We start from the raw sequence: 57,671 nt of genomic DNA, 5'->3' as shown, positions 1-57,671 counted from the left end.
CTTTGCGATTTTTGATCTGATCGTAACTTTCCTGGGCGATACTGCCACCGCGATAAAGTCTTACTGCGCGGTCATAATTCTTTCTGGCAAGGTCATAACCCAGACGAATTTCTTCGCAATCCAGTTTCACCAGGGACTGACCTTTTGTAACTATCTGTCCTTCTTTGACAGGAAATTCAGAAATCACGGATGACACCCGGGCAGGGATGTCCACTTTGGTCACCTCCACGGTGCCGGCATAGGAAAAATCAGATCGGAACAGGAAGGTTTTGGCGAGATAGGCCAGAAGCAAAAGAAGAAGAACTGCGACAAGAGGTATCAGCTTTTTCTTAGACATAGGAAAAAGCCTAAAATAAAAAAAGCCGGGGGTCACCCGGCTTTCATGACGAAATGTCGTAAGTCCTAGTTGGCAGGTGCGAACCAGCAACGAGGGCGAACACCCGCGGTATCACGAGGTGCATAGCAAGAACCGGATTTGTAATCGGAGTTGCTCAGCTTTTCGCTTTCTTTAGCCACACACAACATACCCGCAAAGTAAGTGTCCAGACGGCACTGAGTCGCAGGGTGTCTGTCGTCAGTGCGGGAAACCACGTTCTTATCCGGAGTACCGAATGTCGGAGCGGAGGTTTCTTTACGCAAAGCCTGGAACAGGTTTGCCACAGATTGACCCGCCAAAGAAGTTCTTAGACAGATCAGACGATCTTGTTCATCCGGGAACTGAGCAGTACAAGCTGCTTCAGCCGTTGGATCCAAATCAAGATCCTTCAGGATTGCTGCGTTGTCGTCTTCAGCAAAGAAGCGGCGAAGACATTTCAAAGAAGCGTAATAGTCAGAGCCACCTTCGTTGGTCGCCCAAGCGCCACCGAACCAGCTTTGCATTTTTGGAGCACCACCGTTGTGATGACCGAACTCATGGCACGCAACCAATGCGAAACCTTCGATGTTTGTCGCCGCATGACGAGCCAAACCACCGTACATGTTCAATACTTGTGTATTACCGGATCTTTGTGCGGAAGCATTTACAGTACCATCATTCCAAAGACGGTTGATTTTCAAGCGATCCCCCATCGCTTCAACGTCCTTCGCGAACAATCTTTCAAGACGGTCCAAAACCATGTTGAATTGTTGTTCAGTGATACCACCCACGGTGAAAACACCAGCTGGGATGTACAAGTTGTTCTCTGGAACGAATCCGGAGCACAGTGTCACAGATTCAGATGTCGCTGTTTGGTGTGTGAAGCCTACAGTTGCAACCAATGCAACAACGGCCAACGCACGACGTAGTGTCGTTTTTGTCATGACTTTCCCCTCCTTGAGTCTAGACGTTAAAAAAGCCTATCAACATGATGCGGACAAACTCAAACATTTAAATAAGTTATGAAGCGCTGCACCTTGGTCTGGAAATCAGTCAACCGATTTTGATTAAAGAATTGCAATGCAATTGACGAACAGAATCAAGTCAAAGTTTTTCCAACACTTATTAGGAGTCGTCCATGAATTCTTCCTCGTCTTGGTTCCGCGGTTTGCGCGGGCGTCTGTTGTTCTCGGCCATCTTGCCCGTGATCGCATTCGCTGTCCTCACCACCATCTCTTGGCGTTCAATGAACAGCCTGGGAACCATGCTGACAGGCGCTTACACCGAAGTCGTACCGAACATGGACGCTCTGGGTCAGTTGGGCATGCAGCGTGCCCGTATTGGATATTTCATCTGGGCCGCCCTGGCCAACGATGAAGACCAAAAATCCCGTGAAAGCTTTATCAAACGCGCCCGCAGTGCCTTTGATGAATTCAAAAAGTTCGAAGAAGTTTATGCCAGCACCAAGTTCACTGAAGATGAAGCCAAGAACTGGGCGAAACCTCAGGCCATCAAAGACTCCTTCTATAAGTTAACAGAACAGATGATCTATCTGCTCGATCAAAATAATGCTGTCGCCAACAAACAAGTTCACACGGCAATGAACGGTGGTGAATGGCACGTGATGGCCATCGCCTATCAGGATGCTATCGCCGCCAACATGAAGCTTTACCGCGAAATCTCCGCAGCCAATGACAAGCTACAACAGGACGAGCGCAAGTTTCAGGCTCAACTGCTGATGTTGATCTCGGCTTTGTGTGCGACACTGGTGTTCGGTATTTTAATGTGGATCGCTTACCGCGTTTCCAACACAGTCAGCACTATCGCCACGGGTCTTTCTGAGGCCGGCACTCAGGTTTCCGGCGCGATCACGCAGTTGACGGCGGCAGGACAGACCCTTTCCCAGTCCTCCACTGAAGCGGCGGCCTCCCTGGAAGAAACTGTCGCCTCTTTGGAAGAAATGTCCTCGATGGTTAAAATGAACTCCGACAATGCAAAGCAAGCGGCGTCGCTGTCCCAGTCCTCCAAAGACTCGGCAGAACAAGGTCAGAACGAAATCACTCTGTTGATTTCCTCCATGAACGATATTTCCCATTCCTCCAAAAAGATTGAGGAAATCATCAGCGTCATTGATGACATCGCCTTCCAGACCAACCTTCTGGCATTGAATGCGGCGGTTGAGGCCGCTCGCGCTGGCGAACAAGGCAAAGGCTTTGCCGTGGTGGCTGAAGCGGTTCGCGCACTGGCGCAACGCTCCGCAGTTGCTGCAAAAGACATCACTGTTTTGATCAAAGACAGCGTTGAAAAAGTGGACCGCGGCTCACAAATCGCCGATCGCTCTGGCGAAGTTCTTCAGACCATCGTGACCTCCGTGAAAAAGGTCGCTGACCTGAACAACGAAATCGCCGCGGCAAGTTCGGAGCAAACCACCGGCATTCAGCAAATCAGCAAGGCCATGAACCAACTGGATCAGGGGTCTCAGGCAAATGCGGCCTCTTCTGAGGAGATTGCGGCGTCGTCTGAAGAAATCAGCGCCCAGGCCCAGCAGATGCAAACCATGGTTGTCAGTCTGAATGAAGTCATCCAGGGCGCCGGCAAACACGAACCGGCACCAGCCGCAGCAGCCCCTGCACGCCCGTCTGCTGACAAAAAAGTCATTCCGTTTGCGAAGAAAGCAACCAAATCTGCGACTCCGACTCCACGCGTGGAGAAAAAGTCACAGGGCAGCTCCGTCATCCCGTTTGATGATGACGAGCCCCGTGGCAAAGTAGGCACCACCGACGGCTTTTAATTCTTTGCTCCCCCATACCCCTTGCGCTACTATGGGGGAGCATGAAAATTCCATTCAATTTACCGCCTAAAAGCTCGAACGAAGAGAAGTACATTTCTCAAGCCATCTCCAATAAAAAACTCAGCGGAGAAGGTCAGTTCAACAAAAAATGCACCGAGTGGTTCAATAAGAATCTTCCGACTTTGATGACCGTGATCACCCCGTCCTGCACCTCGGCCCTTGAAATGGCCATGGTTCTGGCTGACATCGGTCCGGGCGATGAAGTCATTCTGCCCTCTTTCACCTTCACCTCCACCGCCAACGTCGTGGCCCTGTATGGCGCCATTCCGGTTTTCGTGGATGTGGATCCCAAGACCATGAACATCGATGTTGATGCTATTGCCAAAGCCATCACCGCCCGCACGCGCGTCATCATGCCGGTTCACTATGCCGGCGTGGGCTGCGAGATGGACAAAATCATGGAGCTTGCAAACAAGCACAACATCTGGGTGGTTGAAGACGCCGCTCAGGGCATCTTTGCCTCTTACAAAGGCAAGGCATTGGGAGCTTGGGGACACATGGCGGCTTTCAGCTTCCATGAAACCAAAAACATCGTCTGCGGTGAAGGGGGCGCCTTGACCATCAACGATCCCCGCCTGGTGGCGCGTGCGGAAATCGTGCGTGACAAAGGGACCAACCGTCAGCAGTTCCTAAACGGTCAAGTGGACAAATACACCTGGCAGGACAAGGGATCTTCCTATTTGCTTTCTGAACTTTCCGCCGCCTTCTTGTTGTCGCAACTGGAAGAGGGCGAAAAAATCACGGCTCGCCGAATGGCGATCTGGAAGCAATACTACGACGGCATGGCGGATCTGGAAGCCGCTGGCAAAGTTCAGCGCATGACGGTGCCTGCGGATGCCAAAGCCAACGCGCATATCTTCTATTTCCTGCTGCCGACCATGCAAACACGCATTGAGCTGTGGACGCACCTGAAAGAAGCCGGAATCCAGTCCACGTTCCATTACGTGCCACTGCATTCCGCCCCTGCGGGTTTGAAATACGGAAAAGTCAGCGGCAGCATGGCTGTCACTGATGATCACTCGGCCCGTTTACTGCGCCTGCCTTTGTGGGCGGATATGACAGCGGCGGATGCCCAATTCGTCCTGGACGAAGTTAATAAATTTTTTAAGGGGAAGTAAATGAAGGGTATTATTCTTGCCGGCGGAGCCGGCTCTCGCCTGTACCCAATGACCCGGGTCATGACCAAACAGCTTCAGTCCATCTATGACAAGCCGATGATCTATTATCCACTGAGCATTCTGATGCTGGGTGGGATCAAAGACATTCTGATCATCACATCGCCGGATGATCAGCCCTTGTTCAAAAAACTGTTGGGTGATGGCTCCCAGTTCGGCATCAAACTTTCTTACGTGGTTCAGGAAAAGCCAAACGGTCTGCCTGAAGCCTTCGTTTTGGGTGAAGACTTTATCGGGAACGACGATGTCTGCCTGATGCTGGGGGACAACCTGTTCTATGGCGATCTGACCTTCTTCCGCGAGGCTATCAAAGCTCAGAAAGAAAAAGCCGGCGGCCTGAATGGACGCGTGTTTGCCTACTATGTGGCGGATCCTTCTGCTTACGGTGTGGTTGAATTCGACAAGAACACCAAAAAAGTCAAATCCATCGAAGAAAAACCAAAGGTTCCAAAATCCCAGTATGCCATCCCGGGTCTGTACCTGTTTGACAAAACAGTGGCCAAACGTGCGAAAGCCCTGAAGCCCTCCCCGCGTGGTGAAACTGAGATCGTGGACCTGATCCTGAGCTATCACAATGAAGACACTCTGGGTGTGGAAATGATGTATCGTGGTCTGGCGTGGCTGGATACGGGCACTCCGCGTTCACTGCTGGATGCTGCATCCTTTATCGGCGCCATCGAAGAACGTCAGGGCATGAAAGTGGCCTGTCTGGAAGAATGCGCTTACCGCATGAAATTCATCACACTGGAACAACTGCAGAAGATCACGGCTGACTTGCCGAAATGTTCTTACCGCAGCTACCTTGAAAAAATCATCTCTGAGGAAATCTAGTTCATGAAACAGACAGTTCTACTGACCGGTTGCGCCGGCTTTATCGGATCCAACTTTATCAAGACCATCACCTGCCGTGACAGCATCAAGGCGCAGTATGACTTTGTCATTCTGGACGCTTTGACTTATGCCGGCCGCCTGGAAAACATTCAACCCGAACTGGATGCGCACAAACACCTGACTTTTGTTAAAGGTGATATCCGCGACACGAAGCTGGTTCATGAGCTTTTCCAGAAATACAACTTCAGCGGTGTTTTAAATTTCGCAGCCGAATCCCACGTGGACCGCTCGATTGAAAACCCGAACATCTTCGTTGAAACAAATGTTCTGGGCACTTTGAACCTGCTGAAAGAAAGCTTGAATCTTTTTGAAAAGAATCCGTCTTTCAAATACCTGCAAGTTTCCACAGACGAAGTTTACGGCACTTTGCAAATGGAAGATCCGGCCTTCACTGAAGAAACTCCGATCACGCCAAACAGCCCGTACAGCGCTTCCAAAGCCAGTGCGGACCTGATGTGCCGTGCGTTCTTTGAAACTTACAAAATGCCGGTGGTGATCACTCGTTGTTCCAACAACTATGGTCCTTATCAGGTTGAAGAAAAATTCATCCCATTGATGATCAAACGTGCTTTGGCCAACGAAAAGTTGCCGATTTATGGTACGGGCATGAACATCCGTGACTGGATCTATGTGGATGACCACAATGAGGGCGTATGGCTGGCCTTCACCAAAGGCAAAGCTGGTGAAGTCTATAATCTGGGTGGAAACTCGGAACGCCAGAACCTGGATGTTGCCAAGATGATTCTTAAACACCTGGGTAAGCCTGAATCACTTTTAAGCTTTGTGACCGACCGCAAAGGCCATGATTTCCGTTATGCGATCAACTATTCCAAAGCGCAGAAAGAACTTGGATGGAATCCAACCGTGCGCTTTGAAGAAGAAGGCCTTGGCAAGACCATCGAACACTTTAAATCCCTATGGGCGAAATAAAGGTTCTTCACTGCATCCAGTCCTTAAGCTGGGGCGGGCTTGAAATTTACACAACCGAACTGATTCAGAAGCTGGCGGAGACCGGCCTGAATCAGCGCGTGCTGTGTTCGGCCCACTCGCGTGTGGCCGAAGAGCTGAAAAAAACCTCGGTGGAAGTCATCACCTTCCCCCAGAAAAAAATCTCGAAGCTGCAGGAAGCCCGTTTGATTCGCAAGATCGTGCGGGAAAACGGAATCACTCACCTGCAATCCCACACCCGACTGGATATGTGGGCTTGCGTGCTGGCACGCTGGAACTCGTCCACCCCCAAACACGTTTATAATCTGTACATGAATGCTCCGGCAAAGAAGGACTTGTTCCACCGCTGGATGTTTTCCAAAGTCGATGCTTTGTGTTCATCATCTGAGTTTGTATTAAGCGAGGCTCGCAAAAACTTCCCGATTGCTCCATCCAAGCTGACTTTGATGCGCTATGGGCGCAAAACGGAAGAGTTCAACTCCAACCCGCAGGCCCGCCTTTCTTTGCGTGAAAAGCTGGGACTGAAACCTTCCGAGCTGGCCTTTGGAACTTTGTGCCGCCTGGATGCCGGTAAAGGCGTGCGCGAGCTGGTTGAAGCTTTGGACCATCTGACCGATGATGAAGTACAAAAGATTCATATGGTGATCGTGGGTGATCCCACGATTGAAAGCCGCGACAGCAACGGTCAGGTGACTTACGAAGCTCAATCTTTGGAACTCAAAAACTGGATTGAACAAAAACAGCAAGAGCCGCGCCTGAAAGGCCACTTGCACCGCATTCCTTTCCAACGCGACTACATCCCGTACATTGATGCTTTGGATGTGTTTATCCTGGCTTCCTACAACGAAACCTATTCGTTAAGTGTGCTGGACGCCATGCTGATGGAAAAGCCGGTGATTGGCACTGATGCCGGTGGAACGACCGAACAGGTCGGTAAAAATGAACGCGGCTATCTGGTTCAACCCAAAGATCCCAAGAGCCTTGCTCAGGCTTTGAAGTTTTATATTCAGAATCCAGAAATGGCCCGCGAACAGGGCAAAAAAGCCCGCGCCTGGACGCTGAGCCAGCACCGCTGGCAAAGCACCCAAGAACAGACCCTTAAATTGTACAAAGATTTGATGAAGGGCGTCCGCTAAGGAACGCCCAGGAATCTCAAAGACTGAACCACGACTACGACCAAAACGTAGGCCGCGACGTTAAAGACCACAAGCTGCATCATCGCAAACTTCCAGGAGCCGGATTCACGAATCTGCACACCCACCGTGGACATACACTGTAAAGCAATCAGGAAGAAGATCATAAGACCAATCACCGAGCTGACGGTGAAGATCTTTTCTCCGGCGGCATTGGTGGCTGTACTCATCTGAGTCAGCAAGGCCTGCTGCTGGGAATCCTCATCGGTGTCCGTGATATTGAAAGTCACTGCCATGGAGGACACAAACACCTCACGCGCGGCAAAGGCTGAAATCAGACCCACACCCACACGCCAGTCCACGCCCATCGGCTGAACCACCGGCTCGATAAACTTACCCGCACGCCCCACATAACTTTCTTCCAGCTTTTGGTGCGCATCTTCTGTTTGATAATTCGGGAAGGTTGTCCCCACCCAGATGATCACCGCAAACGTGAAGATGATCGGGCCTGCGCGCTTTACGTAGGACAAAGTGCGAGTCCACGCCTGACGCAAAATCACGCGCAACTTAGGACGGCGATAGATCGGCAGCTCCATCATAAAGAAGGACGGCTCGGTGCGCGGGATGAATTTGCTAATGATACCCGCAGCAAAAGCGCCCACCACGATGGAACCCAGATAAAGTCCCGCCATTGCAAGGCCGGCATACAGCGCCGACTGACCATGGAACAGAAACGCAATACACAAAGCATACACCGGCAAACGCGCCGAACAGCTCATCAAAGGCACCACAAAGGCCGTGATCAGACGATCTTTGGTGGATGGGATATTACGAGTGGCGATGATCGCCGGCACCGCACAGGCAAAACCTGACAGCAAAGGCACAAACGAACGACCGCTCATTCCCAAGGCCGAGAACGGACGATCAATCAAAGTCGCTGCGCGCGCCAGATACCCCGTGCTTTCAAGCAGGCCAATGGCCACAAACAAAATGAAAATCTGCGGAACAAAGACCATGAACGCAGCAAAGCTGGTCACCACGCCGTTTGCCAGGAAGTCCGCCCACAGCGCACCCGGCCCCCAGGCTGCCACAGTTTCAGCAAAACTTGTGAACCATCCATCGATCAGATCCATAAACGGAGCTGCCAGCCAGAACACGCTGGCAAACAAACCACCCATAATCAGAATAAAGAACAAAATACCAAACCAAGGATGCAGCAAAACGCGATCCAGTTTTTCCGTGGTCGCAACGATGCGGTTCAGACGCTCTTGAGCATGATCGGTTTTATGCTGAAGAGCTTCCTGCGCAATGCGCTCGCACTCTTTCAGTTTTTCTTCCTGCTGGGCAAAACCCCATGGAACAGGACGGGAGGGCTTATGGGACGAGCCCAGTTTTTTCGCTTCAGCCACGATCTCAAGCAGACCCCCTGCCAGCAGACCATCAAAAGCCAGAACCTTGCAGCCAAATGTTTTTTCAAGGTAAGCCAGATCCAGATCGACCCCTTCGCGACGAAGCAGGTCGGACATGGTCACAACCACCAGCATCGGGAATCCGGTTTCTTTCATCTGCATCACCAATTGCAGATGACGGGACAACTGAGTGCCGTCAACCACCACGACGATACCATCGATTTTATCGACCTTGGGATTTTCATAGATCGAGCGAAGAGTCACCCACTCGTCAGCACTTTTCGGGTGCAGACTGTACGTGCCCGGCGTGTCCATGGCCTGCAAACCTTCACCCAAGTGAGAAGCCAGATGCCCCAGGGAAAACTCCACAGTGGCTCCAGGATAGTTCACGGTTTTAAAACGGGAGCCAGTCAGCCAGTTATAAAGTGTCGTCTTGCCGGAATTTGGAGCCCCAACAAGGGCCACACATTTTTCTGCGATTGCTACTTCAGCGTCACCAGAGCGCATGCCGCCTCCTCTTTTCTCAGGGCCAGGAAACTGGTGTTAAAACGAATCAGCAAAGGACCTCCGAATGGAGCTTTCCCCAAAATAGTGATGATAGAGCCAACTCTTAAACCCATTTCGTGCAGACGTTCACGCAAAACATCCTCACCGGCAAAACCGGTGATTTCGACGGACTGGCCTGACTTGATTGTCATGTCGTGTAAATTCATGTTTTCCCCTGACGATATGCTTAGTTAAGGGGTCCAGAGCCTAAAGGGAAGTCCTTTGACCACCCCCTTAACCATTGAAAGCCAATTGAAAATAACTATTAAGAAGACTCACATTCCTGAGGCTTAAGTCTGGTTTTTAGGACCTTTGGTTAAGTTCAAACCCAGCCTACCGATCCGAAGTCTATATGGATTTTGGTATTAAGACTTCAATCGGTATTGGCAGCTTGATCCTAATAACTTCCCTCACTGCGGGAGCTTCGCAGGTGTTTTACAGCCCCTCGCTGTGCGCCCCGGAACACCTGACCTTGTTTGTAACCAATAAAACCAATGAACCACAGCGCGTATGGACCCAAGTGCGCTATGGCGCCGAGATCGACGAACGCCACAACGACCTGGAAGCCAAAGCCCAGATCAAAATCCGCGGCACCAGCTTCCTGCCGGAAGCTCAGGCTTTTTCCGTCAAAGCCTGGGATAAAAATGTCATTCAAGTCACAAGCTCCTGCGATGATTCTTTCAGCACTCCTTTAACCGACACGGCATCGCCTGAAGTCACGCACTGGCTGCCGTCTTCGGTTCAAAGCGTGAAGCTTCACTTGTTGAACCTTTACTTAAAACCAAACGCTGTCCGCCTGAAAGCCTTCAACCGCATGGGCGCCGTGATTGGCGAGAAAGAACTTACTCTTGAGAAGTATTATGATACATCGACATTCAAGTGGAACTTGAACCATGCCGTGGCCCGCATTGAGGTGCAAGGAGCCGAACGCCTGCATTCGGTGCTTAGTTATGACAATGGCGCTGGCGAACAGGTCAGCCCGTCGGTGGCAATGAAACCTGTGACTTTACCCGTGGATACCACGAAAACTTACTTCCTGGTTTCAACCAAAGACCCCCAAGCAGACGAAGCGTTTGTGATTGCCTTGGACAAGCCTGAAACTATCGCCACGGCTCGGGAACAGATTCGCAATCCAAATTTGGAAAAAATCGTGGTGGCGGGAATTGAACTTGGAAATGGTGGATTCAACCGTGCGTTTCTATCCCGCGACAAGGCTCCCTATTCGTGGTCAGTGAACCGCGTGGATGCCTTTGCCGACTTTGCACATATTGATTGTGATGGCAGTCCTGAATTGACCGAAGAGCGTCTGGAACAAAAACTGAATGAAGGCGGACGTATTTGCTTCTGGCGCTACCGTGTGGTGCGCGAGCTGTCAGCCTCTGAAGTTTCCAACGGTAAACTTAAGCCCTAGACGGCACCACCGTAGAGGCCCCCTGCCCTGCGGTTTCGGCAACATACACACGCACACTTTTCACACCATACTGCTTGAACTCTGCAAAGAATTCTTCAGCCAGCAGACGCGATAGCTGTTCCACGCTGGTGTTTGTCACAGGCAACAGGGACACTTCTTGGGCCGGAAACACATAAAAACGATCGCGGAACGTCACTTCCAGTGAGTTTCCGTTTTTTTTAAACTTCATGTCTTTTTGCTTTTCCGGCAGCAGCACCATTTCGTCCCACTGATCCAGACGGGCTTTGATGTATTTTTTAAAGACATTGAAATCAAGGAAGTAGCCGTCCGAATGCAATTCTTCTTCGGAAGGTGTTTTGATGTCGACTTTAACCTGGTAGTTATGACCATGCAGGCGCTCTGCGTGTGTTTCATCAAAGATCAGAAAGTGCGCGGCAGAGAACTTGAAATTTTGTTTTGCCAAATGCAATGTGGTCGTGGACATACTCACCTCGGAATGACTATAGTATTAGCATGAAATTCGAACTGAAACAGCATTTTCAAATTGAATCGGCGCGATTCCTGCCTCACCTTCCGGCAAGCCATCCATGCTCTCGCATGCACGGGCACAGCTTTAAGCTGATCTTGACCCTGGTCGGCGATCTTGATCCCAAAATCGGCTGGGTGATCGATTACAACGACATTCAGGCTCTGATGAAACCGTTCCTGGATCAGATTGATCATCGCGTGCTGAACGAGGTTCCGGGCCTTGAAAACCCCACGTCCGAACTTTTGGCAAAATGGCTGTATGACAAAGCCCGCCCGGTTCTGCCAACGCTGGTGAAAGTCACAGTGGCGGAAACCCCGGCCACCGAGTGCTCATACCCTGTAATTTAAGCGCCCCTCTGTTCCTGCGAAGTCGCCCCATGAAATACTGGGGTCCATGCCGGGACTTCTGATTTTTCTTTTGATCCTGTTTCCATTTCATAGCTTCGCAGATCATCTGGATCTGCTGATCTATCGTGCGCCCGCCCCGCTAAACTGGCAAAGCCCCGGCCGCCTGGTGCGCAGTATGACCAAAAATCTGAGTGCTCAAGTCGATGGAAAAGATTATCCCCACCCGATTTCCCACGTGAACATCCGGCTGCAATGTGGCCGCGAAAAACCGGTCTATCGAGGCATGACTTCCATCAAGTCCAATGGCGCTTATCTGTGGGACTTTCTGGTGAAAGGTGTTTCACTGGACACGATGCTGATCAACCAGACCGGACGCAGCTACACAGAACAAGAAATCCTGACTTGGTTGAAGCCTTTGACGGAAAAAGGTTATGTCCGACAGTTTCGATTGATTCTGAATTCAGACCAATGCACACGTCTGCGCCGTTATGTGGATCTTTACCAGTCCACGGGCTTAATCAACATTTACGGCGGACTGCGATCTGATCCCTTGCTGGGACAGGGTGCGGGATGCTCGGCCTTTGCGGCAAGTTTCTTGCGCGTTCTGGATCTGGATTCCACAAAATTACGTCAGGCCTGGCAGCGAACGTTGCGCATCCCTTTAGAGCTATTGAGTGTTAAACACGAGCGGGCCCGTATCAGCTTCCTGGGATACCTGCGCGGCAAAGACCGCCCCTGGGCTTCGCCTCAAGAGCCCCACATCGTCTTGAAATTCTGGGATCCTGAAAAGATGTTTCACTGGGTCGGTGGTTCATATCGCGAGTGGGACGTCCGAGACCATAACTCGCCGTCAAAGCCCCTTTTACCCTGGTCACGCGAGGTCTTTGAAAACACAGTGCAGTATCACTTCACCAACCGGCGCAGGCTTCTAACAAAAGAGGAGGTGCTTAACACCTCCTCTAAAACATGTCGTAATTTTCAAAAATGCCCGTAAATGAGTTTATGGATTTTTAATCAAATCCGCATTCACCCGCACGGAAGGTCCCAGATTCATGTGACCTTCAAACTTCTGACGGAAGCTTGGTGGATACAACATCACCACCGTGGAGCCCATGCGGAACATGCCCAGTTCAGATCCTTTGTGAACCGGGATCTCGGGGCTGTAGTGTTTGTGCTCAAAGATATGAGGGCCTTTTTGATTGCCGCGGATTTTTTCGTCAAAACTCAGCACAATGTGACCCACGTTGGTCGCACCAACAAAGACCACACCCACCGGGCCCAGATCCGTTTCAATCTCCACCAGCACGCGCTCGTTCACCGAAAACAAGTCTTTTACGTTCGTGGTGCTCCACTCATTCACCGGCCACAATTCACCTGGCATGTAGCGCACATCAGTGATGTTGCCTTCCACCGGGGAATGCACACGGTGATAGTCCGTCGGGCAAAGATAGTAGGTCATAAAGAAGCCGCCCGCCCACTTTTTGTCGCAGTCCGGGTCTTGCGTGAAATCCTTCAGCTTGTAAGTCAGACCCTTGGCCTGAATCAGGGTGCCATCCTCGATGGCAGCCGCCTGAGTGATTTTGCTGTCAGCCGGATGAACCGCCCAGCCGGTGCCCACAGGACGGATGCCGGGTTTTAAGCGGCGAACGAAGAACTCGCCAATGGAGGGATACTGGTCATAGGACTTTTCAGCCTCGGCCAGATCGATGTTATAAAGCCACGCAAAGCCCCGGATAGACAGGCGCGCCCACAAAGAAGGCCCTTTCCAGTGCATAAAGTGACCGACCCAGCGGCTAAGACGACGTTTTGGTAGAATTCTGGTAATTGCTGACATAGAAATCTTTATATCTGCAATAGACCCCTTTGTCACCTAAAGGACTTTCTAGTACAGTGTATTGAAATCAGAACCTAATTTGGACCCTAAAAAGGTCCCGGAGGCAGAATGTCCAAGATTATTCAGAATCTTGAAATCCCTATTGATAATGACCTTGAAGAAAAATTGCAGTGGCTTGTCCCTGAACATGGTCCTTACCGCATTCTGCGCCAATCCGTGGATGCCCGCCGCTCCCACTCCCCGCATTTCGTTTATACCGTCGAGGTCGCCGAAAAAGGCGAAACTTTGGAACTTCCAGAATTCAAACTGGAAAAAATCGAAAATCCCAAAGAAAAGCCCCTGATCGTCGGCACCGGTCCCGCGGGCCTGTTTGCGGCTTTGCGCTTTGTGGAAAGAGGCGTTCCGTGCGTGCTGTTTGAGCGCGGCTCTGACAGTGGCGAACGCATCAAAGGGATCAATCAATACTGGCGCTATGGCAAACTTGACCCGCGCAATAACGTTTGCTTCGGCGAAGGTGGGGCCGGTCTTTATTCTGACGGCAAGCTGATCACCCGTATCAAGTCCCCGCACATCCCTTATGTGATGAACCGTCTGGTGCAGTTCGGTGCCCCGGAAGAAATCCAGTGGCTGTCGAATCCGCACGTGGGTTCAGACCGTATACGCCGGGTCATTCCGAAACTGCGTGAATTCCTGCGCGCCAATGGTTGTGAAATTCATTTCAACACCCAGGTCACTGAAGTTCTGACAGAAGGAACGCAAGTGGTGGGCGTGCGCACCGAACACGGTACTGAGTTCAGATCCCCGCACGTGGTGATGGCGACGGGCCACTCTGCCGAAGACATGATCAATCACCTGCGTGATATCGGTGTAAAACTGGATGGAAAATCCTTTGCCATGGGCCTTCGCGTGGAACACTCGCAAGCATCCATCAATAAAATTCAATACCGCCAGTTCTCGGAACATCCCAAGCTGGGTGCTGCCAACTATAAACTGGCTCACCACGATAACAAGACCGGCATCGGAGTTTACTCTTTCTGTATGTGCCCGGGTGGTTACGTTCTTTCTTCCGGCACTGAGGCCGATGGCATCGTCTGCAATGGGATGAGCAACTACAACCGCAACTCTCCGTATGCCAATGCGGCAATCGTGGTCAGCATTGATCACGACAAAAACTTTGGGGATGACGTTTTTGGTGGAATGAAGATGCGCCGTGAACTTGAAACCCGTGCCTTTAATTCGGTTGTGGCTGCGGGGGGAACACGTGAACTTCCTGCGCAGAACCTGATGGACTTCCTGCAAGGAACAAACTCCAAGACCGGTCCCCGCCCTTTGCGCCCGGGTTCTTCCCCATCGGGAGCATTGAACATTCGTCTGGACGAGCTGCTGCCAAAGCACATGGTGAATCGCCTGCGTGAAGGCTTTGAAAAATTCCAAGGCAGCATGAAGGGCTTTTTGACCGAAGACGCTCAAGTGTACGGAATCGAGTCCCGCACCAGTTGCCCGGTTCGCGTGACCCGTGACGAGGAAACCTTGGAAAGCGTATCACACAAAGGTCTTTACCCCGCAGGTGAAGGCGCAGGTTACGCCGGCGGAATCACCTCAGCCGCCTGCGACGGCATCCGCATCGCCGAAAAAATCATCGCCCAACTATAAAAGCTATTCCCAAAAGGTGCCTGGTGACTTTTTCTTATGCGCTGCTTCAGCAAAAGTAAGCAGGTACCTTTTGGGCATTTTGGGTTGGCTTGATGATTGCAAACTCCTTCGATTGTCCAAATTGGAGGAGGAAACATGCACTTTAAACCACTAATCGGAGCCATTGTGACTCTGATAATCGGAGTCACTGCTTCTGCAGCTCCGACCGAGAAGACCCAAGACCTGCTGACCCGCACATCTGACACCGCACTGACTGTTCGCGGTGAACTTTCCAAAAACGTCTATCGCCAGGAACCTTATCAGGACAATTACACCGAGAAAGTTCCCTATCAGGCTGAAGAAACCTATTATGTAGACGTTCCTTATCAGACCACTGAGACCTACTACGAACAGGTTCCTTACACGGAGCGTGTTTCCTATACCGACTATGAGGAATACTGGGACTCTGAATACCAGTGTCGCAACGTCACTAAATACCGTCAGGAATGTTCCAACGAAAGACTGTGTGAGCCTGGTGGCCGCACCTGCCAACCGATCACGGAGTGTGGCACCAACGCCCGCGGCGAGCGCATCTGCAAAACCCGCAACGAATGCACCGACGGACCTCGTGTTTGCCGTGATGTTCCTTCCTGCCGTCAGGTTCCATACACCGACCGTGAATGCGGTTACGAGCGCGTTCGCAAAACTCGCACGGTGACCAAATGGCGTGATGAAGTTCGCTATCGTCAGGAACAGCGCACTCGCACCGTCACCAAGTACCGTTCCGAGGCCCGCACCCGCACTGTCACCAAATACCGTGACGAAGTTCGCTGCTGCGTGACTCGTTACCGTGATGTGTTTGATCATCAGTACACTCAACCAGTGGCTGTGATCTTCCCTCAAGAAGCGGCTTTGTTGGCTGGCGAAAAAGAAACCGTTCAGGTTGTTCTTCGCGGCACGGAAGCAGCTCCGGAAGTTCAGATTAAAGTGAACTCTTCCATCTTTGCTTACGAGATTGCTGAAGTTCGTCAGGATGGTCGTGAAAAAGTCTTCGTTCTTAAAACATCCCCGAAATGGAACGAAACCAACGCCGGAACAAAAACCGTTGTTGGCCTGAAACTGCAATTCAATAAAGGTCAGGGACAGATTCTGTTCACTGAAACCGTGGCCGCTCCTCGCGTGACTTCCGTGTATACTTTGGAAGTTCGCGATCAGCAAAGCCAGGCCGTGTTGTTTGAACAGCGCCTGCAATCCACCGAAGCCAAAGCTTTTGCAGTGGCAGCTCCGGGCCTGGCTCGTGAAGGCAAGTACACGGTGCAACTGCATGTTGAACGCCATGGCGCCAACATTGCGTCGGGCGCATTGAGCTTTGACCAGACCGTCAGCTACGAGAAAAAAGAGCTGGATCAGGACGAGGTTCAGTCTTTGAAGAGTTCCGCCATGGTTCAACTGGTTCGCATTGATGGCGCGGGCGCCGAACGCGTGGTGATCATCCACGATCAGACCGCCGCTTTGGAAGAGGTTCAGTCCCAGTACAAACTGGTTGTGTGGAAAAAACTTTCCAGCGGCAAACTTGAATGGCTGGCGGAAAAGAACTTCACTCGTGAAGCCATCACTTTGGCCAATGGCGAGCTGGGTATTGCCCTGAAAGCCATCCCGGTGAATCCGGCGGCAGGCACGAAGCTTTACATGGACCTTGTGGTTCGTCGTGACAGCGCTCAGTACCTGGGTTCTCAAAAAGTTCAATTTATCGTGAATAAAACCTTCTAACGGTCCTGAAGGTTACGGCCCCGTTCCTCCACCTATGGGAACGGGGCCGTTTTTATTTCAGGACTGATCTTCCACATATTCCATCAAGTTCCTCTGACAACACGCGGTCCCGATTTTACAGTGAAAACTCCCAAGGAGGCTTCGTGCATATTATCTGGACCATCATCATCGGTTTCATCGTGGGTCTTGTGGCAAAATTCCTGATGCCTGGCAAAGACCAGGGCGGTTTTATTCTAACGACCATCTTAGGAATCATCGGGGCCGTGGTTGGCACCTACGTCGGCAGTGCTCTGGGTTGGTATCAAGAGGGCGAAGGAGCCGGCTTTATTGCCTCAGTTCTGGGAGCGATGATCGTATTGTTCCTGGCCCGCATGCTAGCCAAACGCTAGACCTTTTCATCTCAAAACAAGACAAACACTCTGGTTAGACCCTTGGGAAGAAGGAAGATCAGGGCTTTCCACAAACACTCAACAATTGTGGCTTTAAATTTATGATGAGTGGAATGAATTTTCATCCGATACTCTTCATGAAGGTGTTTCAGCCATGAACAAAAGTGCATTAATCAAAGCTTCAATCTTCGGTATTACAGTTGCGGTGATCCTAAGCCTGATTTCGCTTTTGTTTATGAACCGTTTCATGAATATTCAGGGCGCAAGATTCCGTGATGATTTCCTAAGATTCTATGCTTCCTCCATCGAACAAAAACTTCACAAAGTTCCACTGGATCAGGTTTCTCGGCAAAAAGACCTGCTGCGCATGGATCGTGATTTCCGTCCGCCAATGGGTCCACCACCTCCCAACGGTCCGATGATGGGGCCTCCACCACCAATGGGAGGAATGATGCCGCCACCTCCTCCTCCGCGAGGAGATGACCATCGTCCCCGTCCTCCTTTCAAAGGACCCGGACCGGGGCCTGGTGGTCACCGTCCTCCGCACATGGATATGGACGCATGGGTTGTGAATTCTCAAGGACAGGTATTGATCTATAAGAAATCACCGACTCTGGCGCAAAATTGGGACGAACTGCCGCGCCCGAAAACCAGCAAAGAAATCCTGACAACAGAGAACTTCTTCCGCATTGGCAATCCAACAATCGTAATCAGATTGGACACCGAGGCCGAACTTTATCTGGTGATCAAAGAACCTGCCCGTCCGATGCTGGGAAATCTGATCATCACTCAGGCTGTACTGACGGCGGCGATGATCGTGATTGCCTTGATTCTGGCCATCGCCGCGATCTTTTTCTATATGCGCAAAAAATCCCTGGAAGCCCGCTCGGTCCTGCGCCGACTGGAAGAGGGCGATCTTAAAGCGCGCTTTGAAATTCACCGTCTGGATGAATTTGGCGGCTTGATGCTGGACTTCAACCGTATGGCGGAAGAAATCGAAAAACTGGTGGGCCGTATCCACGCCACCGAAAGAACCCGCAAACAATTGTTGCAGGAAATGGGTCATGATCTGCGCACTCCGCTGACCAGCTTAAAAACTTCGTTTGAGACCTTGCAGATCCATCACGACAAGCTGTCAGCGGAAAAACGCGGCGAACTGTTTGATGTCCTGATTCGCGAAATTGATTACTTCAAGGATCTGATTGAACAGCTGATGACCATTGCCTCTTTGGACGAGCCTCACTTTAAAGCCAGCACCGAGCGCATTGATGTTATGAGCCTTCTGACCCAGGAGGTGCGCCATCGTCAACACAGCGACACGAAAATCAAATGGAGCATTGAAGGCAGCACCGTCCCGGCGGTTCTGGGTGACAGCCACCTGATTCAGCGCCTGATTCGCAACGGCCTTGAAAATGCGGAACGCTATGCCGAATCCACGGTGGATGTGCGCATTCATGAAGGTTCTGATTCCTTGACCATCGAGATTTCCGACAACGGACAGGGCCTGGACGCAGAAGCCTTGAAAACCTTCGGCCAGCGTCGCGAATTCCGCGGCAGAAAAATCACCAAGAACGGACATTTCTCTTTAGGACTGGGTTCCGTGATCATGAAAGCCATCACTGACCTTCACAACGGCACACTGACCATCGAAAACCGACTTAGCGGCAACGAAATCGAAGGCGCCTCCCTGAAAATCACCCTGCCCACCTCAAAATAAAAAAAGGGCCGCCGAATGGCAGCCCTTTGAGCTTCTAACGCATTATTGCCAGAAAAAACAACCAGGCACCTTTTAGAGGTTACGGCGGTATTGGCCGCCGACTTCGTACAGGGCTTGAGTCATTTGGTACAAGCTGCAATATCTTGCCGCCGTCATCAGGGCTGCGAAGATGTTGCCGCCGCTGAGGACGGTGTCTTTCAGATTCTGCAACGACTTGGCACCTTCGGAGGCATGATCTTCCTGGTACTTGTGGACGTTATCCAACTGAGCGTTTTTCTCCTCATAAGATGCACGCGCCAGTTCAATCTTAGGTGGAACATAGTCAGCCGCCATCGTTTTTGGATCGATGAAGGTGTTCACACCAATGATCGGCAACGTGCCATCATGTTTCAGGCGCTCATAGTACAGGGACTCTTCCTGGATTTTGGAACGCTGGTACTGCGTTTCCATTGCACCCAGAACACCACCGCGTTCGTTGATTTTCTTAAATTCATTCAAGACCGCTTCTTCAACCAGGTCCGTCAGCTCGTCGATGAAGAATGAACCCTGCATTGGGTTTTCATTCATGGTCATGCCGAATTCACGGTTAATAATCAGCTGAATCGCCATCGCACGACGAACAGATTCTTCCGTCGGAGTGGTGATCGCTTCATCGTAGGCATTCGTGTGCAAGCTGTTGCAGTTGTCATAAAGAGCAATCAACGCCTGCAAAGTCGTGCGGATGTCATTAAAGTCAATTTCCTGCGCATGCAGGGAACGACCCGACGTCTGAATGTGGTACTTCAACTTCTGAGAACGATCGTTACCCTTATACAGGTCACGCATCGCCACTGCCCAGATACGACGAGCCACACGGCCCAATACGGAATATTCCGGATCCAGACCGTTAGAGAAGAAGAAGGACAGATTCGGAGCAAAGTCGTCCACTTTCAAACCGCGCGCCAGATAGTATTCAACAAACGTGAAACCATTGGACAGCGTGAAGGCCAACTGAGAAATCGGATTCGCGCCCGCTTCCGCAATGTGATACCCGGAGATACTGACAGAGTAGAAGTTACGGATCTTGCTGCGAACGAAGTATTCCTGAATGTCGCCCATCATCTTCAAGGCGAAGTTGATAGAGAAGATGCAAGTGTTCTGACCCTGGTCTTCCTTCAGGATGTCCGCCTGAACCGTCCCACGCACCTGTTGCAGGGTCCAGACAGCCAGATCATTCCATTCGCTTTCAGTCAGCTTGCGACCCAGTTCTTTTTCTTTCTTTTCAACCTGCTGATCGATAGCAGTATTGAAATAGAAGGCCAGAATCATTGGTGCCGGGCCATTGATAGTCATGGATACAGATGTATTTGGATTGATCAAATCAAAGCCCGCATACAACTTTTTCATGTCGTTCAAAGTACAGATACTAACACCAGACTCCCCGACTTTACCGAAGATATCCGGACGCTGATCTGGATCCTGACCGTACAAGGTCACGGAATCAAATGCCGTGGAAAGACGGTGGGCCGTCTCGCCTTTTGTAAGGTAATGGAAACGACGATTCGTGCGCTCAGGAGTTCCTTCGCCCGCGAACATGCGCTTTGGATCTTCATCGGCGCGTTTTAGCTGGAACACACCGGCCGTGAACGGGAATTCCCCCGGCACGTTTTCAAGTTTCAGATAACGGAAGCGATCGCCCCAGTCTTTGAACTTAGGAACCACCACACGGCGGATTTTCGTGCCGGACAGGGATTCACGCACCATTGGCTGGCGCAGTTCTTTATCACGGACTTTGAACACCAGTTCATCACCGGAATAGGTCTTGATCAGACCCTCGAAGTTTTTCAGTTGATCCAACTCTTCCGCAGTGAACTCAGAGCTTAGGTCCGCTTCCACTTTTTTCACAGTGGCAGGATCTGCGTTCAATAAAGGCGCGACTTTTTGCAAGCCACCCAATTGGGATGCTTTTTCCGCCAGAGTTTCTGTGCGCTTTTTGTATTTATGAATAGTCGAAGTGATTTCCGCCAAATAGTTCTGACGGTCTGCCGGGATGATCACATGCTCTTCCGCGGACAGGATGTTGTTCTTGTACTGGGCATTGACAACCCATTTGCCCGGCTGCTTGCTTTCCAGGATGTCAGCCAAACGGAAGAACAATTTATTCACGCCGCCATCATTGAACTGGGAGGCCTGAGTCAAGAAGACCGGAACCTCGACCTTTTCATCAAAGATCTTACGAGAACGTTTGTATTGTTTGGTCACATCACGAAGAGCATCCAGCGCCCCACGACGGTCGGCTTTATTCACCGCCACCAGGTCCGCGAAGTCAATCATGTCAATTTTTTCAAGCTGTGATTGAGCTCCGAAATCAGAGGTCATCACATACATGGACATATCACTGACTTCAGTGATCGCCATGTTCCCCTGACCGATACCAGAGGTTTCAGCGATGACGAAATCAAAGTCCAGCTGACGGATGAATTTCAGAATGTCCGGCAAAGAAGAAGCGATCTCGCGGCCTGAACCACGGGACGCCACCGAGCGCATGAACACGCGGTTGCGGGACAAAGAGTTCATACGAATACGATCCCCCAGCAGGGAACCACCGGTTTTGCGCTTGGACGGATCCACGCACACCACGGCGATTTTCTTGTCTGGATACGCGTTCAGGTATCTTTGCACCATTTCATCGATCAAAGAGGACTTACCCGCACCACCCGTTCCGGTGATACCCAGAACCAGAGGTTCTTTGTTGGCTTTGAAGGATTCCAGCCCAAAAGCGTTCAAAGAGAAATCCTTGTGACCGTTTTCAATCGCGGTCAAAGCCACACCCAGTTCCACCGAAGGAACGGTGTCGCCGTTAAAGATGTTCTTTTTGGTTTTGAATTCTTTTTGCTTTTCCAGCAGGTCGAAATCACAACCCTTGATGATCATTTCGATCATGCCCTCAAGACCCATGCGACGACCGTCTTCCGGGTGGAAGATCTGGGCGATGCCGTAGGCCTCAAGTTCTTTTTTCTCGTCAAAGACAATCACACCTCCGCCGCCGCCGTAGATTTTCACGTAACCGGCACCGGCTTCATCCAGAAGATCCTTCATGTACTTGAAGTACTCCATGTGGCCCCCTTGATAGGAGCTGATGCAGACGCCCTGGGCGCCTTCCTGCAACACGGCCTTCACCACATCACTCACGGAGCGGTTGTGCCCCAGGTGAATGACTTCCGCACCCATATCCTGAAGGATACGGCGCATGATATTGATGCTGGCGTCATGGCCGTCAAACAGAGCGGCTGCAGTGACAATTCGGATCGGATTCTTCGGTGTGTATGCCATATGTCTTATCGACCTTTAAATTCAGCTTTGCGTTTCTCGATGAAGGCACCTGTGCCTTCTTTAACGTCTTCAGAAGTGAAAAGTTCCGCAAAGATTCTTGCTTCATTTTTCTGCGCTTCTTCAACGTCCATGTCCCAAGCCTGATTGATGGAGAACTTCGCAGAACCCACGGCAATCGGCGCTTTGGCCAAAATAGCTTCGACAGTTTTCATCACAGTGTTCATCAGTTCCGCCTGAGGAACGACTTTGTTCACCAGACCGCAAGTCAAGGCTTCAGCCGCCGTGATCATGCCACCTGTATAGGTCAATTCACGGGCACGACGGGAACCCACGGCACGAGCCATACGAACCGTCCCACCGAAGCCTGGGATCAATCCCAAAGAGACTTCCGGCAAACCGAATTTCGCATTTTCAGCGGCATAGATGAAATCACAACCCAGCGCCAGTTCACAGCCGCCACCCAGAGCAAAGCCGTTCACCGCTGCGATCACCGGGATTTTCAAAAGTGTCAGTTCATGGAAGATGCTCTGACCACGCTGAGCAAAGACCAGCGCCTTTTCTTCGTCCAGATCATGGATTTCCTTGATGTCAGCACCCGCCACGAAAGCTTTTTCACCAGCCCCCGTGATGATCAATGCGCGGGCATCAGCATAGTCCATCTCACCGATCTGGCGAAGGGCTTCACCCATTTCATTCAAAACCGTGGAGTTCAGGGCATTCAAAGATTCCGGACGATTGATCGTCAGAAGCCAAACCCCGTGTGTTTTTTGTTCCAGAAGAATTGTTTTATAGTTGCTTGCCATTATCAGACCTCAATTACTTTGCAGAGTAGTCGTAGAAACCACGACCTGTTTTGCGACCCAACCAGCCGGCTTCAACGTATTTCACCAGCAGCGGGCACGGACGGTACTTGGAATCACCCAGACCATCATGCAGAACGTTCATGATCGCAAGGCAAGTATCCAGACCGATGAAGTCAGCCAAAGTCAAAGGACCCATAGGCTGGTTCGTTCCCAATTTCATCGCATTGTCGATAGCGTCCACGGAAGCAATGCCCTCGTGAAGAGTGTAAACAGCTTCGTTGATCATCGGCATAAGAATGCGGTTCACGATAAAGCCCGGCATGTCTTTCACGGACTCAACGAAAACTTTGTCCATTTTTTCTGCCAGAGATTTAACAATGGCGAAAGTTTCATCGGAAGTCTGAAGACCACGGATGCCTTCCACAAGTTTCATCAACGGAACAGGATTCATGAAGTGCATACCCGCCACTTTGGTTGGACGTTTGGTCACGCCCGCAATTTTAGTGATGGAGATGGAAGAGGTATTGGACACCAACAATGCTTCCGGTTTTACAGTCGCGTCCAGATCCTTGAAGATCTTGAGTTTCAGGTCGATGTTTTCAGTCGCAGCTTCGATCACGATATCGCAATCTTTCAAACCCGCCGTTTCCTGAGCGGTCTTGATACGACCCAACAGAGTGGCCTTGTCAGCCTCAGTCATAGCACCTTTTTTGATGATACGATCACAGCTTGCGGAAATAGTCGCGATCCCTTTTTCAAGAGCTGCGCCGCTCACGTCCATCATGATGACGTTAAAACCAAAGTTTGCCGCCACTTGTGCAATGCCATTACCCATCTGTCCTGCGCCTACGACGCCGATCGTTTTGATATTCATTTATCACTCCGCGTTAATATGTATTTAAAACAGCCTGATTTAGATACTTTACTTTAGGCCAGAGGTCAAAACTTCTGGCCTTGAGAGCACCGAGCCTAAAGCCTCAAAATAGAAGGATGCGGTCAGCCTTTTTTCTCTCGTTGTCGTTCATTTTCAGCTCTCCCAGCACTTTTGCGGCTTTAGCCACGGATGCATCAAAAGCCGTGTCGTTTTATCGCAGTAAAACCAGCGCTTTTCCCTCTGGCCAGGTGAGTCGAACATCTCTGGAAAACTCCCTTCGGCGCACAGAAATGGAAGCCTCTTTCACCGTCTCTTGGGACCGTAAGAGCTATTCCCTCAGTGGCGACCGCCTGATCCGCGACATCCAGGTGGCCCGTTTCGTGGAAACCCGCAGCCCGGTGACTTTGCTCAGCCTGAATCGCAGTGACTCTTCCCTGGTGAAAGCCGTTCCGGGAGGTCATCAACTGGAACTTCTGGAGTGCGACGATTACTGGGCGCGAGTGAAAGAAAGAAATTCAACCACACAAGGCTGGCTGCCTTTGCACCTGCTGACCACCCGCCACGATGATCCGGGTGTGTACATGAATCTGATCGACACCTATGTGCGCACCGAACCTTCCAGCTTTGGCAAAGTTCTGACCACGTTGCCACGACTGAAACGCGTGATCCCGCTGGAAGTCACCACGAGCTTTTTGAAAATCCAATACAACGGCAAAGTGGGCTTTGTCGACATCACGCATTTTGTGAACCGCGCCGACTTTGCAACTTTGGCTTATCATCCAAAGAAAAACTGGATGACCGTGGCGTTTAGAAACAACAACAAGATCCTGACCAAAAAAGGTGAAAACGTCGACATGTCCGAAGTGCTGGGTTACGTGACCAGTCCTTTGCGTGCGATTGTGATCCGACCTGATTCCACAAGCTACGGTCCGCCTTTGCGCGCCCGTGTGGAGATTCAAAAACCTGAAGCCGTCATCTGGGGCATCAGCCGCGTCGATGGCCACGGCGAAGTCTGGTGGAAAAAAACAGATCTGCTTTTGCCACAAAGCCCGGTTGTGGAACCTTCCAAACAAATCCTGACCGACACGCTTTTAAAGCGTGAGATTTATTCCATCGCCTTTGAAAGCAAAACCTCGGTGCGTGGTTTGGTGTCGTCGGAAGGAATTTATCGCACCGATGATGGCCTGACCTGGACCGCGATTCCGCAGTTTGGAAAACAGAATTATCCCGTCAGTATTCACCCCAGTGGTGTGTGGTTTGTGGGATCTTTCAAGTCCACGAATCAGGGAAAAAGTTTTGAGCCCTTCATCCGCTGGGACAAACTGGCCCAAGCCATTGAATCCGCCTATCACCGCAATCCAAAGATCCTGCGCCTGACCCAGATTGAAGCTCTGCCCAATTCCCAGATTCAGATTTCTGTGGACACCGGCAGCTCGCGCGTGAAACTGCGAAGCTCGTTGGAAGGCACGACCTGGAATGTGGTTCGCAACTAGAAACAGCCCCTAGCGATAATCCCACAAAAGGGATTCAGGGGCTTCTTTGATTTGGCCGGCTTTATTCAGCAAAAAGCCTTCGGCAAAGACCTTCCCGACCCCGCCCAAAGAAATGAAATTTGGAAATTTCCAAGTGGAATAATACGCCTGAATGACCAGCAGGGATTCTTCCTGTGGCAGACGATCATGAAACACGGTCATCAGCACTTCACGGCCGTTGATTTCCATGATTTCACTGTGATCCAGAGGGAAGCTTTTCAAGAAAATAGGGTCAGACGATTTCAAGGCCTCCAGCTTTTCCAAAAGGATGCGGCAGACTTCCTGCACTTGAGGATCTTTGCTTTTATTATCACGACAAGAGGCCGACCCCAGCGCCAGACGGAATTTGCTCATGACCACAGCTTTCCGGCGCACATCTGATAGAACATTTTAAAATCCCCGCGCAAAGACCACAAAGGGTGTTTAAACGTCGCAGGACGGTTTTTCTCGACAACAAAGTGACCAACCCAGGCAAAGCCATAGCCAATCACCGGAAGCCCCCACAGCAGACTCCATTGCTCTGTCAAAAGGGCTGCCACAATCAACAGATGCACCAGCAGTGTTCCAACGAAATGCAGACGACGATTGAAGGGGTTGGAATGCTCCTGCAGATAAAAAGGCCAGAACTCCTGAAAGCTTTTCACCAAACCCCCGTTTGGAAATTGGAAATTCGAAATTGGACGTTAGAAGTTGTCCACTGCGAAGTAGGGTTCCATCATTTTGCGAACCTTTTCCTGCAGAATAGGACGATCTTCGATAGTGTAACCTTCCGTACTGACCGGAGGAAGAACCTCCAGCGTGATTGTGCGACTCCACACGCCCCAGTTTGGAACAAGCTGCCCTTTGGACATGATCGCAGCAGCGCCTTTCACAACGACCGGCACAATTGGTGCTTTGGCGCTGATGGCGAAGATGAATGGACCGGACTTGAAAGGCCCCAGAGTTTCGGTTTTCTGGCGCGTGCCTTCCGGCGCCAATGCAAAACGCTCTCCGGCTTTGATGCGGGCTTCGGCGGCCTGATAGACTTTGAAAACCTCGTCACGGCGATTTCTGGCGATGGGCAAAATGCCGGCGCGTCTCATGCCCGCGCCAAACACCGGAATGCTGAAAAGTTCAATTTTTGCCCCGAAACGGAAAGATCCCAACCAGCCGTTCATGGCAAAGATGTCGAAGAAACTGGTGTGGTTAAAGACGTACAGAAAACCGCCTTCAGGACGATTTTCAAGACCTTTGACTTCCACTTTGACGTTGAACATGCGACAGCAGTTGCGGGTCCAGAACTCGACAATGTGGTCTTCCAGCTTGCGATTGTTAAAAAGGATATTGCAGATGACCATCGCCGCAGAACACAGCACCGTGTGAATCGGCAGCAGAATCGCACCCAACAATGAACGAGGATAAGAAAGAAGCTTTAAAAACATAATTAACCTGGATCCGGGAACAAACGCTTTCTGGCGGCTGTTCGTTGACGTTCCTTATAAGCCTGATGTTCGCTGGGACCGGACAAAATACGATCGTGCGCGGACTTGTCCATGATCTGAACCTCGAACGGATAGAAGAAGCTGAAAGCCTCTTTGCCCCCTTGAGGTTTGATATGAATCAGCTTACGGGAAATGAATTTGATAAATTTATAATCCTGCCCAGAAAAGAAATTCTCTTTGCGCAGGAACTTGGCGTTGTCGCCCTCTTCGATCAGCTTTTGATCGAAGGCCTCTTGAATGCTCTTTTCATCCAGAGTGTCCAGACGATGGGAAAGATCGTCACACACACTCATAAACAGATTCACCGGGTAAAGATTGTTCGAGCTTTGATCCGGCATGATGTGCGGGAAGCTGATGATGTCCTCTTTGATCAGGAAGCGCACGACCTGGAAAGAATCAAACAGATTGCGGGTCACAAAGCGAACACCCAGCTTGTCAAAGATCTTCATCGCCAAAGCGTCGGGCTTTGCCAGAAGTTTGATCACGGTGCTGGAAGATGTTTTGAACGGCTTGACTTCAAAACCCATCAGCTCGACCTGATCCAATTGATCGGTGGGACTTTTCATAAACGTGCGATGGGTGTTTCCGTCATGCAAAATACAGTTCTGGAACGGGGTCAGAATCTGGGACTGGATTTCTTCAGAGAATGAACTGAACAGGTCATTTTCAGCATGCACAAAGACGTGCATGCAGCGGATGATCGCACAGGCCCAGCGCTGCAGTTGCTGTTCTTCCGGGTTCTGAGAGCTTGCAAAAATCAAAAGCTGGCGGATGTCGCCCAGTTTTTTACGATCCCGGAAAACTTCCGGAAGGTCCGTGTCCTGAAAACCCAGCTTTTCCAGCATTAACACCAAAGCACGACGGTGGAAGTACCACAGTCTTTCCAGGTCATCTTCGCGGGTGATATCAAAGCCATAGCTTAAAAGGAAGGAACTGGCAGCCTCGAGGGTGTGAATATTCAGCCTTGGGATATCGATGGCTGAATGTCCTCCGACAACGGAGTCTAAAATGGATGATTCGAAAATGAAACGTTGAGGCATTCCCCTATCTTCAAACTCGATAGGGGGTGAAGCAAGACGCGGCGCTTATTTGATCAAGGAACAAGCATACATGCGGAAGCTGCCCAGAGTACCGCTGGTTGGCTGGTAACCAGCAACCGCTGTGTAGTTCTGGTAGTAAACAGTGCCTTCGGCGATGCTGTTATCGTAAGCACCTTGGAAGATGATCTCACCATAACCGTCTCTGAACTTAACCTGGAATTGACGCGTGTTGCGATCAATCATGCCCTCAGAAGCCTGAGAGAAGGACACAGAGTAAGGCTGGATCACCTGACCGTTGTAGACCTGATTCGCATAAGAGTCGAAGATCTTGATCAACATATTGGATTCAGCCGCAACCAGGCTGCCCGCGCTGTCAAACTTGAAGGTCGCAAACAGATCCACACCGGTTCTGTCGTTGATGTTACCACTTACAGAGCCCAATGATTGTGGGTCCAAAGTAGCGGAAACAAAGTTCTTCACCTGAGTTTCGAATTGAGGGGAAGCATACTGATCAAAGATTTTACCGGCGGAGGAAGTACCGCAAGTACCACTTGCCGTCGTTCCACCCTGACTGACACCACCGCCAGAAGTTGTTCCGGTGTTGGTTGTGCGGCCTGCGACGCGAACAGAGCTGCTATCCTTCTTGGCACATGCACTGAGGGAAAGAACCGCCAGCAGCAGAACACCCAGCATTTTATTTTTAAAGATAGAGTTTGTCATAATCGCCTCCTACATATCCCTAAGGCAAGAGGTGGACCAGCCGTGCCAATGCTATATTGGATCTGGCACCCATTTTTCGTTTCGCGCTGATACGAAGAAGCCAAGGGCGCCATTTCAGGGAATCAGGCGCAAAAACTTTCGACAGTCCCCGGACCGCGTCTCGCTTTGAGACAAATAAAAAAGGCCGGTGCAATGCCGGCCTTTCTGGGAAGTCACTCTATATATAGAGGCTATTGAATCTTGCTAAGGACGTTTAGAACTTCGATCTCCGCCTTCAACCAGGCCGCGGCTGCGGCATCCACCAGACCGCTGGTTAGCAGACGCTGTGGCAGTGTGTTCAAATTCGCCTCGGTCACAGGATCCAAAGACGGATCAATTTCAATCAAAAGACCTGCGATCTTTTGCAACTGTTCAGAGCGGGCTTTCGCCACACGCAAAGTCATATCAAAGCGCAAACCTTGGGAAGACAACAGCTTGCCGAAGTAAGCCTTTTCATCGGCCTTCAGCCAGGAATACGGCAAAGTCACCTCTTTGGAAAGCCCCGGGCCCAGTTTCACAACAATCGTGCCCGTCGCCGCCTGAGCCAGATCCAGATACAGCGCCGTCAGAGATTCCGCTTCAGATTCGTCCAGCAGATTCTGACCCAGCACCGAGGTCACGACGGATTTCGCGCCATTGGCGTCTTCCACCACTTCGTTCATTTTTGGCAAAAGCGCTGCGCCGGCCACAAGCAGAACCTTGTCATTCACCGGACGAATGCTGTCCATGAACTTCAGGATCTTTCGTTGTTGAGCATCGCTCAGAGCATACTCACGCCCCCCCAGAGTTTTCCCCTGAGCCAGGTAAGGAGCGGCTTTCAGCTCATCAATCTGCTGATCCAGCCACTTCATATTGATGTTGCCCTTTTTATCACGCATCAACCCGTTCAACAAAGCGGCATAACCGCCCGCCTCTTTCAGGGAGGCCGCACGCTCTTTCATCAACTGTTCATCCAGCCCCAGACGCGCATACATGATCTTGCCGGTTTTCACCGCCGTCAAAGAGGCAAAGCTGGCTGCCGGCTGGCTGGCCTTGGTGCTGTCAAAAAGAACCTGAGAAACAAAGGACAGATCGATATTGGCACGGCCCCATTTTACGGTATCAGCCAAAACCGCATCCAGATCACGAACCACACCCGGCTTGTCCGCCGGATACATGCGTCCGATGATAGAAGCAAAAAGAACTTTCACCAGATCATCACGCTCATCCACCGCATCCAGATACTTGCGCAGCAATGGGTTGTTGCCAGCATCAAAACGCTCACAGCCATAAATCTGCAAACCTTGAGAGTTCGCCACGGCAATATCGTCATCCGTGCAATAAAGGCTGACTTTTTCATCCAAAGCGGTGTTGTTATCAGAATAGGCCCAGTCCATCGCCATCTTGTCATAAGAAAGCGCCGCATACTTGATACGACCCGACATCAGGATGTCATCGATACCACTGACATAGTCCATGATACTGGTGGAAGTTTCCAGGCCCTGGTGATTGGGATCACGCAGGTAAGTTTTTGCCGACTCATAGATTTCCTGAGTGGAAACCTTCGCAGAGGAGGAGCCCGCAAAGTTATGGCGCAGTCCCAGCGCATGCCCCAGCTCGTGAGCCACTGTCGCACGCACGCTGTCCTGAGCCAGTCTGAGGCGTTGAGAATCCCCCGCTTCACGGGCGATTTTGTTTAACGCATTCAAGGACTCCGTCAGATCACAGGCAATGGCCCCTGCTGCCACCACCGGCACATCACCATTGAGTTTCACCAGATCGGCCGAGCCCACAGACGTGAACACAGAAGGCATAAACACCTGAGCGCGCAAAAGCTCGCCCGTCAATGGATCGGACTGACCAATTGCATAGGCCGCCCCGGAATCAAGCCAGGGAATCCAGCGCACGATGATGCTGCGATCTTCCGGTTTGGCGTCCACAGGAACACCGCTCACCACTTGAATCACATCACGGCCAAAGACTTTGTTCCAGTAAAGCGCCCCTTCGGTCACCGCGGCCAGATAGTCCTCTGGAACCGCTTCAGAAATGCGCACCTTGATCGGGCCCTTTTCAGGGGAAATATCCCACTTGGTGATCAGATTCGTCATTTCCTTGCTGTAGCCCATCTTACGGTATTTGGTAACGAAGAAACCCACACGGCGTGAGCTGTCGTATTCTTTGGCCTTGAAGTTCTTGGAAAGATCATAGGCGCGGATCTGAATGTTCATATTCAGAGTTTCTTCGCGCGGCTCGTGGTTCAGGGATTTGTCAGAACCGACCTTGATGTTGTCGCTGCGGATCTTGGACAACTGATTCAGCTCGATGTTCTTTTCATCAAACTTGATCCCGGTCACAAAAGAGTCAATCACTGGCAAAGACGCCAATGAGCTGTCGGTCAGATCCACATTTCCACGAGGTGCATCAACGTCATAGGAACGCTGAAGGACAAAACTTTTAAGACCCTGTCCCCAATCAAACGTGATGGATGTTGCGTCTTCCGAGATCACTTCGAAGCTCTGAATCAGATTCACGGTGCGGATTTCAGAATAAATGCTGTTGTAGTTTTCACCGATCAACGCCAGACGGTTGCCGGATTTTTCAAAGCTCACCACCAGAGGTTTCAGGTCATACCACTGCGGTGTCATGCCGGAAGTGATACCGGAAGCCATCAGCAGGAAGATCTTACCCAAAGAGCTTTTTTGAATGGTCACACAGGAAGCCTGTTTGCACGCGGCATTTGCCGGGATGTCAGCGGGGTTACTGAAGGTGCTCAGAGAGTTTGCCGGAGCCTGCTTAGCCTGGATGATTTGATCCAGAGGCTTTGCCTCGAACTGGGTGCAGGCGGAAAGAAGCGTCGAAGAAAGCAATGCGCCCACAACCAGGATATTCTTATTAACTGCCATGAATGGCCCCCCTAAAACTGATGCATTTAATTTCAGTGCATTTATGCCAAATAGTTGCCAAGATCAAAAGAGTTCTGAAAAAAAGAAAATTGCAATGTTCATTACATTGACAGGAGTTTCATGGGAGCAAATTCCACCACCTTCATGGGGCATCCACGAGGACTTTTTACACTCTTCTTCACTGAGATGTGGGAGAGATTCTCATATTACGGCATGAGAGTGCTTCTGGTGCTTTACATGACTCAGTACCTGTTCCTGGAAGCTCAGCACGGCAAAGAAATTTGGGGCTTTGCGACCCTTAAATCCGTTCTGGGTTACTTCTATGGCGAGATGTCCGTTCAGGCGATGTCGTCCCAAATTTACGGGCTGTATACGGGCCTTGTTTATTTTACACCCTTTTTCGGCGGAATTATCGCTGATCGCTTCATCGGACAGCGCCGTTCGGTGTATATCGGTGGCTTTTTGATGGCCATCGGCCACTTCCTGATGGCGGTGGAAAGCCTGTTCTTCCCGGCTTTGCTTTTCCTGATTGTCGGGAACGGGTTCTTTAAACCCAACATCTCCACCCAAGTGGGCGGCCTCTATGCCCAGGGCGACAACCGCCGCGACGGAGCTTACACGATATTCTATATGGGCATCAACCTGGGGGCGATTTTGTCGCCGCTGATCTGCGGAACTCTGGGGCAAAAAGTCGGCTGGCACTGGGGCTTTGGTGCGGCAGGCGTGGGCATGCTTTTGTCCATGGCCATTTACCACTTTGGCGGAAAGCACCTGCCGGAAACCGAGCACAAAAAATCCATCAAGGAAGTCGAAGCCACCGCTCACAAGCCGATGACCCGTGAAGAATGGACCCGCACCATCGCTTTGACCTTCCTGTGTATGGTGACGATCTTCTTCTGGGGTGTTTACGAACAACAGGGCAACACCATGCAGTTGTGGGCGGATCAACAGACCGACTGGAACTTCTTCGGTTGGGAGATCCCCTCGACCTGGTATCAAAGTTTCAATCCGCTGGTGATCGTGCTGTTTGCGCCGCTTTTGGACCGTTTCTGGGCATGGCAGGCCAAGTTCGGCAAAGCTCCTTCCACCGTCACGAAGATGGCCTTGGGTTGCGTGCTGGGCGCGGTGGCTTTGGTGGTGATGTACTTCGCGGCAAAAATCGTGGGCGGCGGCCAGGGCTCGGTGATGTGGCTCTTGGGTTCGACCTTCCTGCTGACGATGGCGGAACTTTACATTTCCCCTATCGGCCTTTCTGTGGTGACGAAAGTTTCTCCGGCCAAGATTGTGTCGATGATGATGGGGGTGTGGTTCCTGGCGGCGTTCTTTGGAAACTACGTCGCGGGTTACGTGGGAATGTTCTATGAGACCATGGGGAAAGACCAGTTCTGGCTGCTGCTTGCAGTCTTAAGTCTGATCCCCGGAGTTTTGTTCTTTGCCTGTCATAAATTCCTGACCCAAGCCCTGGGGAAAGAGATTTAGCTACTGTTTTTTAGCAGGCCTTCTTTGCTTGTTCATTGAGATTTCAGACAATGAGGAAAGAAAGAAGGCCCTATGGACTATAAAGTCATCTGCCCGCACTGCCGGGAAAAATTTGCGATGACCCTTTACCATGAGGACGGCGACGATCAGGAATTTATCTATGACTGCGAAGTGTGCTGCCACCCTATTGCCATTCAGGCACACTGGGACCCGGAGCATCGTCGATTCTCCCTGAACGTCGGTCGCGGCGAAGGCTATGACGAAATGCCCATATAACTTGACCCCGTTTTCGGGATATGAGTTTATGGGGGCATGAAACTGCGCCCGCTGGAACTGACTGATCTGCCTCTGGTGAAAGCTTTTACCGATTCTACAATCGGCCTGGGTTATTTTTCCGAAAGCGAACTGCAGGACTGTTATCAGAAATCCCAATCAAAAGGTGTGATGTGCTCTTTTGTGCTGGTCGATGATCAGAATCAAATCAAGGGCTTCCGTTTGGCTTACCCTCCCGGGGCCTGGAGCAAAGGCAAAGGCTCTAAACTGCACCCGGAACTTTGGAATGTACCGCTGGAAAGTGCGGCTTATTTCCAAAGTCTTTTCATTGCTCCGGATGTCCAGGGCGGCGGTTGGGGACCAAAGCTGTCTGATGCCGCGTTAGAATGTTTCCGCAAGCTGGGCGCCAAGGCCGTGGTGACCCACGCGTGGAAAGAATCCCCGAACAATTCCTCGATCCGTTATCTGACGAAATATGGTTTCACCAGTGTGGCGACACACCCGAATTACTGGATAGATGTTGACTACACCTGCATCCGCGACGGCAAACCCTGCCGTTGTACCGCCGAAGAAATGATCAAGTATCTTTAAGGACTTTTATGAGTATCTCGCTGTGGCTCGATCAATCCGCCTCCCAAAAACCAAAACAGTTTGATGTCGTCATCGTGGGTGCCGGCATTGCCGGCCTTTCCACGGCGTACTGGCTGGAAAAAGAAAATCCTTCGATAAAAATCGCCCTTCTTGAAAAACACCGCGTGGCCTTCGGGGCCTCGGGCCGCAATGCAGGCTTTGTGACCTGCGGGTCGACGGAACACTTCATGAAACTGCAGGAACAATTCGGCTTGGAAAAAGCCGCCGAGATCTGGAAGTTTTCTGAAGAAAACCGCCGTCTGCTGTTGGAGGAAATCATCGGCAAAGACCTGGATGCCGTCGATTTCCGCCACACGGGATCCTGCACAGTGGCCCCGAGCGCCGCCCATTGGGAAAAATATCAGAAGGCAGCCCGGACCATGCGCTCGGTCGGCATTGACGTTGTGGAAGTGGGACCTGCGGAAATGGAGCGCGACTATGGCGTGACGGGCTTTGACGGCGGCATCCAGTACACGGGGGATGGCTATGTCCATCCGGTAAAGCTGCTTGAAAAACTGCGTGCTCGCTTGAAGGCTGAAATCTTTGAAAGCACGGAAGTGTTCTCGGTGGTTCACCAAGGCCAAGGCCATGTGCTGCAAACCGATCGCGATCTGTTCAGCGCACCGAAAGTGCTTTTAACTTTGAATGCGTATTTGCCTTTGGTGGCGCCCGAGTTTACAAACCTGATTCGGCCCGGCCGCGGGCAGATTCTGGTCACAGAGCCGCTGCCAGCCTTCGTCAAAGGCCCTTGTTATCTGACGAAGCATCTTTGTTATTTCCGCCAGCTCCCCACCGGCCATCTGTTGATTGGGGGCTTTAGAAATCTGTCGGTTGAAACAGAAAACACCTGGACTGATGCGACCACACCATTGATTCAGCAAGCTTTGATTGATTTTGTGCGCAGCCATTTCAAGCACGGCAATGACGCGCGCATTGCCTATCAGTGGTCCGGTATCATGGGGTATTCCCCGGATGGCCAGATGATGATTGGCGAAGTTCCAAATCGTCAGGGACTGCATGTGATGGCGGGATGTTCAGGACACGGCATGGGACTTAGCTTCCATGCTGCCAAGGTGCTGGCGGAAAGCCTTTCCGGCAAAGAAATTCCGGAACACCTAAGATTATCGCGATTCTCTTTTTAGAACCTCTTTTTAGATTCTATATTTAGATTCTATATTTAGATTCTCTTTTGATTTATTGTTTAATGGGACGACTACAGATTCTGAGGCCTCATCTCACCTTTTTGCTCTGCGACGTCGCAGCGACGACGGAGCGCAGCCATTGACTTATCAATAGGTCGACTTAAGACTATTCATGTAAAAAACAAAAGGAGATCCATGAAACTGCTAGGATTGGCTTTACTAATGGCGAGCAGCTCAGCTTTTGCATCCACCAACGGCTATGATTTAAAAATGCATTTGTCTCTTAATGGCAAACATATTTCTTCTCCCCGAATCATCGTAAAGGCGGGAGAAACTGCCACCATTACCCAGAAAACAAATACTGAGGAAACCTTTATCGAGGTTGTCGCCACCGAAGGTGAGATTCAAAACAACAAAGGCATCTTAATGAACTTGGTCGTTGGAACCATTGGTCGCGATGGAAAACGCACCGTCATTTCCAAGCCTCAAATCCTTACAAAAGAAAACAGCCCCGCTTCCATTCAAGTCAGTGGCAAAGACGGTGAAGTGTCCCTGTCAGTTGTAGCGAAGAGAAGAACACTTTAAATCGCAACAAAAAATCTGTATTCTCAATCAGACCAGCTCTCAGAACAAAAAAGCCTCCAATTGTATTGGAGGCTTTTTTTCGCTCACTCATTCAGCTCTTTTACCAAACACAACAGTATCTATTTATAGAACTTGCTGTTTGATTTCGCCATGTTCGTCAGCGGAGTCGCTGGCTTCAGGCGGGCTGCCTTGCGGCTGGAGGCGTACATCGCCAGCTGGTCGGCCACATACTGAGTGCCGATGCTGTCCGTGTACTTCATCAGACCACCACGGAACGGCGGGAAACCCGTACCCATGATCATCGCCAGATCCACTTCGTGTGGAGTTTCCACAATGCGGTCTTCAACCAGCGCCAAAGAGCACTCGTTGATCATCGCAAAGACACCACGCTCGATGCATTCTTTGGAATCATACGGATTGGTAGGCTGCCCCAGACCCAATGCCGCGTAAACTGTTTGGTCTACGGCACCACGTTTGCCATCTTCGCTGTAAGTGTAGAAACCTTTGCCGTTCTTACGACCCAGGCGACCGGAATTACCCAAAGCCTCCATACAAGGAGCAAGCTCAATGCGTTCGCCGAAAGCTTTTTTGAAGATTTTAAGAACCTTCAAGCAAACATCCAAACCAACTTCATCCATCAACTCAAATGGACCCATCGGCATACCGAATTCTTTTACGTAAACTTTGTCGACGAATTCGATGCTCATGCCTTCCTGAAGCAAGAACGCCGCTTCACCCATGTAAGGAAGAAGCAAACGGTTCACCAGGAAGCCCGGACCGTCTTTCACCACCACCGGCATTTTGCCCATTTTCTTGGACAGCTCATAGATAGTGGCAATGGTTTCATCGGAAGTCTTTTCACCACGGATGACCTCGATCAAAGGCATTTTATTCACCGGATTGAAGAAGTGCATACCCGCGAAGTATTCTGGACGCGGATGACCTTTGGCCATTTCAGTCACTGACAGCGAGCTTGTATTGGTCGCGATAATGGCATCAGGACGCATTTGACCCGCGCATTCGCCGATCACTTTTTGTTTAATGCCCATATCTTCAACGATGGCTTCAACAACAACATCCAGATTTTTGAAACCTGCATAATCCGTGGAAACAGACACCAGATCCATTTTTTGCTGGAACTGATACTTGTCGATGGATTTTCTTTTCACCAGTTTCATCCAAAGATCGCTGGCGTGTTTCAAACCCTTACCCAGCGCATCGGTATTCAAGTCCTTCATGCGAACCTGAATGCCCTTGTCGGCCGCCACGTAGGCGATACCGCCACCCATGGTACCAGCACCCAAAACACCCAGACCTTTCACATCGCGTGGTTTCACATCCACACCCGGAACGCCGTTTTGTTTCTTCACCATCTCGGTTAGATAAAACACATGGATCAGGTTTTTGGAAATATCCGTCACACCCAATTTACAGAAACCTTCACGCTCTACACGCAAAGCCGCTTCACGATCAGACATACCATAAGTTTTCTGAATCACTTCCAAAGCCTGCAAAGGCGCTGGATAGTGACCTTTCGTCGCCTTAAGTACACCCTCACGGGCTTTCTTAAACACAATGCCGCGACCCAAAGCGCTTTCCAAAATCACATTCACAGCGCCTTGTGGCTTGAATGTTTTACGGCGTTTTTTAGCGCCATCCGCGATGATTTCTTTCGCCCATTTCAAAGAGAAGGACTCAAGCAGGTTCGGGTGAACGACTTTGTCCACAAGACCGATTTTAAGAGCCTTTTTGGAATTCACAGACTTACCAGCCAGAATGATATCCAAAGCCGCCTGCAAACCAATCACGCGAGGCATACGGATACAACCACCAAAACCAGGCAAGATCCCCAATTGAATCTCTGGCAGACCAATTTTCGTGGAAGAATCCTCAGAAGCAATACGGTAGTCACAAGCAAGGATGAATTCACAACCCCCACCCATACAAGCCCCGTTCACAGCCGCGATCGTCGGCATCGGCAGGTCTTCAACCATACTGATAACTTCCTGACCACCCTTCACGGCAGCTTCAAATTCTTCAGCCTTGGTCATACTCTTGATTTCTTCAATATCCGCACCAGCAATAAAGATCTTGGGCTTATTGGATTTGAAAATCACAGCCTTGTAAGAGGACTTCTTCAACTCCTCAACAACTTCCTTAAGGCGCATCATCACCGGCGTAGAGAACTTATTAACCTTCTCCCCAACCAGATCAAACTCAACAACAGCAACCTCACCCTGAGGAACAATTTTAATACTTTCCTGAATAGACATTCTGAAAACTCCTAAGTTGCAAATCTAAAAACATTCTTAAAAAATCACACAACAATCAGTCCTTGCGAGCCCACTCAAAGAAACCCTCCGAAGCCCCTGAGGGCTGGAGTTCGGATCCGGAGTCGGCAGCAAGTTCCGCAGCAGCTCATCCCAACGGGATGGCGTCCGCGAGGACTGTCCGAAGCTGCCGAGGCCGGAGCCGGGCTCCAGCCCTCAGGGGCTTCGGTACCGAGGGCTTCTTTAGCCTTCGTTCTCAAGGATCATGGATCCGCCTTGACCGCCACCGATACACAAAGTCGCCAGACCAAACTGGGTGTTTCTGCGTTTCATTTCTTTGGCCAAAGTCAGAACGATACGGGTGCCTGTTGCGCCCACCGGGTGACCCAGGGCAATCGCTCCACCGTTGACATTCAGAATATCATCACGGATTTCACCAATCTTGGAAGACAATCCCAATTTTTCCTGTCCGAATTTGTCAGAATCAAATGCCTTTTGGCAGGAAAGAACCTGAGCCGCGAAAGCTTCGTTCAACTCCACCAGGCCGATATCTTTCATGGAAAGGCCTGCACGCTTCAACGCCACCGGAGTGGAGTAAACCGGGCCCAGGCCCATGCGCTCAGGCTCCAGCCCTGCAAACCCGTAAGAACGGATGGTCGCCAGGGGCTTGTAACCCAGCGCTTCGGCTTTTTCACGGGACATCATCAACACCATTGCGGCCCCATCCGTGATCGGGCAGGAATTCCCCGCCGTGATAGAGCCCGTGGCTTTATCAAAGAACGGCTTCAGTTTCGCCAGTGCTTCCATAGTTTGATTATCACGAGGACCGATGTCTTCGCTGATCACTTCTTTGTATTCAGGAGCCAGATACACCGGAGCGATCTCTTCACGCATACGGCCCTCTTTCATGGCTTTGGACGCCAGTTGGTGAGAGCGCAGAGCAAACTTGTCTTGAGTTTCGCGGGACAAGCCCCACTCTTTTGCCAGAATCTCGGCGGTTTGCCCCATGTTGATGCCGACAAAAGGATCCGTCAGACCCATCATCACGGAAATCACCGGGAAGTATTCATCGCGCATGTTACCGGACAACAAAGCTTTGATCTGCTTTACGTCCGCTTTGAACAGGGACCACAACAAAGGCAACGCTTGCTTCGGGCCTTTGGCAGCAAAAAGTTTTTCGTAGATTTCCTGGAACTTTTTCGGAGGCAGCGTCGGCATCTGGGACATGTTTTCAGTCCCGCCCGCCAGGATCACATCCATTGTTCCGGATTTAATTTTCTCATAACCGTTGGAAATGGATTCCAGTGCAGAGGCACAGTTTCTGTGAACTGTGTACGCTGAGGTTTTCAGAGGAATACCGGCGTTCAATGCCACCACGCGAGAGATGTTCACCGCATCTGCCGGGTTGCCGGTGTTCCCGATGATCACTTCATCAACAAGGTTCACATCCAGATTTGTCTGGGCAATAACTTGTTTCAAAGCGACTTTACCCAATTCTGCCGGGTGTACTTTTTTAAGTTTTGTTCCTGCTTTCGCGAAGGGAGTGCGAACACCTTCTACAAGAACAACATCACGTGGTGATTTCATGAACAGTCTCCTTAGTTGTATAAACCATTAAAATGATATGTCTTTTCGGCAGTTCCACCAAATAGTAAAAGGGCCGTTCTGGATCTCCCCCCGAAGCAATCCCGTCAGAGGCTTTTGGTCTAGGAACAGCAAAGGCCCGCGCATCGCGGCTTTTCCGGAATTACTAGAAATAATGCTCTAAAAGTGAGCAGTTTTCGCTCGGAGAAATATTTTTTAGCCCCAAGGCTCAGCGCGCCAAGTTCCCCATTCATTGACCCACCTCACCCCCCTCGGTAGAGTAATGGCACTTGTAACTGGACTCCCGCTAACCCATTGAAATGGGTCGTAAAATCCCTGGCTTCGGGAGCCCAAAAACTGCAACACCAAAGGAGCATCCTTGGAAACTAAAACTGAAACCAAAACCGGCACCACGAACTTCGACCAAGAAGCCCTGCTGTACCACCAGCAAGGCAAACCGGGAAAAATCGAAGTCATCTCTTCCAAACCCTGCGCAACGGAAAAAGACCTTTCTTTGGCCTACTCTCCGGGCGTGGCAGCGCCATGTAAGGCCATCGCCAAGGATCCGGCAAAGGTTTATGACTACACGGCCAAAGGCAATCTGGTTGCGGTTATCTCCAATGGAACTGCGGTTCTGGGTTTGGGTAACATCGGTCCTGCGGCCGGCAAGCCCGTGATGGAAGGCAAAGGCATCTTGTTCAAACAATTTGCCGGCATTGACGTCTTTGACATTGAAGTTGCGGCCACTGATGTCGACACTTTCTGCAATGCTGTTCGCGTTCTGGAACCGACCTTCGGTGGTATCAACCTTGAAGACATCAAAGCGCCTGAGTGCTTTGAAATCGAAGAGCGTTTGAAAAAAGAAATGAACATCCCGGTTTTCCACGATGACCAGCACGGAACCGCGATTGTGTCCGGTGCCGCACTTTTGAATGCGTGTTCTATCACCAACCGCAAAATGGAAGACATGCGCATCGTTGTGAACGGTGCCGGGGCTTCTGCGAACTCCTGCGCGAAGATCTTTATCGCATTGGGTGCTCGCCGTGAAAACATCATCATGTGCGATTCTCAAGGTGTTATCTACAAAGGCCGCACGGCCGGCATGAACAAGTACAAAGAATACTTCGCTTCTGAAACAGAAGCCCGCACGCTGACTGAAGCTTTGCGTGGGGCGGATGTCTTTGTCGGCCTTTCTGTGGCCGGCGCTTTGACACCGGAAATGCTGAAGGATATGGCCAAAGACCCTATCATCTTTGCCATGGCAAATCCGGAGCCGGAAATCACTCCAGACAAGGCTCGCGCGGCACGTCCGGACGCCATTATCGCCACCGGTCGCTCTGATTATCCGAACCAGGTGAACAACGTTCTGGGCTTCCCGTCCATCTTCCGCGGCGCTTTGGACACTCGTTCCACTCAGATCAATGAAGAAATGAAACTGGCCGCCGTTCACGCTTTGGCGAAGCTGGCGCGCATGGATGTTCCGGATAAAGTTTCTGCCACTTACGGCGGGAAAAGCTTTAAATTCGGTCGCGACTACCTGATCCCCAAGCCATTCGACACCCGTGTTTTGTTGTGGGTGGCACCGGAAGTGGCGAAAGCGGCAATGAAGTCCGGAGTGGCAACTCGTGCCATCGAAGACTGGGATCAATACCGTGAGTCTTTGGAGGCGCAACAGGGCCCTTCCAAGGTCTTCATCCGCTCAGCGATCAACCGCGTGCACCAGAATTCTGAAGCCAACGGTGGCGAATTGCCTCGCATTGTCTTCCCGGAAGGCACCAGCACCAAGGTTTTGAAGGCTTTGGCGACTTTGGTTGAAGAAAGAATCTGCCAGCCGATTTTGCTGGGTTACCCAGAGCGCGTGAAAGAAAAAATCAAGGCTTTGGACATTCCTCTTTTGAATGATGTTCAGATTGTTCACCCGTCTTCTCATCCGAAGTATTTCAGCTTCGTTGAAAAGCTGTATTCTTTGCGCCAGCGCAAAGGCATCAACCTGGGTGAAGCCGAACGTCTGATGGCAGACCCGAATTACTTCGCGGCGATGATGGTTAACATGGGCGAAGCAGACGGTATGGTCAGCGGCTCCTCCATCAACTATGCCGATGCGGTTCGTCCGATTTTGCAAACTATCGGCACTTACAAAGAAGGCATCCCGGCGGGTCTGAACTTTGTCTTGCTTGAAGACAAGTTCCTGGTTCTGGCCGACACGACCGTGAACTTCAATCCAACTGCAGAACAGTGTGCGCAAATCGCATTGCAGGCAGCCAAGATTGTTGAGTACTTCGGCATCGAGCCTCGCGTGGCGATGCTGAGCTATTCCAACTTCAGCGGCGCAGAAGGCACTCCTCGCAAAATGAAAAAAGCGGCGGAAATCGCCCGCACGCTGCGCCCGGATCTGATGATCGAAGGTGACATGCAGGCAGACACAGCGGTGAATCCAGAGATCATGGAACGCCTGTTCCCGTTCTCCGGACTTAAAGGTGGCGCGAACGTTCTGGTCTTCCCGAATCTGGAATCTTCGAACATTGCCTACAAGCTGATTCAGCAAATCGGCAAAGCGGAAGTGATCGGTCCATTCCTGACAGGTGTTCGCCGTTCTGCCAACGTTCTGCAAAGAACCACAACCGTGGATGGCATCGTGAATTCCGTGGTCTTCACGGCCCTGGAAGCACAGTTCATCAAGGACGCCCTGAAAGCCCGTGGCAAAAAGTAGTCCGGAACACTCTCAAGGGTCTCTTTGGGAGCTTGCCTGGATTTTTCTTAAGCTGGGAGCCACCTCTTTTGGTGGCCCCGCTGCGCACATTTCCATGATGGAAGAAGAGTTCGTCCATCGCCGTCAATGGGTGTCCCGCCCCGATTTTCTGGAACTTCTGGCGCTGTCCAATCTGATTCCCGGTCCCAATTCAACTGAACTTGCCATTCACATTGGCTATCGCCGCGGCGGCTGGAAAGGCCTGGGGATCGCAGGGATCTGCTTTATTCTGCCCGCTTTTTTGATTGTCACATTGATCGCCGCCTTTTACGTGCACTATGCAAAACTTCCGCAAATGGAAAGCTTCCTGACCGGAGTCAAAGCCGTGGTGCTGGCCGTGATTCTTCAGGCCGCCTCCAGATTTTTGCTCAGTCTTTTCAAAATAGAGTCCTTCTGTCGGGAAAGTCTTCACACTTTAAGATCCCGCTCGTCCCTGTTCACGCTTTTGCTGGTGGTGATTTCGGCTTTTTTACATTCCGCAGGCATGGCGGAAATTCCATTATTGGTGGCCGGAGGAATTCTGGCTTTGCCGCTTTTAAAAACCAACGGCCGTCTTTGGGACGCGGGCGGGCTTTTCTGGGTGTTTTTCAAAGTGGGCTCGGTTCTGTTTGGCAGCGGTTACGTCCTGCTCAGTTTTTTGAAAACTGAACTGATTGAAAAACGCAGTTGGCTGACGGAAACCCAGTTGATGGATGCCATCGCCGTGGGGCAGTTCACCCCCGGTCCGGTGTTCACCACCGCCAGTTTTATAGGCTATCTGCTGCAAGGCCCCACCGGAGCCGTCATTGCCACAGTGGGGATTTTCCTGCCGGCGTTCGTCTTTGTTGCCCTGAGCATTCCGGCCTATCGGTGGATGAAAAACTCTGAAGCCCTGAAGCAGTTCCTGCAGGGGGTTGTGGCGGTTTCGGTGGGATTGTTGTTTTCCACTTTGGTGCAATTGGGGCGGGACTCGCTCACCACCCCCCTGTCGTGGGGAATCTTTTTGGTGAGTCTGGTTTTACTGCGTCGACGCCTTCCCAGCGCAGCTTTGATTCTTGCTGGCGGAATCCTGACTTTACTTCTGTAAATTTAACTTTGTGCCCACCTCTGACCGTGCTAAAATTAAGACCAAGGGAGGGTTTTCCTGATTGAATAATCAAGCCCAAGTCAAAGACCAGGATAGAGCGATCGTCATTGGTGTCGGCCTCAAGACCGAGCCCCTTACTGAAATCAAAGAAAATCTGCTGGAACTTGAAGAGCTGGTTTCTGCCGCTGGCGGCGAAGTCGTGGGCTCTATCATTCAGGTTCTTCCGCAATGGAACCCGGCGACCCTGATTGGCACCGGAAAAGTTGAGGAAGTGGCTGAAATGGTTCGCGACAGCGGAGCGACGATTGTGGTGATGGACCACCAGCTTTCGGGTGTGCAGCAACGAAACTTGCAGCAAATTGTGAAAGCCCGCGTGATTGACCGCAATCAGTTGATTCTGGATATCTTCGCGCAGCGTGCACAGACCTTTGAAGGAAAACTTCAAGTGGAACTTGCACAGCTTTTGGATCAAATGCCCCGCAACGTCGGTGCTTGGCTTGATTCCCTGTCCCGTCAAGGTGGTGGTATCGGCACCCGAGGCCCGGGTGAAACCGCTCTGGAAAACGACCGTCGTCGCATCCGTGAGCGCGTGGCGCTTATTAAGAAAAAACTTGAAAGTGTGCGCCAAAACCGCGCACAACACAGACAATCCCGTCGTCGTCACGAAATCCCGTCCTTCGCGCTGGTGGGTTACACCAACTCTGGAAAAAGCTCGATCCTGAACCGCCTGACCGGCGCTCAGGTGATGACGAAGAACCAGGTCTTTGCGACGTTGGACCCTACAACCCGCAAGATCTTCCTGCCCGATGCGCCCCCTGCTGTCGTGACCGACACCGTGGGATTCATCCGTAAATTGCCGACACAACTGATCGAGGCCTTTAAAGCAACACTTGAAGAGTCCTCGGAAGCCGACGTGCTTTTGCACGTGGTGGATCTGTCTTCGCCAAACATGGAACGACAAATCGAAGTGGTTGAAGCTTTGATTAAAGAATTCAACTGGCAGGATAAAAAGATCATCCACGTCTTTAATAAATGTGATGTCGCACCTTTGGAGCGACAATTCCGAGTAAAGGCTTATCCTCGCGTGTTCGTCAGCGCCCTGACCGGTCAGGGTATGGAGCAGTTGAAAAAACTCATGGCCCAGACCGTGAGCGAAATGCAGCAGGACGTGCAGCTTTACTTCCCACGCGCAGAAGAATACAAAATCTTTGATTTGGGCCGTGAAGCCCAGATCCTGCGCAAAGAGACCGCCACCGAAGGCACAGTCTGCTACACCCAATTGACCCCGACCCTGATTAATAGATGGAAGGATTATCTGGTAAAGTAAGCGCCGGAACACATATTTGAGATAACTCACAAAAACCCCGGGACCTATGTCCTGGGGTTTTCTTTTTTAAGCTCATCCCTTCCACAATCCCGCCGATAAGCCTGAAGTGAGACAGCTTAAAGTTCCTTTTCTTATAGCGGCCTTTTTTTACTCTGTGGCTTTTGAAGCCATGGCGGCACCTCAATGCGTGAACGACAAAGCTGGCACCAAAGGCGTCTCTAATCAGGAGATCAATCAATCCCTGATCCAGGCCACAGATCCCCTGACCCAGGCCTTTGCTTACACCAATTTCGAAGCGTCGCAAAAAGCGGGTTACGTCGTGGCCTGCGAACTGGAAGATCGCTTTAAGTCTTTAAAGAAAACCACGAAGGACATTGCGAAGGTCACCAAAGCCCAAAGCAATGTCAAAGCCATCCGCCGCGAGTGCATCGAAGCATCCCTGCAGCGTGAAGTCGGAAATCAGGGTTATAGCTGCCTGAAAGACACTCCGAAAAAATTTGAAAATGCCGGAAAATCAGCGCCTTGCCTGAATTCCTCCACGGTGGACTTTATCGAGTATTCCTTGAATCAGGCGCTGAACTGCATGTCTTCAGACCGCACGCCGATTGATCCGCGTTTCATTCTTAAAAAAATCAACAATGAAACCGCGTTTAATTTCTACATCGCCTATAACGGCGGCGTGGGCATGGGACAACTGACCTCCAATCCGGTGAAAGAACTGGCCGGCTGGAAAGAGGACGGAGAATTCATTGAAGGCAATGGTCGCAACATTCTGGAAACTTTGATGAAGAGCCAGAACCCGGCCTGCAAACCATTCCGCGATATCATGAAGGATGACCTGGTCAATCCCCCGCCTCGCCCCGGCAGTCCGAAAAACTACTGCACCTGGGTCAGTCCCGGCAAAGGGGTGGCAAGAAATCTGATCTATTCCCTGGGCTATTACGTGCATGTGCGCGACAGCATTGTGAAACCGGCCCTGGCCGCGCGTGCGGGAAGACTTGCCGCGAATCAGGATGTACTGAACTATCTGACCTTGGTGGCTTATGGGCCGCAAGGACCTGCCGAAGCCAAATCATTGATTCGAAAACTGCGCCTTTCCAACACCACCCCTCCGGGCGACGCCGTTTCCAAGATCATCAAAAACAATTCCTATGTTCGTCAGACCGAAGTGAAAATGAACGAACTGCTGGATCAGTATAAACCCGGAGTGCCTCACACCCCGGCCGACAAAAAGGGCGATACATGTTTAAAATAGCATTAGCCCTGACAGTGCTGACCGCCCAGGCCACACCTCTAAAAAACACCGACGACTTTCTTAAAGAGTCGCAAGCCGCTTTTGAAAAGGCCTCAAAGGAAACAACCTTTGAGAAAAAAAGCACTGTTTTAAAGGCTCTGGAAAAATCATTTGAAGCGACTTTGAATCAGTACGAAAAAACCAATCCCACAGAAGGTGACGACAAGGAGCAGGACGTGGCCCGCCTGTTCTACACCCTGGAGCCGGCATTTGAGCTGGCCAAACTGAAAGAAAAAACCAAAAAAGACTGCGCCCGAAAAAAGCAGGATGTCCTGACTGGCGACAACCAGCCCGACGACGCCCCGACCAGCCCAAATGCGAAGGAAGCCCTTCGCTGGATCGAACTTCTTTGCAAATAAAAAGGCTGATTTAAGTCAGCCTCAAGTGAGACTGGATGGATTGAAGCAAAAGCTTCGAGTTGATGGGCTTGGTCAGATGGTCAGCAAAGCCGGCGGCAAAAGCGCGGTCGCGGTCTTCCTTCATGGCGTGCGCGGTCAATGCGATGATAGGCCCCTGGAACCCCTGCTTGCGCAGTCCGGATAAAGTGCCAAAGCCATCCAGACCCGGCATCTGAATGTCCATCAACACCAGATCATATTGTTGTTTAAAGGCCTGATTCAAAGCCTCTTCGCCACTTTCAGCTTCGGTGACATCAAGGCCCGCACCACTCAGAATTTTCGTTATAAGTTCGCGGTTGTCCGCCGAATCGTCGACCGCAAGCACCCGGACACCGACCAAAGGATTTTGCACCTGCCCGTCCGAGCCCTCCGCGGTGACTGCCGCCCCTGGCATGGCATCTTCGGCCTCGAATGAAAACTCAAAGGTGCTGCCCTGATGAGGTTCGCAGCGGGAAACGTACACATCACCCCCCAGAGCTCTTGCCAGATTCCTGGAAAGAGCCAGCCCCAACCCCGTTCCACCAAAGCGACGGGTTGAAGTGGCATCCGCTTGCGTGAAGGGCTGGAAAAGACGATCCGCCTGCTCTTTCGTCATCCCAATGCCGGTGTCTTCGATAATGAAGGTGATTTTTCGGCGCGTCTTATCCACCCGCTCGGCCCGGCAGGAAACCTTCACCGAACCCTTCAATGTGAACTTGATGGCGTTGCCAATAAGATTCACCAGAACCTGACGGATACGGACGACGTCTGACAGGACAACCAGATTGCCGATTTCAGCCAAGTCATAATTCAGGTAGATGTTCTTGCGTGAAGCCTGATCAAAGAACATGGTCAGAACTTCCTGCAGCAGTTTTTTCAGTCTTACCGGCGACTTGTCGATTTCAAATTTACCCGCTTCGATTTTGGACAGATCCAGAATGTCATCAATGATCCGGGTCAGCGACATACCATTGCGATGAATGATCTCGAAGTACTTTCGTCTGTCGGCCTCATCAAGATCCTGCGTGCCGATGATTTCTGCAAACCCCAGAATCGCCCCCAAAGGAGTGCGGATTTCGTGGGACATGTTTGCCAGAAACGCCGACTTGGCCTGATTGGCATTTTCCGCAGCATCTTTTGCCGCCTGCAACGCGCGCTCTGCCAGCACTTGTTCGGTCACATTATTCGCAGCAAGAACAAGCCCTTCGATTTCATCGTTAAAGTCAAAGATGGGCTGATAAACCACGTCGACAAAGACTGAAAACTCAACCCCATCGGCACGGCGGTCACGAACCTCAAAATTTTTAGCTTCGAAAACTTTTCCCGTACGATAAATCTCATCCAACTGTGCAATCAGTCCGATTTCTTCCGTTTTAGGGAAAACATCTTTTATCCTTTGCCCGGTGACATCACAATCCCCAAGAAACAAATCCCGGTAAGAGTCATTCGTCATCGCAAACCGGTGTTCGGGGCCCTCCAGCACCGCCATGGCAATCGGGGCTTTTTCCAGAATAGAGCGTAATTTTCTGCGCTCGGCCCGCACTTCCTGATTGGATCGGGCCAAACTTTCCTCGGCCGCTTGATTCCGTTTAACGGAAACTGTCGTATCCAGAATCGTACACAGCATCCCCGAAATTTTTCCCTCGGAATTAAATAACGGGGAATTGCCGTAGGTATAATAGTTCCCCTGAGGCTTGCCATCGACCACGATGTCAAATTGCACGTCAGACGCCAGCACCACGCCACCGGATTCAACGGTGCTTGCAATGGCATCCACCTGATCCCAAACTTCAGGCCACACTTCACGCAAAGGCGAACCCAAAGCCCGTGGATGTCGATGTTTTAAAATTGGAATATAAGCGTCATTATAAAAGACCCGTCGTTCAGGGCCCCAAGTGCAGTACATCCCGACCGGGCAACTAAATACAATGCGAAGAGAATTGATAAGACCGGAATCCCATTTTTCGATGGGACCAAGCTCTGTCCGGGACCAGTCAAAAGCCAACGTGGCCCGAACCATGAGACTGGTATTTGCGTATTCGCCAAATGGATTAACCGGATATTCTGACCCCACAGTATTTTCTACCCCAGGGCCTGTCTATTTCATAGCCTTTTTTAGATAGACATCCTCGTGTTCATGACGATGCACATAAGGATGTTTTTCTACATGAATTACCTAGTTTTATTCTGCAAACGAATCTCGCGGCGTTTTTTCGCCTGCTCAAAGCGGCGTTTGTCGTCCTCAGATTCCAACACCAACCCTGGAACTTCGGTTGGTTTTCCCATAGAACCCAAAGCCACGAAAGTCAGATACGCCGAAGCCGTATGGAAAGTTTCACCCGTTTTCGGGTTTTCGGCATCGACACGAACGCCGACTTCCATCGAAGTACGTGAAGTGTAGTTCACACTCGCCTTCAGATTCACCACCCAGCCTTTATAGACGGGCGCCACAAAATCCAGACGGTCAATGCTGGCTGTGACAGTTTCCTTGTTACAATGTCGTTGAGAGCAGATCGCGGCGCAGATATCGATCCAGGACATGATCGTTCCGCCGAAGACACTTCCCAAAGAGTTGGTATGGGAAGGAAGAACCAGTTGAGTCATTACCACTTGAGATGCTGATACGGGTTTTGAAGCAGCCAAGGTGCAGCCCCTTTCTAAAAAAACAAAGCGCAGGTCTGTGTCTCCACATCCTGCGCCTTAGAATCAATCTAATCAATAAAGATTAGATGCCGCCCATACCAATATCGGAGTTACCGCCACGGTTCAAACCGCTACCTGGTAGAGTTGTAGTGCCTGCAACAGTCGCAGATCCAGCCGGGATCGTTTGAGTTGCATTGTTGTTGAATGCAGTCGCAGCAGCCGCCTGGTTGTTGTTCTCAGCGCGAACTTCCGTTTCAACGAAGCCCAGGTGAGGCAAGCACCATACGATCAACTGTGCACGAGACTTCACATTCATTTTTTTGTAGATGTTTGTGAGGTGAAATTTAACTGTTTTCTCAGTTACAAAAAGCTGGTTCGCAACTTCCTTGTTGGACAAGCCTTTAGACACAAGTTCAGCAACTTCTGCCTCTCTATTTGAAAGACCTTTTTGAATCAGGACATCTCTGAGCATCCTTGCTCCCTCCCGCTAATTGTTTTTGTTTTTAAATCCGTCTAAACCTTCAACGCCACCCAGGACTCATGTCCAAAAGTAGCCTCGACCACCTGTAATAAAGTCTGACAACAAAAACTGAAATTCGCAATAGCTTTGGACTCTAGTTTTAAAAAACTAGACCGATAAGCATGAGGATTTTACACAGTTTCCAACATTCAGGAGATATTATGTTTCCCACAAATACAAAGTTTTTGGTCGTTGATGACTTCGCAACTATGCGAAAAATCATTAAAAAAGTGCTAAATGAGCTTGGCTACACCAACGTAGAGGAAGCTGATGACGGTAAAACCGCCCTGCCTATGATCCAGGCCGCCCATGATGCAGGCCAGCCTTACGGCTTTGTCATTTCGGACTGGAATATGCCCGGAATGCAGGGTATCGACCTTTTGAAGGCCTGCAAGGCCGACCCTCGCACTAAGTCTGTGCCCTTTATGCTGGTGACTGCAGAGTCCGAGCAAAAGCACATCCTGGAAGCAGCCAAAGCCGGTGTTTCTGACTATGTGGTTAAACCGTTCAACTCTGCCACTTTGAAAGGCAAGATGGAACGTGTTTGGGCTAAGCACAACCCTTCCACACAAGCAAAAGCTTCCTAAGCCTTGGGTCTGGAGAAATAAATGTCTGCAGCACCAAAAGAAGCTATTAATCCCCTGTTTGACAAGCGTCTGATCAATGCTTTCGTGGAAGGCGTTATCAAGACCCTGAAAACCATCGCTCAAACCGATGCCACACCTGGAAAACCCTTCATTGAGCCGCAATTCGTGCTTAAAGGGGAAATCGCCGGCATGGTCGGCATGGTGGCGCCGCCTCTGAAAGGCACTTTGCTGATCTCTTACGGCAAAGACAGTATCTTCCACATTCTTGAGAACATGCTGGGCGAAAAACATACCACCATCAATGGTGAGGTGTCCGACGCCGTTGGTGAAATGACCAACATGATTTACGGTTCTGCCAAGACAACTTTGAATCAACTGGGATACAACTTCGAGATGGCAATTCCAACCGTGATTTCCGGTGATTTCAAGATCACCCACGCTGACAAAGGTGCCACGCTCGTCATTCCCTTCAACCTGACGAACGGCTCCACTTTCTATGTGGAGATTTCGGTGCAGCAATGAGTTCCGCTTCAGGAAAGACGGTTGATGTTCTCATCGGGAGTCCCCGTGACTCCTTCTGGGAAGCCATCACCTCTGTCCTGAAGGGTTACTATCCGTACCAGCTCAAGCATTTCAAATCCATCGACGAAGCCCTCGATCACGGCACTTCCGAAAATTTCAAACCTATCTTAGCTCTCGTCGACGGACAAGACGGCACCAATCTGACCAATGAATGGGTGCAGTCCACCAAAATGAATTATCCCGACTGCCCGGTCATCGTGCTGCACTCTTCCGCCGCCCCTTTGGATTTCAACATCGTCAAGAAAAACGGCGCTGACGAGATCATGCACATCAACTTCGACCGCGAATTCATTTCCGACATGGTTCTGCAACTGGCCCCTATCGAAATGGAAGGCGATCAGATTCCGATCACGGCTTTAATGCCCGTGGATCTGCGTGATATGGATGCTGACACCAATATCAACTTTGATGTCTATGTACACCTGCCTGCGAATCATCGCTCTGTGATGATGAGAAAGGCCGGCGACGTGGTCGATCAAAAACATCTGGACAAGTTCAATGCCCTAAAACAGCAGATGTACATCAAAAAGACCCAGATGAAACCGTTCTTTGAATACGCCCGCACGGTGATGAGCATGCGCAACATGCCGATGCCCATCTCAATGACGGAAAAATTCCACCGTTCCAAAAAAGTCATCTATGAAATCATGGCCCAGTTCCTGAATGGTGCCTCCACGGACTATTCCGAAGGAAAAGTGATCCTCGACAAATGCAAATCCATCGTTGCCGACTTTGAACTGACCAAAGATCTTCCCCCGCAGGAGATCTTTGATGAGGTCTTCCGTTTTTCAGGCAATGTGCGCACCATGTATCACGACTGCATCTGTCTGTCCGCCTATGCCGCTTACTTCGCCCAGCTTCTGGGCTGGAGCATGGAAAAGCGTGAAGCCGCCGCCATCGCCGGGCTTTTGCACAATATCGGCCTGTCTCAGATGCCCGTCAGCGTCGGCACCAAACCCGTGAAAGACTATTCCCCGGAAGAGATTTCCCAGTATCATCTTTACCCGGAGCGCTCGGTGGTGATGGTGAAGGCCAAAAAAGTGCCGCTGCCGCAGGAAATCGCCGAAGCCATCGGTCAGCACCGCGAAAACGGCACCGGCACAGGCTTCCCTAAAAAACTTTTGAGTGGGGATATTTCCGATTTTGGAAAACTGCTGGGCTTTGCCTATCGTTTCCACGAAATGACCGCCCTGACCGAAGGCGGAAAACAAGCCCGCACGGCCACACAGGCCATTCAGGACCTGCGCGATGAAGCCCTGTCGGGATCCGGCAACATCGATCTGCTGATGACCACGAATATTTTCAAAAAATGGAAGCCGGCAGCCTGAACGCGCCCCGCCTAGTCTTCCTCGAACGTCACATCCATATAGTCCTGAAGATCAAACACCTCGCGCAAATTCGCCTGACGCTCGGACCAGTCAATGGACTTCAGAATCATTTTGGCCGAAACCAGTCCTTCATAGGAATAAAGGCACACAAACAACAATCCGGTCACCCAGCGCAAGCGAGCCTGAGTGGCGCGGGGCTTATCCTGCACCACGCGGGTTTCCGCCGCCCAGTCACAAAGATGCGTGCGATCGTAACGGAAAAATGCCAGGGCATAAATCCCCCAGGAAAAAAAGAAGCTCAAACGCCCCGTCAATGGGCGCAGCAGACACTGGGACCAATGCAGCTTTTCGGTGAAATTATTGGCGGGCACCACTTTTAAGCCCATAAACCACTTGCCCGGCGTGGCCTGCATCAGCACCAGAAACACAAATTCATACACTGCGGGAATCAAAAACAGCAAAAACAACTGCAATAATGTCACGATGACGTCGTCTTCGGTGAAAATCAGTTTTAAAAACACCCCGGCAAAAGGCAGATAAAACGGCAGACTGATGATCTGATCAATGCCATAGGCAAAAAAACGTCTCCAGGTGCTGGGAACAAATGCGGATTCCATCTAAGTTGACTCTCTTTCCAGATATTTTTTCAACCACAGCAACGCTTCGTCGCGGCTTTGCAGCCGGCGCTCCAGTTGCTGCTCAAAGGCCCTTTCCAGACAGACTCCGATGGCCGGCCCGCTCAGGCGCCCTTTCACGTCCTCGCCGTTTAAAAACGGTCGCGGCAACACTTCCTGCCAGCTTTTCCATTCTGCCAGCAGAGTTTCAATCGCGGTCTTTTCAACCGCCTCGGACAGTGAAATTCTTAAGGCGAAAACAACGCCCTCTTTAGCCAACATTTGCAGTTGCTTTCCCAAAGAGTTCTTCAGCACTGCTTGAGGATCGTGCCAGACTTTCCAGGCATCCTCGATGGCCCGGCGATCGCGGGTGGAAAGCTTCAGCATATCCAAAGCCGCAACAAGCTCTGAACCTTGAGCACTTCGCACAAACAGCGCCAGACGCTGCCAGGATTCGGTGGCCAGGGGGTTTTTCACCCAGTCATTTTTGCGCAGACGAAATGGAAACAGCACACCCATCAGGCCCGAGTCTTTCATGACTTGCAGTCCGCGCCCGGCGTGCTCTGTTTTTAGAAGCTTGGTCATTTCATCGCGGATGCGCTCACCACTGACGGATTTGACTTTGGCGGCCATTTTTTTAACGGCGGCAAAACTGACCGGCTCCAGCTCAAAATTCAGTTGGGCGGAAAAACGGGCCGCTCGCAGCAGGCGCAGTTGATCTTCCTCAAAACGCCGCTCGGCCTCGCCCACCGTGCGCAGGATGCCGGCCTTCAGATCCTTCTGGCCCTCGACATAATCAAGCACCTGCGCTGTCGCCAGATCATAAAAAAGTGCATTCACGGTGAAGTCCCGGCGCTGGGCATCCTCCTGGGGACTTGAGAAAACCACGTTTTCCGGGCGGCGTCCGTCGCTGTAGGTCCCATCGTTCCGGAAGGTCGCAACCTCTATATCCGCGCCCTCGACAATCACACGCATAACCCCGAAGCTTTTGCCCACATTGACGGTTTTACTAAACAGGGATTCGACTTTTTCCGGGGTTGCATCGGTCGCCAGATCCAAATCATTGGCAACAATGCCCAACAGGGCGTCGCGCACACAGCCGCCGGCCAAAAAGGCCTTATAGCCATGGGCCTGCAGCTTGTGGTAGATTGACTCCACTGCCGGCCAATGAGGATGGGATTGAAGAAGACTTTGCACCTGATTCACATCCAAGATTGTAGAAAAAGACAGGCCTGAAAGAAAGAGTTTGTTCGCGTGACGCCACAGGAGATGAAATCTCTTATCGATGGAACTTTGACCGATCTGGGGTTTTCCCACTTCGGTTTTGCGCCATTGAGCAAACCCTTAAGCTTTGATTTCTACCGGGAATGGATTGACCAGGGACTGCATGGAGACATGACCTATCTGGCAGAACATGCCCAGATCAAGGAAAACCCGCAAAGCAAGTGGCCCCGCGCCCAAAGCGCACTGGTGTTTGCCATGCCCTATTTCCCCCATCCCGAGAAAAAATCTGAATTTCCGCTGAAACAGGCCCGCGTCAGTCTTTATGCGCAAGGCATGGACTATCACTTCTGGTTCAAGGATCGCATGAAGTCTTTGTGCACAGATTTGCAAAAGCTTTTTCCAGAAGAGGAGTTTTTGGCCTTCACCGACAGCAGCCCGGTGCTGGAGCGGGATCTTGCCAAACAAGCCGGCCTTGGCTGGGTCGGGAAAAACACCTGTTTGATTCACCCCAAAAAAGGCAGTTTGTTCTTTATCGGGGAAATCTACACTTCCTTGAAAATCCAAACCGAATTTGCACCTTTGCCGGATTTCTGCGGCACCTGCACGCGCTGTCTGGACATCTGCCCCACCGGCGCATTGATTGAGCCGCGCAAGATGGATGCACGCAAATGCATCTCGTATCTGACCATCGAGTCGCGCCAGATCCCCGACGAGGAACTGCGCCCGCAAATCGGCGATTGGTTCTTCGGCTGTGATCTTTGTCAGACCGTGTGCCCCTGGAATCAAAAAGTCTTTAAAGGCCAGCTTTCCATCGAAAAAAGTCTTTCCCTGAACGATGCGCAAGAATCCCTGCTGATAGAGGATCTGCGCTATATCCTGTCAGCTTCCGGCAAAAAAATCAGCCGTGATTTCCTGGGAACCCCACTGGCCCGGGCGGGCTCGTTTGGTTTAAAACGCAATGCCATGATTGTCGCGGTCAACCGGGGTTTGAAAGAACTGCGCCCGGAAATCCAAGCGCTGACGGAACACGAAAAATTAGGTGAGCTGGCTTTGTGGAGCCTGGCAAAGCTGGAAAACTAAAGTCCCAGTTTCTTCAGCAGGTCATCAATTTCAAACTGATTCATTTTAGACGGAGCCATGCCCGTATCCACGCTGGCACTGTAGGACTCATTGAACTGATTGGACACCCAGCGAAGCCGGTCGATAAAGGCCTGTGGGATGGTTTCCCGCAGGAAGTTGGAATCTTTATGGATATTTTCAAGCAGGGTTTCCAAAGTCTCTGTGGCATCCAGCAAAAGCCCCACACACACATGGAAGAACTGTTCATTGCCAGTGATCTGAGAAGCCTTGTATCCAACAGCTTTACACAGGGCCGCATAGTCGGAAATCATGTGCAACGCGTGCTCAGGAGGCGCCATCAGGGCCAGACTCTTGGCGCCGCCCATAATTCGATCGACGTTATTGCCATAATCCGCAAGTTTACGAACCTGAGAAAAGTCACCTTCAATACCTTCGAGAAGGTCCAACAACTCTTCAATCAAGGACTTTGACTCGTTCACAAAATCTTCTACAATTTCTTTATCAATCGACATCCACTCAAAGATACCAATCGAAGGATACAGAGGCAATGGATTATGTTTCTATACGTGTAAGCACCCTGCGCGGCGATCAGAAGATCGACTTCAACGCTTACGTTAAAATCAACGACAAGATGATACTCTACCTTCGTCGCGGCGACAGCTTTGAAGGCGAACGTCTGAAACGCCTTAAGGACAAAAAACTTCGCAAAATGTACATCCTCACCGACGAAGAAACCAGCTATCGCAGCTACCTGCAAAAGAATATCGAAACCGCCTATGACGACACGACCGGGAAGGATATTCAAACCCGCGCCGACATCATTCAAGGCTCCCAGCAAAACAACGCCGAAGAGGTTTTCGAAAATCCCGAGAACGTCGAAAGCTACAACTACTGCAAAGATGCCGCAGGCAAATATGTGAACTTCATCATGAGCAACGCCCAGGCGATGTCTGCGGTGATGAAGATTGAAAACACCGACAAGACGGTTTCTCATCATGGTGTCACCGTGGCGACTCTGTCGATCGCCCTGGCACAGAAGCTGGGAATCAATGACCCCAAAAAAACGCAGCTTCTGACCCTGGGGGCTTTGTTGCATGATTATGGCCACCACAACACCACTTTGAACCTGAATCAACCCCTGTCAGGGATGAGCCCGGAAGACCTGGCCCTGTGGAAAAAACACCCGACCGAAGGCGCTCAGAAAGTTCAGGACAAAAAACACTTCGATCAGACTGTTATCAATATTATCGGCCAGCATGAGGAAACCATCAATGGCACCGGCCCCAAGGGACTGCGTGAAAAAGACATGGATCCGCTGGCAGTTCTGGTTTCATCAGCCAATGCCATGGATCGCCTGATCACGTTTGAAGGTGTCCCGAAAGCAGAGGCCGCGAAAAAACTGATGATTGATCACGTTGGCAAACACCCTCTTCAGCACATTCAGCTTCTGAATGATATTCTGAAGGGTCTCTAGATTTTTATTCAAAAAAGGGTTTCCATCACCATCCAATGGGAGTAAGGGTTATGTATGACCCTTACAGACTTACGCCAAAACTGGCGCCACATTCTGCACAAGCTGGAATATCAGGACACTTTGCGTGTGGTCCCTTATCTGCTGGCAAGTCTGGTGGCTGCCGGAACATCCCTGCTGTACTCGCAGGCGTTTTTCTTTGGTGAAGAGGTCGCTCTTCACGTGGTCGAAAACTTTCACTGGGCCCTGTCTTTGCTCGTCACCCTGTCGATGATTTATTTAAGCTGGTATCTGCCCTATCGTTTCGCCAAGCAGGCCGGAGGCAGTGGCATCCCTCAGATGCTCATTGCCAACGAGCTGGATCCCGCCTCTGACAAAGCTCTGATCCGTTCTTTGATTGGCATTCGCACCATCACCATGAAAATCATTTCCTCTATCGCGTGTGTCCTCGGTGGCGGCGCCGTCGGCCAGGAAGGACCCACGCTGCAGATCGCATCAGGTTTGTTCTATCGAATCGGGGAAAAATCCACCAAATGGATTCAACAGCTTTCCATGCGCCCTTTCATTCTGGCCGGAGGCGCTTCGGGCTTGGCCGCGGCATTCAATACTCCCCTGGGTGGAATCGCCTATGCGTTGGAGGAGCTATCCAAGGACTACTTCAACAATTTCAAAACCTATGTGATCTGGTCGGTCATTGCGACGGGCCTGTTGGTTCAGACCGTCCAGGGCAGCTATCTTTACATTGGCTTTCCCAGCCTGGAATCCATCAGTTGGGAAACTTACATGTGGGTCGTGGTCACCTCTGCCATCACCGGGATTCTGGGGGCCACTTTTGGTTCAGTTTTATTTTCAGTGCACCAGAAAAGAAAAAGCATTCAGTCCTTCACGCGCTTAAGTCTGCTTAATCTGGGCTGTGGTTTTTTGTTCTGGCTGGGCATCACCTTTATCAGCAGTCACGGTGTGGGTGGTGGCAAAATGCTGATTTTGGATCTTCTGTTCCGCGATGGCGCAGCGACGGCTCAGGATATTTTAGTGCGCATCGGAGGCCCCTTGCTGATGGCCATTGCCGGAGCCGCCGGAGGACTTTTTGCCCCGTCTTTGACAATCGGTGCTGTGATGGGATCGTTTATGGCCCAGATCGTATGGCCGCACAACCACCATCTGTTGATCATGACGTCCATGATTTCATTCCTGTCTGGATTTATGCAGACACCTTTTACCGCCTT

Annotated in this window: 52 protein-coding genes (2 of these 52 running past the window's edge); 29 read left to right on the top strand and 23 right to left on the bottom strand. The window is 50.9% G+C overall.

The annotated features are described in order from the left end of the window. A protein-coding gene (locus tag ACZ520_RS08810) for an efflux RND transporter periplasmic adaptor subunit (protein ID WP_088565338.1) crosses the window boundary here: on the bottom strand, positions 1-337 show its 5' end (the start). 398 nt of this gene lie to the left of the window's left edge; 337 of the gene's 735 nt are visible here — the first part of the coding sequence; it begins with the start codon at positions 335-337; its stop codon lies beyond the left edge, outside the window. A 65-nt stretch (positions 338-402) separates the two neighbouring features. Further along, a complete protein-coding gene (locus ACZ520_RS08805; protein WP_374032856.1) occupies positions 403-1,299 on the bottom strand; it encodes a hypothetical protein in 897 nt (298 codons plus the stop codon). A gap of 194 nt (positions 1,300-1,493) precedes the next feature. Between ACZ520_RS08805 and ACZ520_RS08800 the strand changes: the two genes are divergently transcribed. From ACZ520_RS08800 to ACZ520_RS08780, 5 genes are read left to right on the top strand one after another with little or no spacing between them, the layout of a single operon-like run. Next, entirely contained in the window at positions 1,494-3,146 is a 1,653-nt protein-coding gene (locus ACZ520_RS08800; RefSeq protein WP_417869347.1) for a methyl-accepting chemotaxis protein, read from the top strand. Between the two features lie 41 nt (positions 3,147-3,187). Next, positions 3,188-4,324 (top strand): dTDP-4-amino-4,6-dideoxygalactose transaminase, encoded by a 1,137-nt coding sequence (rffA, locus tag ACZ520_RS08795; protein WP_416480715.1) that lies wholly within the window; start codon positions 3,188-3,190, stop codon positions 4,322-4,324. Continuing rightward, a complete protein-coding gene (gene rfbA / locus ACZ520_RS08790) occupies positions 4,325-5,212 on the top strand; it encodes a glucose-1-phosphate thymidylyltransferase RfbA (RefSeq protein ID WP_464128239.1) in 888 nt (295 codons plus the stop codon). A 3-nt stretch (positions 5,213-5,215) separates the two neighbouring features. Next, the gene (gene rfbB, locus ACZ520_RS08785) at positions 5,216-6,202 is read left to right on the top strand and encodes a dTDP-glucose 4,6-dehydratase (protein WP_464128236.1); all 987 of its coding nucleotides are present in this window, start codon (positions 5,216-5,218) and stop codon (positions 6,200-6,202) included. After that, positions 6,190-7,356, top strand: coding sequence for a glycosyltransferase family 4 protein (locus tag ACZ520_RS08780; protein ID WP_464128233.1), 1,167 nt, complete (start codon positions 6,190-6,192; stop codon positions 7,354-7,356). The genes rfbB and ACZ520_RS08780 overlap by 13 nt, the downstream gene beginning before the upstream one ends. Here the strand turns inward: ACZ520_RS08780 and feoB are convergent. Together feoB and ACZ520_RS08770 are read right to left on the bottom strand one after the other, a co-directional pair. After that, positions 7,353-9,269: a ferrous iron transporter B gene (feoB, locus tag ACZ520_RS08775; RefSeq protein WP_464128230.1), complete on the bottom strand. Its 1,917-nt coding sequence runs from the start codon at positions 9,267-9,269 to the stop codon at positions 7,353-7,355. The two genes, ACZ520_RS08780 and feoB, sit on opposite strands and share 4 nt — an antisense overlap. Further along, positions 9,245-9,475, bottom strand: a complete 231-nt coding sequence (locus ACZ520_RS08770) for a FeoA family protein (RefSeq protein ID WP_088565345.1) — start codon at positions 9,473-9,475, stop codon at positions 9,245-9,247. Before ACZ520_RS08770 ends, feoB begins: the two co-directional genes overlap by 25 nt. A 185-nt stretch (positions 9,476-9,660) precedes the next feature. On the opposite strand from ACZ520_RS08770, the gene ACZ520_RS08765 reads away from it, so the two are divergent. Further along, complete coding sequence (locus ACZ520_RS08765; RefSeq protein ID WP_464128227.1) at positions 9,661-10,719, top strand: BP74-related protein; 1,059 nt, start codon at positions 9,661-9,663, stop codon at positions 10,717-10,719. On the opposite strand, the gene ACZ520_RS08760 is transcribed toward ACZ520_RS08765, so the two are convergent. Then, positions 10,709-11,203 carry a 6-pyruvoyl trahydropterin synthase family protein gene (locus ACZ520_RS08760; protein ID WP_374032849.1) on the bottom strand — a complete coding sequence of 165 codons (495 nt, stop codon included), beginning with the start codon at positions 11,201-11,203 and terminating at the stop codon, positions 10,709-10,711. The two genes, ACZ520_RS08765 and ACZ520_RS08760, sit on opposite strands and share 11 nt — an antisense overlap. Before the next feature lie 29 nt (positions 11,204-11,232). On the opposite strand from ACZ520_RS08760, the gene queD reads away from it, so the two are divergent. Both queD and ACZ520_RS08750 read left to right on the top strand, forming a co-directional pair. Then, a complete protein-coding gene (gene queD / locus ACZ520_RS08755; RefSeq protein WP_088565348.1) occupies positions 11,233-11,595 on the top strand; it encodes a 6-carboxytetrahydropterin synthase QueD in 363 nt (120 codons plus the stop codon). Positions 11,596-11,641: 46 nt separating this feature from the next. Beyond that, a complete protein-coding gene (locus ACZ520_RS08750; protein WP_464128223.1) occupies positions 11,642-12,589 on the top strand; it encodes a hypothetical protein in 948 nt (315 codons plus the stop codon). A 6-nt stretch (positions 12,590-12,595) separates the two neighbouring features. On the opposite strand, the gene asd is transcribed toward ACZ520_RS08750, so the two are convergent. After that, positions 12,596-13,429, bottom strand: coding sequence for an archaetidylserine decarboxylase (gene asd / locus ACZ520_RS08745; RefSeq protein ID WP_464128220.1), 834 nt, complete (start codon positions 13,427-13,429; stop codon positions 12,596-12,598). Between the two features lie 108 nt (positions 13,430-13,537). Here asd and ACZ520_RS08740 point away from each other — a divergent pair, with 108 nt between their 5' ends. The 4 genes from ACZ520_RS08740 (at position 13,538) to ACZ520_RS08725 (ending at position 18,937) form a co-directional block, all read left to right on the top strand. Then, positions 13,538-15,082, top strand: coding sequence for an NAD(P)/FAD-dependent oxidoreductase (locus tag ACZ520_RS08740; RefSeq protein ID WP_464128218.1), 1,545 nt, complete (start codon positions 13,538-13,540; stop codon positions 15,080-15,082). Positions 15,083-15,217: 135 nt separating this feature from the next. Then, the gene (locus ACZ520_RS08735) at positions 15,218-16,831 is read left to right on the top strand and encodes a hypothetical protein (RefSeq protein ID WP_464128215.1); all 1,614 of its coding nucleotides are present in this window, start codon (positions 15,218-15,220) and stop codon (positions 16,829-16,831) included. 143 nt (positions 16,832-16,974) lie between these two features. Next, complete coding sequence (locus tag ACZ520_RS08730; RefSeq protein ID WP_464128213.1) at positions 16,975-17,220, top strand: GlsB/YeaQ/YmgE family stress response membrane protein; 246 nt, start codon at positions 16,975-16,977, stop codon at positions 17,218-17,220. Between the two features lie 154 nt (positions 17,221-17,374). Continuing rightward, positions 17,375-18,937, top strand: a complete 1,563-nt coding sequence (locus tag ACZ520_RS08725; RefSeq protein WP_464128210.1) for a sensor histidine kinase — start codon at positions 17,375-17,377, stop codon at positions 18,935-18,937. A 72-nt stretch (positions 18,938-19,009) separates the two neighbouring features. On the opposite strand, the gene icmF is transcribed toward ACZ520_RS08725, so the two are convergent. The 3 genes from icmF to ACZ520_RS08710 are packed head-to-tail and all read right to left on the bottom strand — an operon-like array spanning position 19,010 to position 23,926. Then, positions 19,010-22,249: a fused isobutyryl-CoA mutase/GTPase IcmF gene (gene icmF / locus ACZ520_RS08720; protein ID WP_011164310.1), complete on the bottom strand. Its 3,240-nt coding sequence runs from the start codon at positions 22,247-22,249 to the stop codon at positions 19,010-19,012. A gap of 5 nt (positions 22,250-22,254) precedes the next feature. Then, complete coding sequence (locus tag ACZ520_RS08715; protein ID WP_374032841.1) at positions 22,255-23,052, bottom strand: enoyl-CoA hydratase/isomerase family protein; 798 nt, start codon at positions 23,050-23,052, stop codon at positions 22,255-22,257. Positions 23,053-23,065: 13 nt separating this feature from the next. Beyond that, complete coding sequence (locus ACZ520_RS08710) at positions 23,066-23,926, bottom strand: 3-hydroxybutyryl-CoA dehydrogenase (RefSeq protein WP_464128206.1); 861 nt, start codon at positions 23,924-23,926, stop codon at positions 23,066-23,068. Positions 23,927-24,216: 290 nt separating this feature from the next. Here ACZ520_RS08710 and ACZ520_RS08705 point away from each other — a divergent pair, with 290 nt between their 5' ends. Then, positions 24,217-25,419, top strand: coding sequence for an SH3 domain-containing protein (locus tag ACZ520_RS08705; protein WP_416480728.1), 1,203 nt, complete (start codon positions 24,217-24,219; stop codon positions 25,417-25,419). A gap of 9 nt (positions 25,420-25,428) precedes the next feature. On the opposite strand, the gene ACZ520_RS08700 is transcribed toward ACZ520_RS08705, so the two are convergent. The 6 genes from ACZ520_RS08700 to ACZ520_RS08675 all read right to left on the bottom strand — a co-directional run bounded on the left by ACZ520_RS08700 (position 25,429) and on the right by ACZ520_RS08675 (position 31,620). Then, entirely contained in the window at positions 25,429-25,812 is a 384-nt protein-coding gene (locus ACZ520_RS08700) for a hypothetical protein (protein WP_416480729.1), read from the bottom strand. Beyond that, positions 25,809-26,102: an Mpo1-like protein gene (locus ACZ520_RS08695; protein ID WP_144313819.1), complete on the bottom strand. Its 294-nt coding sequence runs from the start codon at positions 26,100-26,102 to the stop codon at positions 25,809-25,811. Before ACZ520_RS08695 ends, ACZ520_RS08700 begins: the two co-directional genes overlap by 4 nt. 39 nt (positions 26,103-26,141) lie before the next feature. Further along, positions 26,142-26,879, bottom strand: a complete 738-nt coding sequence (locus ACZ520_RS08690) for a lysophospholipid acyltransferase family protein (RefSeq protein ID WP_374032837.1) — start codon at positions 26,877-26,879, stop codon at positions 26,142-26,144. 2 nt (positions 26,880-26,881) lie between these two features. Then, positions 26,882-27,979, bottom strand: coding sequence for a TIGR04552 family protein (locus ACZ520_RS08685; RefSeq protein WP_088565360.1), 1,098 nt, complete (start codon positions 27,977-27,979; stop codon positions 26,882-26,884). Positions 27,980-28,024: 45 nt separating this feature from the next. After that, positions 28,025-28,699 carry a hypothetical protein gene (locus ACZ520_RS08680; RefSeq protein ID WP_088565361.1) on the bottom strand — a complete coding sequence of 225 codons (675 nt, stop codon included), beginning with the start codon at positions 28,697-28,699 and terminating at the stop codon, positions 28,025-28,027. A 230-nt stretch (positions 28,700-28,929) separates the two neighbouring features. Continuing rightward, positions 28,930-31,620, bottom strand: a complete 2,691-nt coding sequence (locus ACZ520_RS08675) for a zinc-dependent metalloprotease (protein ID WP_464128201.1) — start codon at positions 31,618-31,620, stop codon at positions 28,930-28,932. A gap of 120 nt (positions 31,621-31,740) precedes the next feature. Here ACZ520_RS08675 and ACZ520_RS08670 point away from each other — a divergent pair, with 120 nt between their 5' ends. The 5 genes from ACZ520_RS08670 to ACZ520_RS08650 all read left to right on the top strand — a co-directional run bounded on the left by ACZ520_RS08670 (position 31,741) and on the right by ACZ520_RS08650 (position 35,729). Next, positions 31,741-33,099 (top strand): peptide MFS transporter, encoded by a 1,359-nt coding sequence (locus ACZ520_RS08670; RefSeq protein ID WP_088565363.1) that lies wholly within the window; start codon positions 31,741-31,743, stop codon positions 33,097-33,099. A gap of 72 nt (positions 33,100-33,171) precedes the next feature. Beyond that, positions 33,172-33,375: a CPXCG motif-containing cysteine-rich protein gene (locus ACZ520_RS08665; protein ID WP_088565364.1), complete on the top strand. Its 204-nt coding sequence runs from the start codon at positions 33,172-33,174 to the stop codon at positions 33,373-33,375. 36 nt (positions 33,376-33,411) lie between these two features. Continuing rightward, on the top strand, positions 33,412-33,963 hold the full coding sequence (locus ACZ520_RS08660) for a GNAT family N-acetyltransferase (RefSeq protein ID WP_088565365.1): 552 nt from the start codon (positions 33,412-33,414) through the stop codon (positions 33,961-33,963). An 8-nt stretch (positions 33,964-33,971) separates the two neighbouring features. Further along, entirely contained in the window at positions 33,972-35,144 is a 1,173-nt protein-coding gene (locus tag ACZ520_RS08655) for an NAD(P)/FAD-dependent oxidoreductase (RefSeq protein WP_464128196.1), read from the top strand. A gap of 195 nt (positions 35,145-35,339) precedes the next feature. Continuing rightward, the gene (locus tag ACZ520_RS08650; RefSeq protein WP_417869368.1) at positions 35,340-35,729 is read left to right on the top strand and encodes a hypothetical protein; all 390 of its coding nucleotides are present in this window, start codon (positions 35,340-35,342) and stop codon (positions 35,727-35,729) included. A gap of 119 nt (positions 35,730-35,848) precedes the next feature. Here ACZ520_RS08650 and ACZ520_RS08645 read toward each other — a convergent pair whose 3' ends face one another. Together ACZ520_RS08645 and ACZ520_RS08640 are read right to left on the bottom strand one after the other, a co-directional pair. Then, the gene (locus ACZ520_RS08645) at positions 35,849-38,002 is read right to left on the bottom strand and encodes a 3-hydroxyacyl-CoA dehydrogenase NAD-binding domain-containing protein (RefSeq protein WP_088565367.1); all 2,154 of its coding nucleotides are present in this window, start codon (positions 38,000-38,002) and stop codon (positions 35,849-35,851) included. Positions 38,003-38,242: 240 nt separating this feature from the next. Next, on the bottom strand, positions 38,243-39,586 hold the full coding sequence (locus ACZ520_RS08640; protein ID WP_416480733.1) for a thiolase family protein: 1,344 nt from the start codon (positions 39,584-39,586) through the stop codon (positions 38,243-38,245). A 376-nt stretch (positions 39,587-39,962) separates the two neighbouring features. Here ACZ520_RS08640 and ACZ520_RS08635 point away from each other — a divergent pair, with 376 nt between their 5' ends. The 5 genes from ACZ520_RS08635 (at position 39,963) to ACZ520_RS08615 (ending at position 46,378) form a co-directional block, all read left to right on the top strand. Next, positions 39,963-42,293, top strand: coding sequence for an NADP-dependent malic enzyme (locus ACZ520_RS08635; RefSeq protein ID WP_416480734.1), 2,331 nt, complete (start codon positions 39,963-39,965; stop codon positions 42,291-42,293). Then, entirely contained in the window at positions 42,280-43,398 is a 1,119-nt protein-coding gene (chrA, locus tag ACZ520_RS08630; protein ID WP_464128191.1) for a chromate efflux transporter, read from the top strand. The genes ACZ520_RS08635 and chrA overlap by 14 nt, the downstream gene beginning before the upstream one ends. 61 nt (positions 43,399-43,459) lie before the next feature. Beyond that, entirely contained in the window at positions 43,460-44,725 is a 1,266-nt protein-coding gene (hflX, locus tag ACZ520_RS08625) for a GTPase HflX (protein ID WP_011164291.1), read from the top strand. 106 nt (positions 44,726-44,831) lie between these two features. Continuing rightward, positions 44,832-45,980: a hypothetical protein gene (locus ACZ520_RS08620; RefSeq protein WP_464128188.1), complete on the top strand. Its 1,149-nt coding sequence runs from the start codon at positions 44,832-44,834 to the stop codon at positions 45,978-45,980. Next, the gene (locus ACZ520_RS08615; protein WP_088565370.1) at positions 45,968-46,378 is read left to right on the top strand and encodes a hypothetical protein; all 411 of its coding nucleotides are present in this window, start codon (positions 45,968-45,970) and stop codon (positions 46,376-46,378) included. The genes ACZ520_RS08620 and ACZ520_RS08615 overlap by 13 nt, the downstream gene beginning before the upstream one ends. Before the next feature lie 10 nt (positions 46,379-46,388). Here ACZ520_RS08615 and ACZ520_RS08610 read toward each other — a convergent pair whose 3' ends face one another. The 3 genes from ACZ520_RS08610 to ACZ520_RS08600 form a co-directional block, all read right to left on the bottom strand. Beyond that, positions 46,389-48,218: a response regulator gene (locus ACZ520_RS08610; RefSeq protein ID WP_464128185.1), complete on the bottom strand. Its 1,830-nt coding sequence runs from the start codon at positions 48,216-48,218 to the stop codon at positions 46,389-46,391. 350 nt (positions 48,219-48,568) lie between these two features. Continuing rightward, positions 48,569-49,000, bottom strand: coding sequence for an acyl-CoA thioesterase (locus tag ACZ520_RS08605; RefSeq protein WP_464128182.1), 432 nt, complete (start codon positions 48,998-49,000; stop codon positions 48,569-48,571). A 121-nt stretch (positions 49,001-49,121) separates the two neighbouring features. Beyond that, positions 49,122-49,511, bottom strand: coding sequence for a helix-turn-helix domain-containing protein (locus tag ACZ520_RS08600; RefSeq protein WP_011164286.1), 390 nt, complete (start codon positions 49,509-49,511; stop codon positions 49,122-49,124). A gap of 209 nt (positions 49,512-49,720) precedes the next feature. Between ACZ520_RS08600 and ACZ520_RS08595 the strand changes: the two genes are divergently transcribed. From ACZ520_RS08595 to ACZ520_RS08585, 3 genes are read left to right on the top strand one after another with little or no spacing between them, the layout of a single operon-like run. Further along, positions 49,721-50,146 carry a response regulator gene (locus tag ACZ520_RS08595; protein ID WP_088565371.1) on the top strand — a complete coding sequence of 142 codons (426 nt, stop codon included), beginning with the start codon at positions 49,721-49,723 and terminating at the stop codon, positions 50,144-50,146. 21 nt (positions 50,147-50,167) lie between these two features. After that, the gene (locus ACZ520_RS08590; protein WP_088565372.1) at positions 50,168-50,668 is read left to right on the top strand and encodes a chemotaxis protein CheX; all 501 of its coding nucleotides are present in this window, start codon (positions 50,168-50,170) and stop codon (positions 50,666-50,668) included. Beyond that, entirely contained in the window at positions 50,665-52,056 is a 1,392-nt protein-coding gene (locus tag ACZ520_RS08585) for an HD-GYP domain-containing protein (RefSeq protein WP_088565373.1), read from the top strand. Before ACZ520_RS08590 ends, ACZ520_RS08585 begins: the two co-directional genes overlap by 4 nt. 11 nt (positions 52,057-52,067) lie before the next feature. Here ACZ520_RS08585 and ACZ520_RS08580 read toward each other — a convergent pair whose 3' ends face one another. Both ACZ520_RS08580 and ACZ520_RS08575 read right to left on the bottom strand, forming a co-directional pair. Beyond that, entirely contained in the window at positions 52,068-52,673 is a 606-nt protein-coding gene (locus ACZ520_RS08580; RefSeq protein ID WP_088565374.1) for an RDD family protein, read from the bottom strand. Then, entirely contained in the window at positions 52,674-53,876 is a 1,203-nt protein-coding gene (locus ACZ520_RS08575; RefSeq protein ID WP_464128176.1) for a CCA tRNA nucleotidyltransferase, read from the bottom strand. A 63-nt stretch (positions 53,877-53,939) separates the two neighbouring features. Between ACZ520_RS08575 and queG the strand changes: the two genes are divergently transcribed. Beyond that, entirely contained in the window at positions 53,940-54,974 is a 1,035-nt protein-coding gene (queG, locus tag ACZ520_RS08570; RefSeq protein WP_417869380.1) for a tRNA epoxyqueuosine(34) reductase QueG, read from the top strand. On the opposite strand, the gene ACZ520_RS08565 is transcribed toward queG, so the two are convergent. Continuing rightward, positions 54,971-55,453, bottom strand: a complete 483-nt coding sequence (locus ACZ520_RS08565) for a hypothetical protein (RefSeq protein ID WP_232468548.1) — start codon at positions 55,451-55,453, stop codon at positions 54,971-54,973. The two genes, queG and ACZ520_RS08565, sit on opposite strands and share 4 nt — an antisense overlap. 68 nt (positions 55,454-55,521) lie before the next feature. On the opposite strand from ACZ520_RS08565, the gene ACZ520_RS08560 reads away from it, so the two are divergent. Both ACZ520_RS08560 and ACZ520_RS08555 read left to right on the top strand, forming a co-directional pair. Further along, on the top strand, positions 55,522-56,448 hold the full coding sequence (locus tag ACZ520_RS08560; protein WP_416480741.1) for an HD-GYP domain-containing protein: 927 nt from the start codon (positions 55,522-55,524) through the stop codon (positions 56,446-56,448). A gap of 54 nt (positions 56,449-56,502) precedes the next feature. After that, a protein-coding gene (locus tag ACZ520_RS08555; protein WP_464128171.1) for a chloride channel protein crosses the window boundary here: on the top strand, positions 56,503-57,671 show its 5' portion. 160 nt of this gene lie beyond the right edge of the window; 1,169 of the gene's 1,329 nt are visible here — the first part of the coding sequence; it begins with the start codon at positions 56,503-56,505; its stop codon lies off the right edge, out of view.

The sequence above is a fragment of the Bdellovibrio sp. BIS2 genome, assembly GCF_055398295.1.
The sequence above is the reverse complement of the archived record's forward strand: the minus strand, read 5'-3'. Positions and strand labels throughout refer to the sequence as shown.

What these genes read in the sequence shown, in the direction of transcription:
- ACZ520_RS08640 (WP_416480733.1), bottom strand. Translation starts at nt 39,586, where the DNA reads ATGAAATCACCACGTGATGTTGTTCTTGTAGAAGGTGTTCGCACTCCC.
- feoB (WP_464128230.1), bottom strand. Translation starts at nt 9,269, where the DNA reads ATGCGCTCTGGTGACGCTGAAGTAGCAATCGCAGAAAAATGTGTGGCC.
- rfbB (WP_464128236.1), top strand. Translation starts at nt 5,216, where the DNA reads ATGAAACAGACAGTTCTACTGACCGGTTGCGCCGGCTTTATCGGATCC.
- ACZ520_RS08670 (WP_088565363.1), top strand. Translation starts at nt 31,741, where the DNA reads ATGGGAGCAAATTCCACCACCTTCATGGGGCATCCACGAGGACTTTTT.
- ACZ520_RS08770 (WP_088565345.1), bottom strand. Translation starts at nt 9,475, where the DNA reads ATGAATTTACACGACATGACAATCAAGTCAGGCCAGTCCGTCGAAATC.
- ACZ520_RS08595 (WP_088565371.1), top strand. Translation starts at nt 49,721, where the DNA reads ATGTTTCCCACAAATACAAAGTTTTTGGTCGTTGATGACTTCGCAACT.
- ACZ520_RS08655 (WP_464128196.1), top strand. Translation starts at nt 33,972, where the DNA reads ATGAGTATCTCGCTGTGGCTCGATCAATCCGCCTCCCAAAAACCAAAA.
- ACZ520_RS08580 (WP_088565374.1), bottom strand. Translation starts at nt 52,673, where the DNA reads ATGGAATCCGCATTTGTTCCCAGCACCTGGAGACGTTTTTTTGCCTAT.
- ACZ520_RS08680 (WP_088565361.1), bottom strand. Translation starts at nt 28,699, where the DNA reads ATGACAAACTCTATCTTTAAAAATAAAATGCTGGGTGTTCTGCTGCTG.
- ACZ520_RS08800 (WP_417869347.1), top strand. Translation starts at nt 1,494, where the DNA reads ATGAATTCTTCCTCGTCTTGGTTCCGCGGTTTGCGCGGGCGTCTGTTG.
- ACZ520_RS08705 (WP_416480728.1), top strand. Translation starts at nt 24,217, where the DNA reads ATGGAAGCCTCTTTCACCGTCTCTTGGGACCGTAAGAGCTATTCCCTC.
- ACZ520_RS08585 (WP_088565373.1), top strand. Translation starts at nt 50,665, where the DNA reads ATGAGTTCCGCTTCAGGAAAGACGGTTGATGTTCTCATCGGGAGTCCC.
- asd (WP_464128220.1), bottom strand. Translation starts at nt 13,429, where the DNA reads ATGTCAGCAATTACCAGAATTCTACCAAAACGTCGTCTTAGCCGCTGG.
- icmF (WP_011164310.1), bottom strand. Translation starts at nt 22,249, where the DNA reads ATGGCATACACACCGAAGAATCCGATCCGAATTGTCACTGCAGCCGCT.
- ACZ520_RS08660 (WP_088565365.1), top strand. Translation starts at nt 33,412, where the DNA reads ATGAAACTGCGCCCGCTGGAACTGACTGATCTGCCTCTGGTGAAAGCT.
- ACZ520_RS08600 (WP_011164286.1), bottom strand. Translation starts at nt 49,511, where the DNA reads ATGCTCAGAGATGTCCTGATTCAAAAAGGTCTTTCAAATAGAGAGGCA.
- ACZ520_RS08690 (WP_374032837.1), bottom strand. Translation starts at nt 26,879, where the DNA reads ATGTTTTTAAAGCTTCTTTCTTATCCTCGTTCATTGTTGGGTGCGATT.
- ACZ520_RS08605 (WP_464128182.1), bottom strand. Translation starts at nt 49,000, where the DNA reads ATGACTCAACTGGTTCTTCCTTCCCATACCAACTCTTTGGGAAGTGTC.
- ACZ520_RS08685 (WP_088565360.1), bottom strand. Translation starts at nt 27,979, where the DNA reads ATGCCTCAACGTTTCATTTTCGAATCATCCATTTTAGACTCCGTTGTC.
- ACZ520_RS08765 (WP_464128227.1), top strand. Translation starts at nt 9,661, where the DNA reads ATGGATTTTGGTATTAAGACTTCAATCGGTATTGGCAGCTTGATCCTA.
- ACZ520_RS08735 (WP_464128215.1), top strand. Translation starts at nt 15,218, where the DNA reads ATGCACTTTAAACCACTAATCGGAGCCATTGTGACTCTGATAATCGGA.
- ACZ520_RS08740 (WP_464128218.1), top strand. Translation starts at nt 13,538, where the DNA reads ATGTCCAAGATTATTCAGAATCTTGAAATCCCTATTGATAATGACCTT.
- ACZ520_RS08750 (WP_464128223.1), top strand. Translation starts at nt 11,642, where the DNA reads ATGCCGGGACTTCTGATTTTTCTTTTGATCCTGTTTCCATTTCATAGC.
- ACZ520_RS08665 (WP_088565364.1), top strand. Translation starts at nt 33,172, where the DNA reads ATGGACTATAAAGTCATCTGCCCGCACTGCCGGGAAAAATTTGCGATG.
- ACZ520_RS08710 (WP_464128206.1), bottom strand. Translation starts at nt 23,926, where the DNA reads ATGAATATCAAAACGATCGGCGTCGTAGGCGCAGGACAGATGGGTAAT.
- ACZ520_RS08645 (WP_088565367.1), bottom strand. Translation starts at nt 38,002, where the DNA reads ATGTCTATTCAGGAAAGTATTAAAATTGTTCCTCAGGGTGAGGTTGCT.
- ACZ520_RS08700 (WP_416480729.1), bottom strand. Translation starts at nt 25,812, where the DNA reads ATGAGCAAATTCCGTCTGGCGCTGGGGTCGGCCTCTTGTCGTGATAAT.
- ACZ520_RS08675 (WP_464128201.1), bottom strand. Translation starts at nt 31,620, where the DNA reads ATGGCAGTTAATAAGAATATCCTGGTTGTGGGCGCATTGCTTTCTTCG.
- ACZ520_RS08615 (WP_088565370.1), top strand. Translation starts at nt 45,968, where the DNA reads ATGTTTAAAATAGCATTAGCCCTGACAGTGCTGACCGCCCAGGCCACA.
- ACZ520_RS08760 (WP_374032849.1), bottom strand. Translation starts at nt 11,203, where the DNA reads ATGTCCACGACCACATTGCATTTGGCAAAACAAAATTTCAAGTTCTCT.
- ACZ520_RS08805 (WP_374032856.1), bottom strand. Translation starts at nt 1,299, where the DNA reads ATGACAAAAACGACACTACGTCGTGCGTTGGCCGTTGTTGCATTGGTT.
- ACZ520_RS08590 (WP_088565372.1), top strand. Translation starts at nt 50,168, where the DNA reads ATGTCTGCAGCACCAAAAGAAGCTATTAATCCCCTGTTTGACAAGCGT.
- ACZ520_RS08725 (WP_464128210.1), top strand. Translation starts at nt 17,375, where the DNA reads ATGAACAAAAGTGCATTAATCAAAGCTTCAATCTTCGGTATTACAGTT.
- queG (WP_417869380.1), top strand. Translation starts at nt 53,940, where the DNA reads ATGAAATCTCTTATCGATGGAACTTTGACCGATCTGGGGTTTTCCCAC.
- ACZ520_RS08780 (WP_464128233.1), top strand. Translation starts at nt 6,190, where the DNA reads ATGGGCGAAATAAAGGTTCTTCACTGCATCCAGTCCTTAAGCTGGGGC.
- ACZ520_RS08715 (WP_374032841.1), bottom strand. Translation starts at nt 23,052, where the DNA reads ATGGCAAGCAACTATAAAACAATTCTTCTGGAACAAAAAACACACGGG.
- ACZ520_RS08650 (WP_417869368.1), top strand. Translation starts at nt 35,340, where the DNA reads ATGAAACTGCTAGGATTGGCTTTACTAATGGCGAGCAGCTCAGCTTTT.
- rfbA (WP_464128239.1), top strand. Translation starts at nt 4,325, where the DNA reads ATGAAGGGTATTATTCTTGCCGGCGGAGCCGGCTCTCGCCTGTACCCA.
- rffA (WP_416480715.1), top strand. Translation starts at nt 3,188, where the DNA reads ATGAAAATTCCATTCAATTTACCGCCTAAAAGCTCGAACGAAGAGAAG.
- queD (WP_088565348.1), top strand. Translation starts at nt 11,233, where the DNA reads ATGAAATTCGAACTGAAACAGCATTTTCAAATTGAATCGGCGCGATTC.
- ACZ520_RS08560 (WP_416480741.1), top strand. Translation starts at nt 55,522, where the DNA reads ATGGATTATGTTTCTATACGTGTAAGCACCCTGCGCGGCGATCAGAAG.